This window comes from Oerskovia sp. Root22 (assembly GCF_001429135.1).
GTDB classification, from domain to species: domain Bacteria; phylum Actinomycetota; class Actinomycetes; order Actinomycetales; family Cellulomonadaceae; genus Oerskovia; species Oerskovia enterophila.
The window spans coordinates 1-57671 of sequence record NZ_LMIL01000001.1 but is presented as its reverse complement, the minus strand read 5'-3'; the positions used below and the strand labels follow the sequence as shown (position 1 = coordinate 57671).

The 57671-nt window shown below is 73.2% G+C and carries 43 protein-coding genes, 1 tRNA gene and 3 pseudogenes (1 of these 47 running past the window's edge); 31 read left to right on the top strand and 16 right to left on the bottom strand.

Annotation, left to right across the window (positions count from 1 at the left end):
- Positions 1 to 1136, top strand: partial view of a family 20 glycosylhydrolase gene (locus ASE15_RS00220; RefSeq protein WP_056760426.1) — the 3' portion only. Its footprint begins 328 nt before the window's first position; 1136 of the gene's 1464 nt are visible here — the last part of the coding sequence; its start codon lies beyond the left edge, outside the window; its stop codon occupies positions 1134 to 1136.
- A 166-nt stretch (positions 1137 to 1302) separates the two neighbouring features.
- On the opposite strand, the gene ASE15_RS00215 is transcribed toward ASE15_RS00220, so the two are convergent.
- A complete protein-coding gene (locus tag ASE15_RS00215) occupies positions 1303 to 2991 on the bottom strand; it encodes a glycosyltransferase family 39 protein (protein ID WP_082618047.1) in 1689 nt (562 codons plus the stop codon).
- Between the two features lie 25 nt (positions 2992 to 3016).
- Between ASE15_RS00215 and rsmI the strand changes: the two genes are divergently transcribed.
- Entirely contained in the window at positions 3017 to 4009 is a 993-nt protein-coding gene (rsmI, locus tag ASE15_RS00210) for a 16S rRNA (cytidine(1402)-2'-O)-methyltransferase (protein WP_082618046.1), read from the top strand.
- Between the two features lie 52 nt (positions 4010 to 4061).
- Here rsmI and ASE15_RS00205 read toward each other — a convergent pair whose 3' ends face one another.
- Positions 4062 to 4667: an isochorismatase family protein gene (locus ASE15_RS00205; RefSeq protein WP_056645557.1), complete on the bottom strand. Its 606-nt coding sequence runs from the start codon at positions 4665 to 4667 to the stop codon at positions 4062 to 4064.
- Between the two features lie 130 nt (positions 4668 to 4797).
- On the opposite strand from ASE15_RS00205, the gene ASE15_RS00200 reads away from it, so the two are divergent.
- The 3 genes from ASE15_RS00200 (at position 4798) to ASE15_RS00190 (ending at position 8004) form a co-directional block, all read left to right on the top strand.
- Positions 4798 to 5328: a hypothetical protein gene (locus tag ASE15_RS00200; protein WP_056760424.1), complete on the top strand. Its 531-nt coding sequence runs from the start codon at positions 4798 to 4800 to the stop codon at positions 5326 to 5328.
- A gap of 148 nt (positions 5329 to 5476) precedes the next feature.
- Positions 5477 to 6709 (top strand): thioredoxin domain-containing protein, encoded by a 1233-nt coding sequence (locus ASE15_RS20085; RefSeq protein WP_082618045.1) that lies wholly within the window; start codon positions 5477 to 5479, stop codon positions 6707 to 6709.
- A 98-nt stretch (positions 6710 to 6807) separates the two neighbouring features.
- The gene (locus ASE15_RS00190; RefSeq protein ID WP_056646620.1) at positions 6808 to 8004 is read left to right on the top strand and encodes an aminotransferase class I/II-fold pyridoxal phosphate-dependent enzyme; all 1197 of its coding nucleotides are present in this window, start codon (positions 6808 to 6810) and stop codon (positions 8002 to 8004) included.
- Positions 8005 to 8172: 168 nt separating this feature from the next.
- Here ASE15_RS00190 and ASE15_RS00185 read toward each other — a convergent pair whose 3' ends face one another.
- Positions 8173 to 11544 (bottom strand): DUF5107 domain-containing protein, encoded by a 3372-nt coding sequence (locus ASE15_RS00185; protein ID WP_056760421.1) that lies wholly within the window; start codon positions 11542 to 11544, stop codon positions 8173 to 8175.
- Between the two features lie 227 nt (positions 11545 to 11771).
- Between ASE15_RS00185 and ASE15_RS00180 the strand changes: the two genes are divergently transcribed.
- Positions 11772 to 13913 carry an alpha-galactosidase gene (locus tag ASE15_RS00180; RefSeq protein WP_056760419.1) on the top strand — a complete coding sequence of 714 codons (2142 nt, stop codon included), beginning with the start codon at positions 11772 to 11774 and terminating at the stop codon, positions 13911 to 13913.
- The gene (locus ASE15_RS00175; protein WP_056760417.1) at positions 13910 to 14833 is read left to right on the top strand and encodes a hypothetical protein; all 924 of its coding nucleotides are present in this window, start codon (positions 13910 to 13912) and stop codon (positions 14831 to 14833) included. Before ASE15_RS00180 ends, ASE15_RS00175 begins: the two co-directional genes overlap by 4 nt.
- 21 nt (positions 14834 to 14854) lie before the next feature.
- Here the strand turns inward: ASE15_RS00175 and ASE15_RS00170 are convergent, their stop codons facing one another.
- Positions 14855 to 15718 (bottom strand): helix-turn-helix domain-containing protein, encoded by an 864-nt coding sequence (locus ASE15_RS00170; RefSeq protein ID WP_056760415.1) that lies wholly within the window; start codon positions 15716 to 15718, stop codon positions 14855 to 14857.
- A gap of 196 nt (positions 15719 to 15914) precedes the next feature.
- Here ASE15_RS00170 and ASE15_RS00165 point away from each other — a divergent pair, with 196 nt between their 5' ends.
- The 10 genes and pseudogenes from ASE15_RS00165 to ASE15_RS00125 all read left to right on the top strand — a co-directional run bounded on the left by ASE15_RS00165 (position 15915) and on the right by ASE15_RS00125 (position 28808).
- Entirely contained in the window at positions 15915 to 17147 is a 1233-nt protein-coding gene (locus tag ASE15_RS00165; RefSeq protein ID WP_056761323.1) for a sorbosone dehydrogenase family protein, read from the top strand.
- Positions 17148 to 17228: 81 nt separating this feature from the next.
- The gene (gene metG, locus ASE15_RS00160) at positions 17229 to 18875 is read left to right on the top strand and encodes a methionine--tRNA ligase (RefSeq protein ID WP_157257353.1); all 1647 of its coding nucleotides are present in this window, start codon (positions 17229 to 17231) and stop codon (positions 18873 to 18875) included.
- Between the two features lie 2 nt (positions 18876 to 18877).
- Complete coding sequence (locus tag ASE15_RS00155; RefSeq protein ID WP_056760413.1) at positions 18878 to 19807, top strand: TatD family hydrolase; 930 nt, start codon at positions 18878 to 18880, stop codon at positions 19805 to 19807.
- A 185-nt stretch (positions 19808 to 19992) separates the two neighbouring features.
- Positions 19993 to 21153, top strand: a complete 1161-nt coding sequence (locus ASE15_RS00150; RefSeq protein ID WP_082608536.1) for a ubiquitin-like domain-containing protein — start codon at positions 19993 to 19995, stop codon at positions 21151 to 21153.
- A 544-nt stretch (positions 21154 to 21697) separates the two neighbouring features.
- Complete coding sequence (locus ASE15_RS00145) at positions 21698 to 22765, top strand: resuscitation-promoting factor (protein WP_255354231.1); 1068 nt, start codon at positions 21698 to 21700, stop codon at positions 22763 to 22765.
- A 271-nt stretch (positions 22766 to 23036) separates the two neighbouring features.
- Positions 23037 to 23572, top strand: a pseudogene (locus tag ASE15_RS21765) (ubiquitin-like domain-containing protein); the annotation flags it as partial.
- 96 nt (positions 23573 to 23668) lie between these two features.
- The gene (locus ASE15_RS21660; protein ID WP_157277122.1) at positions 23669 to 24805 is read left to right on the top strand and encodes a ubiquitin-like domain-containing protein; all 1137 of its coding nucleotides are present in this window, start codon (positions 23669 to 23671) and stop codon (positions 24803 to 24805) included.
- Between the two features lie 84 nt (positions 24806 to 24889).
- A complete protein-coding gene (gene rsmA / locus ASE15_RS00135) occupies positions 24890 to 25810 on the top strand; it encodes a 16S rRNA (adenine(1518)-N(6)/adenine(1519)-N(6))-dimethyltransferase RsmA (protein WP_056645587.1) in 921 nt (306 codons plus the stop codon).
- Positions 25807 to 26745: a 4-(cytidine 5'-diphospho)-2-C-methyl-D-erythritol kinase gene (locus ASE15_RS00130; protein ID WP_056645590.1), complete on the top strand. Its 939-nt coding sequence runs from the start codon at positions 25807 to 25809 to the stop codon at positions 26743 to 26745. The genes rsmA and ASE15_RS00130 overlap by 4 nt, the downstream gene beginning before the upstream one ends.
- A gap of 170 nt (positions 26746 to 26915) precedes the next feature.
- On the top strand, positions 26916 to 28808 hold the full coding sequence (locus ASE15_RS00125; RefSeq protein ID WP_056760407.1) for an ABC-F family ATP-binding cassette domain-containing protein: 1893 nt from the start codon (positions 26916 to 26918) through the stop codon (positions 28806 to 28808).
- Between the two features lie 22 nt (positions 28809 to 28830).
- Here ASE15_RS00125 and ASE15_RS00120 read toward each other — a convergent pair whose 3' ends face one another.
- The 4 genes from ASE15_RS00120 to ASE15_RS00105 all read right to left on the bottom strand — a co-directional run bounded on the left by ASE15_RS00120 (position 28831) and on the right by ASE15_RS00105 (position 32316).
- The gene (locus ASE15_RS00120; RefSeq protein WP_056645596.1) at positions 28831 to 29331 is read right to left on the bottom strand and encodes a MarR family winged helix-turn-helix transcriptional regulator; all 501 of its coding nucleotides are present in this window, start codon (positions 29329 to 29331) and stop codon (positions 28831 to 28833) included.
- A gap of 71 nt (positions 29332 to 29402) precedes the next feature.
- Positions 29403 to 30632: an ABC transporter permease gene (locus tag ASE15_RS00115; RefSeq protein WP_056760405.1), complete on the bottom strand. Its 1230-nt coding sequence runs from the start codon at positions 30630 to 30632 to the stop codon at positions 29403 to 29405.
- Positions 30629 to 31600, bottom strand: coding sequence for an ABC transporter ATP-binding protein (locus ASE15_RS00110; RefSeq protein WP_056760402.1), 972 nt, complete (start codon positions 31598 to 31600; stop codon positions 30629 to 30631). Before ASE15_RS00110 ends, ASE15_RS00115 begins: the two co-directional genes overlap by 4 nt.
- 104 nt (positions 31601 to 31704) lie before the next feature.
- Entirely contained in the window at positions 31705 to 32316 is a 612-nt protein-coding gene (locus ASE15_RS00105; protein ID WP_056645605.1) for a TetR/AcrR family transcriptional regulator, read from the bottom strand.
- A gap of 257 nt (positions 32317 to 32573) precedes the next feature.
- Here ASE15_RS00105 and ASE15_RS00100 point away from each other — a divergent pair.
- From ASE15_RS00100 to ASE15_RS00055, 10 genes are all read left to right on the top strand, one after another.
- A tRNA-Gln gene (locus tag ASE15_RS00100) sits at positions 32574 to 32645 on the top strand.
- A 104-nt stretch (positions 32646 to 32749) separates the two neighbouring features.
- On the top strand, positions 32750 to 34363 hold the full coding sequence (gene glmU / locus ASE15_RS00095; protein WP_235534033.1) for a bifunctional UDP-N-acetylglucosamine diphosphorylase/glucosamine-1-phosphate N-acetyltransferase GlmU: 1614 nt from the start codon (positions 32750 to 32752) through the stop codon (positions 34361 to 34363).
- Positions 34360 to 35343: a ribose-phosphate diphosphokinase gene (locus ASE15_RS00090; protein ID WP_056645611.1), complete on the top strand. Its 984-nt coding sequence runs from the start codon at positions 34360 to 34362 to the stop codon at positions 35341 to 35343. Before glmU ends, ASE15_RS00090 begins: the two co-directional genes overlap by 4 nt.
- A gap of 135 nt (positions 35344 to 35478) precedes the next feature.
- The gene (locus tag ASE15_RS00085; RefSeq protein ID WP_235534031.1) at positions 35479 to 36132 is read left to right on the top strand and encodes an SIMPL domain-containing protein; all 654 of its coding nucleotides are present in this window, start codon (positions 35479 to 35481) and stop codon (positions 36130 to 36132) included.
- A gap of 56 nt (positions 36133 to 36188) precedes the next feature.
- Positions 36189 to 36884 carry a GPP34 family phosphoprotein gene (locus ASE15_RS00080; RefSeq protein WP_056760398.1) on the top strand — a complete coding sequence of 232 codons (696 nt, stop codon included), beginning with the start codon at positions 36189 to 36191 and terminating at the stop codon, positions 36882 to 36884.
- 285 nt (positions 36885 to 37169) lie between these two features.
- On the top strand, positions 37170 to 37760 hold the full coding sequence (locus tag ASE15_RS00075; RefSeq protein ID WP_056645624.1) for a 50S ribosomal protein L25/general stress protein Ctc: 591 nt from the start codon (positions 37170 to 37172) through the stop codon (positions 37758 to 37760).
- A 135-nt stretch (positions 37761 to 37895) separates the two neighbouring features.
- Positions 37896 to 38495: an aminoacyl-tRNA hydrolase gene (pth, locus tag ASE15_RS00070; RefSeq protein WP_056645627.1), complete on the top strand. Its 600-nt coding sequence runs from the start codon at positions 37896 to 37898 to the stop codon at positions 38493 to 38495.
- Positions 38496 to 38648: 153 nt separating this feature from the next.
- The gene (locus ASE15_RS00065) at positions 38649 to 39863 is read left to right on the top strand and encodes a glycosyltransferase (RefSeq protein ID WP_056760395.1); all 1215 of its coding nucleotides are present in this window, start codon (positions 38649 to 38651) and stop codon (positions 39861 to 39863) included.
- The gene (locus ASE15_RS00060; protein ID WP_056760392.1) at positions 39860 to 41905 is read left to right on the top strand and encodes a Wzz/FepE/Etk N-terminal domain-containing protein; all 2046 of its coding nucleotides are present in this window, start codon (positions 39860 to 39862) and stop codon (positions 41903 to 41905) included. Before ASE15_RS00065 ends, ASE15_RS00060 begins: the two co-directional genes overlap by 4 nt.
- Positions 41902 to 43095 (top strand): glycosyltransferase, encoded by a 1194-nt coding sequence (locus ASE15_RS00055; RefSeq protein WP_056760391.1) that lies wholly within the window; start codon positions 41902 to 41904, stop codon positions 43093 to 43095. Before ASE15_RS00060 ends, ASE15_RS00055 begins: the two co-directional genes overlap by 4 nt.
- Here the strand turns inward: ASE15_RS00055 and ASE15_RS00050 are convergent.
- Genes ASE15_RS00050 through ASE15_RS00035 form a run of 4 tightly spaced genes read right to left on the bottom strand, consistent with a single transcriptional unit; the run spans position 43055 to position 48823 of the window.
- Positions 43055 to 44227, bottom strand: a complete 1173-nt coding sequence (locus tag ASE15_RS00050; protein WP_056760388.1) for a glycosyltransferase — start codon at positions 44225 to 44227, stop codon at positions 43055 to 43057. The two genes, ASE15_RS00055 and ASE15_RS00050, sit on opposite strands and share 41 nt — an antisense overlap.
- Before the next feature lie 26 nt (positions 44228 to 44253).
- Positions 44254 to 45297, bottom strand: a complete 1044-nt coding sequence (locus ASE15_RS00045; protein WP_082618041.1) for a glycosyltransferase family 4 protein — start codon at positions 45295 to 45297, stop codon at positions 44254 to 44256.
- Entirely contained in the window at positions 45294 to 46682 is a 1389-nt protein-coding gene (locus ASE15_RS00040) for an O-antigen ligase (RefSeq protein ID WP_056760382.1), read from the bottom strand. Before ASE15_RS00040 ends, ASE15_RS00045 begins: the two co-directional genes overlap by 4 nt.
- Positions 46679 to 48823, bottom strand: coding sequence for a glycosyltransferase (locus tag ASE15_RS00035; protein ID WP_056760378.1), 2145 nt, complete (start codon positions 48821 to 48823; stop codon positions 46679 to 46681). The genes ASE15_RS00040 and ASE15_RS00035 overlap by 4 nt, the downstream gene beginning before the upstream one ends.
- A gap of 78 nt (positions 48824 to 48901) precedes the next feature.
- On the opposite strand from ASE15_RS00035, the gene ASE15_RS00030 reads away from it, so the two are divergent.
- Entirely contained in the window at positions 48902 to 49828 is a 927-nt protein-coding gene (locus ASE15_RS00030; protein ID WP_056760375.1) for a glycosyltransferase, read from the top strand.
- Here the strand turns inward: ASE15_RS00030 and ASE15_RS00025 are convergent.
- The 4 genes from ASE15_RS00025 to ASE15_RS00010 form a co-directional block, all read right to left on the bottom strand.
- The gene (locus tag ASE15_RS00025; protein WP_056760372.1) at positions 49825 to 50877 is read right to left on the bottom strand and encodes a glycosyltransferase family 2 protein; all 1053 of its coding nucleotides are present in this window, start codon (positions 50875 to 50877) and stop codon (positions 49825 to 49827) included. The two genes, ASE15_RS00030 and ASE15_RS00025, sit on opposite strands and share 4 nt — an antisense overlap.
- The gene (locus ASE15_RS00020) at positions 50874 to 51716 is read right to left on the bottom strand and encodes a polysaccharide deacetylase family protein (RefSeq protein WP_082618038.1); all 843 of its coding nucleotides are present in this window, start codon (positions 51714 to 51716) and stop codon (positions 50874 to 50876) included. The genes ASE15_RS00025 and ASE15_RS00020 overlap by 4 nt, the downstream gene beginning before the upstream one ends.
- Positions 51717 to 51817: 101 nt before the next feature.
- Positions 51818 to 52555, bottom strand: a complete 738-nt coding sequence (locus ASE15_RS00015) for a hypothetical protein (RefSeq protein ID WP_056760366.1) — start codon at positions 52553 to 52555, stop codon at positions 51818 to 51820.
- A 135-nt stretch (positions 52556 to 52690) separates the two neighbouring features.
- Positions 52691 to 54049, bottom strand: coding sequence for a hypothetical protein (locus ASE15_RS00010; RefSeq protein ID WP_056760362.1), 1359 nt, complete (start codon positions 54047 to 54049; stop codon positions 52691 to 52693).
- Positions 54050 to 54257: 208 nt separating this feature from the next.
- On the opposite strand from ASE15_RS00010, the pseudogene ASE15_RS21760 reads away from it, so the two are divergent.
- From ASE15_RS21760 to ASE15_RS21295, 3 genes and pseudogenes are all read left to right on the top strand, one after another.
- Positions 54258 to 56540 (top strand): annotated as a pseudogene (locus ASE15_RS21760) (Ig-like domain-containing protein); the annotation flags it as partial.
- 13 nt (positions 56541 to 56553) lie between these two features.
- Positions 56554 to 56827: pseudogene (locus ASE15_RS21755) on the top strand (LamG domain-containing protein); the annotation flags it as partial.
- A gap of 1 nt (position 56828) precedes the next feature.
- The coding region (locus ASE15_RS21295; protein WP_235534029.1) for a LamG-like jellyroll fold domain-containing protein at positions 56829 to 57671 on the top strand (843 nt) is incomplete at both ends.

Sequence of the window (57671 nt, the reverse complement as noted above, 5' to 3'; positions counted from 1 at the left end):
AGACGCTCCGCCAGCTCGTGACCGAGGGCGAGCACGGCCCCGAGGTGAGCGCCGTCGTCGTGCACGACGCCCCGCGCTACCCGTGGCGCGGCCTCTCGTTCGACGTGGCCCGCAACTTCTTCCCCGTGAAGCAGATCGAGCTCGTGATCGACGTCCTCGCCTCGTACAAGCTCAACGTCCTGCACCTGCACCTGACCGACGACCAGGGCTGGCGCATCGAGACGCCGTCGCGCCCCGAGCTCGCGAAGCTCGCGTCCGGGACCTCGACGAGCGGCACGGCCGGCGGGCACCTGAGCCTCGCCGACTTCCGGCACCTGCAGGACTACGCCGCGGACCGCTTCGTCACGGTCGTCCCGGAGATCGACCTCCCCGGGCACACCAACGCCGCGACCTCGGTCTACGGCGAGCTGCGGGTCGACGGGCAGCGCACCGCACCCTACGAGGGCATCGAGGTCGGGTTCTCGCAGCTCACGTTCGACCTGCCCGCGACCGAGCCGTTCCTGCGCGAGGTCCTCGCGGACGTCGCCGCGATCACCGACGGCGAGTACCTCCACGTGGGCGGCGACGAGGCGCTCACGCTGGGCGCCGAGGAGTACGCGCAGTTCATCGCGCTGCTCGAGGAGATCGTGGCCGACACGGGCAAGAAGGCCATCACGTGGCAGGAGGCGGCACAGGCCGGGACCCGCCCGGACACGGTCCTGCAGTACTGGGACAACCGGGTCGACAGCGCCCCGTTCCTCGCCGCGGCGGCTCGCGGCTCGCGCTTCGTCATGTCCCCGGGGAACCGCGCCTACCTCGACATGAAGTACACCGCCGAGTACCCCCTGGGCCAGGACTGGGCGGGCCTCATCGAGCTGCGCACCGCGTACGACTGGGACCCGGCCGAGGTCATCGAGGGCTTGCCCGCCGACCAGATCGAGGGGGTCGAGGCCGCGGTGTGGACCGAGACCCTCTCGACCCAGGAGGAGCTCTTCCTCATGCTCCTGCCGCGTCTGTCCGCGGTCGCCGAGGTCGCGTGGACCGCGCCCGAGCGCAAGGACTGGGACGACTACCGCGCCCGCGTCGTGGCGGAGTCCGCGACGTGGCGTCGCGAGGGCCTGTCGTTCCACGAGACGCCGCAGGTCGACTGGGTGTAGTCGTCCGCTCGGCGGCGCCGCCCGCCCTGCGGTGCCGAGCATGCGGTCGTCGTCCGAGATCCTGGGATCCACGACGACGACCGCATGCTCGACCGACCGCAACCGCATGCTCGGCTCACGACCTCCGCCGGGTGCGGACGGGGAGACCGCACCCGGCCGGCGACGCCTAGATCCAGCTCGGCAGCCACATGTGCAGGCGCCAGAACCACTCGGGGACGTTCATGGCCGTCCAGATCGGGTAGAAGAAGATGCTCATCACGACGATCGCGGTGAGCAGCGCGGTCACGGCCCAGATCACCCAGCCGCGGGCCGTCCGGTCCCGGTCGGTGGCCTCGAGCAGGACCGTCACGACGTAGACGAGCGCGAGGACCACCCACGGGGTGAACACGATCGCGTAGAACGTGAAGATCGTGCGGTCCGGGTACGCGAACCAGGGGAGCCAGCCCGCGACCAGGCCGCTCAGCACGGCCGTCGCGCGCCAGTCCTTGCGCCACACCAGGAGCACGACCGTGGCCACGATCGCGAGCGCGGCCGACCACCACAGGACCGGGTTGCCCAGCGACGTGATGACCCGTGCGCACTCGTCGTAGCCGCAGCCCGTCACGCCGTCGGACCCGTCGCGGTAGTAGAAGGACGTGGGCCGCCACTGCACGATCCAGCCGATGGGCTTCGACGCGTACGAGTGCTCGGCGCTGAGCCCCGTGTGGAAGTCCCACATCTTCTGGTGGTAGGCCCACAGCGAGCGCAGCGCCTCGGGGAGCCACTGCACGCCCTCGCCCGGATGCTCGGCGGCCCAGTCGCGCATGTACGAGCTCGGTGAGCGGAACCACGAGAACCAGGTCGCGAGATAGGTGAGCGCCGCGGTGGGCAGCATGACGAGCGCGGCCGGGACCGCGTCGGCGAGCAGCGCGTCCTCCCACCACCTCTTGATACCGACGGTGCGGCGCGCCGTGGCGTCCCACAGCACCGACAGCAGGGCGAAGACCGCGAGGAAGTACAGGCCCGACCACTTGACCCCGCACGCGAGACCGAGCGAGACGGCCGCCGCGAAGCGCCACCAGCGCCACCCCAGCTGCGGACCGTAGCGGCCGATCTCCCGGCCCGAGTCGACGACGGCGGCGACCCGGTCCGCGAGCCGGCGTCGCGCCTGCTCGCGGTCGAGCAGGAGGAAGCCGAACGCGACGAGGACCCAGAACATCAGGAAGTTGTCGAGCAGCCCCGTGCGCGAGTGCACGATCGCCATGCCGTCGATCGCGAGCAGCCCGCCCGCCAGGACGCCCATCGCGGTCGAGGCGAACAGGCGGCGCGCGATCCGGGCCAGCAGGAACACCGCGAGGATCCCGACGAGCGCGGTCGAGATGCGCCACGACCACGGGTTCTCGGCCCCGCCGAAGAGCTGCATGCCGCCCGCGATCATCCACTTGCCGAGCGGCGGGTGGACCACGTAGTCGGGGAGGTTCAGGAACGTGTCGACGTTCCCGGCCTCGAACGCGGGGTTGGGGTCCTCGGGCCACTTGGCCTCGAAGCCCACCCGCAGGAGCGTGTAGGCCTGCTTGACGTAGTACGTCTCGTCGAACACGAGGTTGCCGGGGCGACCCAGGTCCCACAGGCGCAGGCCACCGGCCAGCAGCGCGACCAGCGCGGGTCCGAGCCACCCCCACAGGCGGTCCTGGGGCGTCGATCCCAGCGCGAGGCGGCGTGCCCCCAGGAGCTTGAGCAGGAGGCGGTCGCGCACCGACAGCCCGGCCTCCTCCTCGGCCTCGACCCTGGCCACCGGGAACGGGGAGTCGCTCCCCGCGACGGGACCGGGGGCTGCGGGCAGGGGGTCGGCGGAGGGCTGGGGCACGTCGGCCATCGTAGGACGTGGAACGCTAGGGGGTATGAGCCACGCGCACCCCACCCCCGTTCCCGACCCGTTCGAGGCCCCTGCGGAAGGCGAGGACGTGGCGCGCGAGGTGAGCGACGCCGTCGGGCAGGAGAGCGAGGACGCCCCCGACGAGCACGACAACGCGCCCGCAGGTCGCCGGCCGCGCGACGACGGGCACCTCGTCCTCGCCGCGACCCCCATCGGCAACGTCGAGGACGCGAGCCCGCGGCTGCGACGCCTCCTGGCCGAGTCCGCGGTCGTCGCGGCCGAGGACACGCGCCGCCTGCACGCCCTCGCCGCGCGCATGGGCGTGCCGATCGGCGGGCGCGTCGTGAGCTACCACGAGCACAACGAGGTCGAGCGCGCCGACGAGCTGCTCGACGTCGTCGAGGGCGGCGGGACCGTCGTGATCGTGACCGACGCCGGCATGCCGTCCGTCTCGGACCCCGGCTACCGCGTCGTGACCCGGGCCGTCGAGCGCGACCTGCCGATCACCTCGGCCCCCGGCCCCAGCGCGGTCCTCACCGCGCTCGCGCTGTCCGGGCTGCCGACCGACCGCTTCTGCTTCGAGGGCTTCCCGCCCCGCAAGCCCGGCGAGCGTGCGCGCACGTTCGAGGCGCTCGCGCGCGAGGCCCGCACCATGGTCTTCTTCGAGGCCCCCCACCGCATCGACGACACGCTCGCCGCGATGGCCCAGGGGTTCGGTGCCGACCGGCCCGCGGCTGTGTGCCGCGAGCTCACCAAGACCTACGAGGAGGTGCTGCGCGGCACGCTCGGCGAGCTCGCGGCCGAGGCCGCCGAGCGGCAGCTGCGCGGCGAGATCTGCATCGTCGTGGCCGGGGCGCCCGCGCGCGAGGCCGTGTCCGTCGAGGAGCTCGTGAGCGAGGTCCTCGCCCGGGTCGACGCCGGAGAGCGCCTCAAGGAGGCCGTCGCCGAGGTCGCGACCGCCACGGGGGTGCCCAAGCGCGAGCTGTACGCCGCAGCACTGGCGGCGCGCAAGGGCTGATCCCGGCGCGGCCGGGTCGGAGCGGACGGGCCGTGCGCGCTCCGACGCGCCGCTAGACCTCGGTCGACCGTGCCAGCTCGACGCCGGCCGCCGCGAGCTCGACCCGTGCCGCCGCACCGAGGTCCTCGGAGACCGGCACGGTCAGGTCGGTCAGGACACGCGTCGCGAGCCCCAGCGCGTGCGCGTCGAGCGCGGTCGCCCGGACGCAGTGGGACTCAGCGATCCCGACCACGTCGGTCGACGACACCCCCGCGTCCCGGAGCAGCTCCGCGAGGGTGCGGCCCTCGCCGTCGACCCCCTCGAAGCCCGAGTACGCGGCCTGGTACTCGCCCTTCTTGACGCTCGCGTCGGGCGCGAGGTCCGCGAGCGCCGGGTGCAGCTCGGCGTTGGGCGTGCCGGCCAGGCCGTGCGGGGGCCACGTGTCAACGAAGTCGGGGACCGCGGGGGCCGTCGCGAAGTGGTGCCCCGGGTCGACGTGCCAGTCCTGCGTGGTCACCACGAGGTCGTAGTCCGCGCGCCGCTCGGCGGCGAAGACCGCGATGGCCTCCGCGACGGCGTTGCCGCCCTCGACCGCGAGCTCACCGCCCTCGCAGAACGTGGGCTGGACGTCGACGACGATCAGGGCGCGACCGGTGGCGGTCGTGTCGGTGCTGGTCATGACCCCACTCTGCCACCGAGGCGTTCGTTCGTGGAGCGCCCGGGCCCGGTCGTTCGTACGCTGGGGGACCAGACGAAGCAACCGCCGGCGGGCAGCCCGCACGCCGGGAGGCCGAGCGAAGGAGCCGTCCATGAGCGCGTCCGAGGGGATCGACAGCCCGGCAGGCAGCGAGGGGTCTGTGGGCGGCGTGAGCGCGGCGGGCACGACGACCGACCGTGACCCGGGCGAGCGGCCCGTCGGCTACTGGCTCAAGCTCGTCGACCGGCTGATCGACCAGGACGTCGACGAGGTGTTCCTGCGGACGGGCCTGACACGGCGTCACTGGCAGGTCCTCAACATGGTCCGGGACGGCGTCTCGGACGTCACGACGGTCGACAGCGTCCTGTCGCCGTTCACGACCGGGGGCGCGGCCCGGCCCGGCGGGCACGCACCCGCGGTCAGCGCGGAGATCTCGGACCTCCAGGCCCGGGGGTGGGTGACCCAGGGAGGGGCCGGGTGGGAGGTGACCGTCGCAGGGCAGCACGCGTACCACGACCTCCTCGACGCGGTCTCGCTCTCGCGCGAGCGCCTGGCCGAGGGGATCACGCGCGAGCAGTACGACCGGACGATCGCGACGCTCGAGCAGATGGCGCGCAACCTCGGGTGGTCGCCGGGGACCTGAGCCCGTCCGAGGAGCGAGGCGGGGCGGCACCGGCTGCCCAGGAGCCGCGTACCCTGGCGTGCGCGAGCCCTCGCGGTGCCGGTCGTCAGCCCGGCGGCGGGTCGCCCGCGCCACCAGACCCTGCCGCGCGACCCGAGGACCGACGACCATGCTCCGTGACGAGGCCCTCCGCGCCGTGCAGGACCCGGCCGCCCCGCCGACCGTGCTCGCCCAGGTCGCCAGCGAGTTCCCCGACCTGCGCCCCCAGGTCGCCGCGCACCCCGGTGCCTATCCGGGGCTGCTCTCGTGGCTCGCCGCCGGGGGCGACCCCGCGGTCGACGCGGCGCTCGCGGCCCGCCGGGCCGCCCCTGCGGGGTACGGCGCCCCGACCCCGCCGTACGCGCCGCAGCCGCAGCCGTACACGCCGGCACCTCCTGCGGCGGCCCACCCCACCCCTCCGTACGCAGCCCCGCCGTACGCCCAGCAGCCCACCGGCCACCAGCCTTACGCCCCCGGCGGCCACGCGGTGCACCAGCCCCAGCCGGCCCCGCCGTACCCGCACCCCACCGCGCCGTACTCGCCGTACGCGCCCGGGGCGGGCTACGCCGTCGGGCCGCAGGTCGCCGTGGGCACGCGCTCCTCCGCACAGCGGCGCGCACGCGTGACCCTGATCTCGGTGCTCGCGGGACTCGTCCTGGTGCTCCTCGTGGGTGTCGCCGCGTTCCTCGCGGCCGGCGGCGGGTCCCCGTCCGCAGAGCCCGCCGGACCGGGGGTCGCAGACCCGTCCGAGGGCCAGGCGTCAGACGCTGGTGCCCCCGGGAGCGCGACGCCGAACCACGGGCTGCTCGCGGGCGCGGGCGACGAGTCGGCCCCCGTGACGGTCGAGGTCTACGTCGACTACATGTGCCCGATCTGCGGGCAGTTCGAGGCCGTCAACGGCGAGAGCCTCGCGGCGCTGCGCGAGGCGGGGAGCGTGCGCGTCGTCTTCCACCCCATCGCGATCCTCGACCGGTACTCGCAGGGCTCGCAGTACTCGACGCGTGCCGCGTCGTCGGCCGCGCTCGTGGCCGACCGCGCCCCCGACGCGTTCCAGGACTTCCACGCGGGGCTGCTCGCGCACCAGCCCCAGGAGGGGACGGCGGGCCTGAGCGACGCGCAGATCGCGGACGTCGCGCGCGCGGCCGGCGTCCCGGCGGACGTCGTCGCCGAGCTGGCCGACGGCGGGGCGGCCGAGTTCGCGCCCTGGGTCGCCACGGCCACGCAGGCCGCGACGAGCGACCCGGCGCTCGCGGGTCCGCGAGGCTTCGGCACGCCGACGATCGTGATCGACGGCGAGCGGTGGGCCGGGGACTGGAGCGACGCGCAGTCGCTCGTGCAGGCGATCGAGGGCACGGCCGTCTGACGGCGCCGACCGAGCGCTGCTCGAGCCCCCGGACCGGGCGACGGACCATGCCCCTGGACCGGGCGACGGCCCGCGCACGGCAGGCGTACCCTGCCTCCATGCCACGCGAGATGGAGTTCCGCCGGATCCCCGGCCTGCCCCCGTACGTCTTCACGATCATCGACTCGCTCAAGCTCGAGGCGCGTCGCGCCGGGCGCGACGTGATCGACCTGGGCTTCGGCAACCCCGACCTGCCGAGCCCGCAGGTCGCGGTCGACAAGCTCGCGGAGGCGGTCCACAACACGCGCAACCACCGGTACTCGGCGTCTCGCGGTATCCCCAAGCTCCGGCAGGCGGCCGCGGACATGTACCAGCGCCGGTTCGGGGTGACGCTCGACCCGGACACCGAGATCATCTCGACGATCGGGGCCAAGGAGGGCTTCAGCCACCTCATGTGGGTGCTGCTGCAGCCGGGCGACGCGGCGATCGTCCCCACGCCGAGCTACCCCATCCACATCTGGGGTCCCTACTTCGCGGGGGCCGACGCCCGCCAGGTCGCGATCGGTGACGGCACGGACGCCTCGGGGTACATCGACCGCGTCATGGAGGCGTGGGAGTACGGGTGGCCCAAGCCGCGCGTCGTGGTGCTCTCGTTCCCGCACAACCCGACCACGACCATCGCGACCAAGGAGGACCTCCAGCGCCTGGTCGACTGGGCGCGCGAGCGCGACGTGGTCCTGGTGCACGACCTCGCGTACGCCGACATGACGTTCGACGGCTGGCGTCCGCCCTCGATCATGGAGTGCGACGGGGCCAAGGAGGTCGCGGTCGAGCTCTACTCGATGACCAAGTCGTACTCCATGGCTGGGTGGCGCGTCGCGTTCCTCGTGGGGCGGCCGGACGTCGTGGGGGCGCTCGCGAAGCTCAAGTCGTACCTCGACTACGGCACGTTCCAGCCCATCCAGATCGCGGCGACCGTGACGCTCAACGAGGCCCTCGACTTCCCCACGGAGGTCTCGGCGGTCTACGAGTCGCGGCGCAACACGCTGTGCGACGGCCTGGACCGCATCGGCTGGGACATCCACCGGCCGAAGGGCACCATGTTCGCGTGGGCGCGCATCCCCGAGCCGTACCGCGAGATGGGCTCGATCGAGTTCGCGACGCACGTGATCGAGAGCTGCGACGTCGCGGTCTCGCCGGGCGTGGGGTTCGGGCCGGGCGGCGACGGGTTCGTGCGGTTCGCGCTCATCGAGAACGAGCAGCGTACGGGGCAGGCGATCCGGAACCTCAAGAAGGGGCTGACGCGGCTGCAGTAGCGGGCCCCCGAGTGCCCACGGCGTAGTTGTCAGAAGTGAGCCGGGCGCAAGCCCGAGCTACTTCTGACGACTTGGCCCAGCGGGCCCGACGACGGAGCGCACCTGGGCGCGCAGGTGCGCTCCGCCGTCGGGCCGGACGTGTCGATCCGGCGGCGTGCGCCGCCGGGGTCAGGCCAACCGCTCCGGGGAGAGGCCGTCCCGCAGGTCGCGGCCTGCCGCGTCGAGCGGGTCGGCGTCCAGCACGGTCCGGAGCAGCGTGCGCGCCTCGGCGTCGGCGCCCGCCAGCGCCGCGAGCTGTGCGCGCAGGAGCAGGAGGGTCCCGTCCTGGCGCACCTGCGGGTCGTCCGTGAAGAGGAGCATGGTGGGCAACGACGTCGCGAAGTAGTCGACCTGCGCAGGGGTGGCCGCCAGGTGAGCGACGTGCGCGGCGAGGCCCTCGGTCAACGCGTCGGCCCGGTCGTCCCGGCCGAGCCGCCGCCACGCCAGGACCGACGCGTACGTCTTCTCGGAGTACGCCCGCACCTCCATCGTCTGGAAGTCGCCCTCGAACCGCGCGGCCTCCTCCCAGGCTGCGCGCGCGGCCCCGTGCTCGCCCCGGGCGGAACGCACGTCGCCCAGCAGCAGGTGCAGGTCCGACGCGTTCGCGAGCGGGTGTCGTGCCTCGCCGAGCGCAGCCGGCACCTCGAGCGCGGCCTCGACGTGCGTCAGCGCGCCGTCGAGGTCTCCGGTGGCCAGTGCACGACGCGCGAGCGAGGCCCGGACGTGCTCCCACGCGCTCAGCGCCTGCCCCTCGCCGCCCTCCCACGGCTGGAACAGCCGCTCGTCGAACAGGGCGAGCGCCTCGTCGAGCCTCCCGACGCTCACGAGGAGCTCGATCAGCGCGATCGTCAGGTCGTCGCGCTCGCGCACCAGGTCGGGGCGCGCGAGCAGCGCCTCGATGCGGCTCGCGGCCGGGGCACCGGTCCGGCCGGCGAGCTGGTCGCGCTCGTACCGGAGCCGCGCGTCGTCGGGAGCGAGCGCGATCGCCCGCTCGTAGCGGGCCGCGGCGGCCCCCGCGTCCCCGAGCACGTTGTACGCCGCGACCGCCAGGTTCCGGTGGACGACCGGGTCCGTGCCGTCGAGCGCGACGGACGTCTCCCACCACGTGAGGGCCTCGTCGCGCCGCCCCACGGCGTATCCCCAGTGCCCGAGCAGGGCCCAGGCGCGGGCCGCCCACGGGAACGCCTCCACGATGCGGGCCAGCATGTCTGCGTCGTCGAGCCGGGAGGCCAGGCACCAGCGGGCTCGGGCCTGCTGAGCGCGTTCGACGGCGGCCGCGGCGGCCACCACGTCCCCTCGCCGCAGCGCGACGTCCGCGAGATGGAGCAGGGCCAGCGGGGCGACGTTGACGTCCCCCACGTGGACCGGGAGAGACGCGGTGTGGTCGAGGACGCGAGCGGCCGCGGCGAGCTCGCCGACCGAGACGAGCTCGAGCGCGACGTCGAGGGCGGTCGGCGGATGGGTCGGCAGCACACCGTCGTCGAGGAACCGGAGCCACCAGTCCAGGCCGTCGAGGCGCCGGGACTCGTCGAGCAGGACCGCGGCCTCCCCGTGCCGACCCGCGCGGCGCAGGACGAGGACGCGCACGGCCCGGGCCTGCAGGTTCTGCGGATCGACGGCCAGCACCTCGGCCGTCTCGGCGAGGGCCGCGGCGTCGTTCCCGTCACGGGCCTCCAGACGCGCGAGCGCGAGGTGCCCCGGGGACCTCCAGGACGCGTCCCACGCGGCCTTGCCGAACGCGTCGCGTGCGGCCTCGTCGTGCCCCGTGCGGGCCAGGGCCTGGCCCAGGAGGTAGTGAGCCTCGCCGTCCCGGGGGTTGGGGTTGCGCAGGGTCAGGCGTCCGAGGGCTGCCTCGAGGTGGGTCCGGGCGTCGGCGTAGCGCCCGGCGCGACAGGAGCGGGCGGCGAGCGCCACGTGGGCGCGCGCGTCGTCGGGGTCGCGCCGCAGCGCCTCCTCCCAGTAGGGCTCGGGCGAGCGGGTCGCGTGCCGGTACTGGCTCAGGTGCAGACCCGTGGCGTGGAGCTCGTCGGCCGAGCCGATCTCGGCGGGAGCGGGAGGCTCGGTCGCAGGGTCCGGGAGGACGGCGTCGCCCGTGACGCGACGTGGCCGCCACCGGACGAGCGTCGTCCCCCGGTGCTCGACGAGGACCTCCACCTCGGTGGGGTCGAGGGGCAGGTCCGTGCTGATCGTGCGCACGAGGGAACGCCCCGGGCCGAGGTCGGCGTCCATCGTCGCGAGCCGGGCGCCGCCGGGGCCGGTGACCGTCACGGTCACCCCGTCGCGGGGCGCGGTCACCGCGACCCCGAGGCGCACCTCGCCGCTGGACGCGGACCGGACGACGTCGAGGTGCACCGCTGCGTCGAGCGACGCCTGGTGGGCCGGACCGATGTCCTGGATCGGGAACCAGTACTGGCTGAACGTGCGGGTCTCGCCCGGGCGCAGGAACGTGAAGTCGGGCTGGTTGTCGGTGTAGACACCGGCCATGAGCTCGACGTAGGGGCCGTCGCCGTCGGTCAGGTGCGCGTCCCATGCCAGGCCGAACGGGGCGTTGCCCCAGGTCCACTGCTTCTTCCCCGGGGCGACCCGGTGGTCGGCCCAGTGGACGAACCCGGCTCCGACGCCGTGGTCGTACCCACCGAAGAAGTCGTCCGACGTCCGGAGGCACATGTACGACGTGGGGACCGGCACGTTGCGGTACCAGTCGATCCGGTCTCCGTCGGGGGTCCCGGGGGTGACCTGCGCGGGGTAGTCGACGCCGTAGTAGCGGCCGTCCGCGGAGGGGAAGGTGGAGACGGCGCGCTTCGCGTGGTCGGCGACGTGGTGGACGTCGGTCGGGAAGAACGACTGGTAGTCGTCGTTGGCGTGCGCCGCGACGTTGGCCCACCACATGAACGTCTGCTCGTGCTCCGAGCGGTTGTAGAGGCGCGCACGGAGCTCGATCACGGACGAGTCGGGGCGCAGACGGAACCCGTGCATGCCCTTCATGCGGGCGAAGGGGTCGTGGTCGGAGCACCAGACCGTCACCGCACCGTCGGGCTCGTGCTCGATCGACGCCGCGGTCGGGAGGAAGGTCGCCGGACGGTGGTGCTGGGGCCAGTTCAGCTCGACGCCGCCCGAGACCCACGGGCCCGCGAGCCCGACGAGGGCCGGCTTGATGACGTTGTTGCGGTAGAAGAAGTCGTAGTCCCTCGTCTTGTCGATCCCGACGTGCACGCGCCCGCCCAGCTCGGGCAGGATCATCAGCCGCACCCACTCGTTCTCGAGGTGGATCGCGTCCCACGAGCGCGAGACCTTCTCCTGGCTGATCCGTTCGTGGAACGGCAGCGGGTAGACCTGTCCCGAGGACCCCTGGTAGACGCGGGCGTCGAGGTAGGCGGGGTAGCGGTCGGGAGCGCGGGGCAGGTAGGTGTCGATGGCGACGTCCTCGCGCCAGGCGCGCACGGCGTCCGCGCGCTGCTGGGTCGGGGCGTCGGGGAGCTCGATGCGCGATGCGTTGACCATACGATTCACGGTAGGCCGACGACGTGCGCGCCAGAATGACCGTTTCGCTCGCGGGGATGGACGATTCGACTGTCCCTGCACGGCCCTGGCCGCCTGCTGGACCCGGTGGTGGCAAGGCCGGTCGAATCGTCCATGAGCACGGCGGAATCCTCCAGCAGGCACTCCTCGCCCCCCACCTAGCGTGGGGGCAGGATGACCCCGACCAGCGGTGTGAAGGGAAAGTGCAGATGACCGTCGAGACCTCAGTCGTCCACCTCCGAGGAGGCGGGACGAGCCTCGTCGTGACGACGAGCGGCGCACGGCTGCCGCGCATCCTCCACTGGGGGCCCGACCTCGGCGACCTGACCGACGCCGACCTCGCGACCATGGAGACCGCGGCGTCGCCCGCGATCGGCGACTCGGCCGTGACGTACCCCCAGCCGGTGCCGGTCGTGGCGCAGCTCGCCGAGGGGTGGCTCGGGAGGCCGGGCGTCGTGGGCGACCGTGCGGGCGCCCACTGGGCGCCGGTGTTCGTGGTCGACGACGTCGTGGTCGAGCGGGCGGACGACGCCGAGCGCCTGCGGGTCGCCTCGTCCGACGTCGCCTACGCCCTCACGCTGGGCGTCGAGCTCGAGGTCCTCGCGTCGGGGCTGGTCCGCGTCCGGGCCGAGGTGGGGAACGTGGGCGACGAGCCCTACGAGGTCCGCGCGCTCGAGCTGGGCCTGCCGGTCCCGTCGACCGCGACCGAGCTGTGCGACCTGGCCGGACGCTGGGCGCTCGAGCGGGTCCCGCAGCGACGTCCCTTCGACGTCGGTTCCTGGGTGCGCGAGGCCCGGGGCGGCAAGCCGGGGCTCGAGCACGCCTTCATGATGCTCGCGGGCGAGCAGGGCTTCGCCAACCGGGCAGGGCGGGTGTGGGGCGTCCACCTGGGCTGGAGCGGCAACCACGCGCTCGCCGCCGAGCGCACCCCGGCCGGGAGCCGCCGGCTCTCGGGAGGTGAGCTCCCGTGGCCGGGCGAGCTGGTCGTCGAACCGGGAGGGACGAGCACGACACCGTGGCTCTACGGCTCGTGGGGCGAGGGCCTCGACGACCTCTCGCACCGGGTGCACCGCTGGATGCGGTCGCGTCCGACGCATCCCCGCTCCCCGCGGCCCGTGGTGCTCAACACCTGGGAGGCCGTCTACTTCCAGCACGACCTCGCGACGCTCGAACGCCTGGCCGAGGCCGGTGCGGCGGTCGGCGTGGAACGGTTCGTCCTCGACGACGGCTGGTTCACCGGTCGCCGCGACGACACCACGTCGCTCGGCGACTGGACGGTGGACTCGACGGTCTGGCCCGACGGGATCGACGCGCTCGCCGAGCGTGTGCGCGAGCTGGGCATGGACTTCGGGATCTGGTTCGAGCCCGAGATGGTCAACCTCGACTCCGACCTCGCGCGGAACCACCCCGAGTGGCTCTTCGACGCCGGGCACGGCCCGGGCATGGCCTCGCGCTACCAGCACGTCCTCGACCTGACCCACCCCGGGGCCTACCGCCACGTCCGGGACGCGATGTCCGAGGTCGTGGACCGCCTGGGCGTCGCGTACGTGAAGTGGGACCACAACCGGTACCTGCTCGACGCTGGGCACACGCCCACGGGCGTGGCGGGGGTCCGGGGGCAGACCCTGGCCGCCTACGCGCTGATGGCCGAGCTCAAGGAGCGGCACCCGGACCTGGAGATCGAGTCCTGCGCGAGCGGCGGCGGCCGCGTGGACCTCGGGGTGCTCCAGCTCACCGACCGGGTCTGGGCCTCGGACTGCAACGACCCGCACGACCGGCTCGAGATCCAGCGCTGGACCCGGCTGCTCGTGCCGCCGGAGCTCCAGGGGACGCACATCGGCGCGCGCGAGTCGCACACCACGCACCGTGTCCACCCGCTCGACTTCCGGGCGCAGGTCGCGCTGTGGGGGCACCTGGGGCTCGAGGTGAACCTTCTCGAGGCCTCCCCGGACGAGCTCGACGAGGTCCGGGCCTGGGTGGCGTTCCACACGGCGCACCGGGCCCTGCTGCACTCGGGCGACGTGGTCCACGCGGACCTCGGGGACCCCGCGCTGCGCCTGGAGGGCGTCGTCGCGATCGACCGTCGCGAGGCGATCTTCCAGCTCGCGGTGGTCGACCGGCCGATCACCTGGCCCCCCGGACGCGTCACCGTGCCGGGGCTCGACCCGGGGCGCCGCTACCGGGTCCGCCAGGTCAGCCCCGTCGAACGGTCCGGTACGGGGGTGCTGCCTCCGTGGACCGCGGCCGAGGAGGGCGTCGTCCTCCCGGGCGTCGTGCTGGCCCAGGTCGGGCTCGAGGCCCCGTCGCTCGACCCGGACCGCGGGGTCCTGTGGCACCTGGTGGCCGAGTGACCGATCTGCTCGACCACGGCACCCTGCGGCTCTCGCGGGGGGCGGTCGGCGGTGCGGTGTCGGTGTGGGGTGCGAGCCTCGTCGGACTCGACGTCGGCGGCCACCACCTCGTGGAGCCGGTCGCGGGTGCGGCCCGCCCGCCGCTCGCCGCGGGGGCGACGCTCGTCCCCTGGCCCAACAGGGTCGAGGGTGCGACGTGGACCAACGGCGGAGCGGTCGAGCGGCTCGAGGTGAGCGAGCCCGCGACGGGACACGCGCTCCACGGTCTGCTGAGCGGCGTCCGGTGGGACGTCGCTCGGCAGAGCGCGACCGCCGTGTCGCTCACGTCGGGGATCCGGCACGCTCCCGGGTACCCGTTCGACCTCGACGTCGAGGTGGCGTACTCGCTGACCCCGGCCGGGGTCGAGGTGAGGTGCACGACGACGAACGTGGCGCCGTCGGGCCGCGCGCCGGTCGCGATCGGGGCGCACCCGTACCTGCGCTGCGGCGAGACCCCGGTCGAGGACCTGGTCGTCACGATCGACGCGGGCGCGGCTCTCGCCCTCGACGGCGACGGCATCCCGCGAGGGGCCTTCGGGACCGCGGGGACCCCGCACGACCTGCGCGACGGCGTCGTCGTCCGGGACGCCGTGCCGCACGCGTGCCTGACGGGGCTCTCGACGCGGGGCGGGCGTGCCCGGCACGTCCTGGCCGACGCGACGGGCCGGCGCACCGTGCTCTGGGCGGACGAGGTGTTCGGCTACGTCCAGCTCTACGTCACCGACCTGATGCCCGGGCGCCGCGCGGCGATCGCGATCGAGCCGATGACCGCGCCGCCCGACGCCCTGCGCTCGGGGCACGGCCTGCGGTGGATCGCCGCCGGCGAGAGCTGGACCGCGCGCTGGGGGATCGAGGACGAGGCGCGCGCCCCCGCGGGGTGACCGCTCGCGACGGTGCCCGGATCAGCCCTTGACGCGCCGCCGGTACTCGGTCGGGCTCACGTCGTGGATCCGCCGGAACAGGCGCGAGAAGTAGTAGGGGTCGTCGTAGCCGATCTCGTCCGCGACCGCCTTGACCGGGGCGGCGGTCGTGTCGAGCAGGTGCCGGGCCCGCGCCATCCGCAGCGAGGTCTGGTACGCGATGACGCCACCGCCGGTCGCCCGACGGAAGAGCGCACCCAGGCGTGAGGGCGAGACCCCGACCATCGCGGCCAGCTCGGGGACGCGCAGGGGGCCGTCGACCCGGTCCTTCACGTAGTCCATGGCCCGTTCCAGCGGGTCGCCCGGCGCCGGTTCGAGCCGGTCGACCGCGAGCTGGGCGAGCAACCGCCACGCGGCAGCGGTCGTCGCGAGGAGCCGGACGGGCGCGTGGTCGCGCTCCAGGTTGGTGAGGATCTCGTCGAGCAGCGCCACGACCCGCTCGACGTTGCGCAGCACCACGAGCGGGCGCAGGGCGTCGAGCTCTCCCGCCGACAGGAGCTCGCCGACGTCGGAGCCCTGGAGGTGGCACCACCAGATGGACCACGGGCGGTCGGGCGCCGTGCCGTAGACGTGCGGGACGCCGCTCGGGATCACGACCGCGTGCCCTGCGCCGAGCCGGTGCTGCTGCCCGAGCATCTCGACGAACCCCGTCCCGTCCGTGCACACGAGCAGGATCGTCTCGGGAGCGCCGCCGGGGCGCTCCATGAGGTGCGTCTCGGCCCGCGGGTAGTAGCCCGCGTGGGTCACGACCAGGTGCCGGAGCAGCCGTCGCCCCAGGGCGTCCTTCACGACCGACCGGGGAAGGACGCTCAGGCGCTGGTTGTGGAAGCCCTCCTGCATCGTCATGCCCTGAGTATCGGGCCTGCGGGCCGGAGGCTTGTCAGGCCGGTGCGTCCTCCGGCGGCTCTGCCGGGTGCGGCGGGGGCAGGGGCGTGTCCCCGGGGGCTGCTGGTAGCGGTCGACGCGCGCGACGACCAGCGTGACGCCGTGGGCGATCGCTGCGACGATGAGCCTGAGCATCTTCGGGTTCAGGGAGGTTCCGATGCGCACAGCGCGCTCGCTGCCAGGGACGCTCGTCGTCCTCGCGGTGCTGCTCGCGGGGGCATGCTCCGACGGGCCCGTCCCCACCCCGAGCCCCGCCGCCGACGGCCAGGTCGTCGAGCCCGCCCCGGACGTCCCGACCGTCCGCGCGAACGCGACGTCCCTGATCGACGACCTGCCCTCGCCGTGGGGGCTCGCGGCGCTCCCGGACGGCCGTCTCCTGAGCACATCGCGCGACGAGGGGACGGTCAGCCTCCTCGACCCGGGGACCGCCGGCGTCACGGCGATCACGGGCGAGGGGGCCGACGAGCTCGCGTCGGGGACCGACCACGGTGGCGAGGGGGGTCTGCTGGGCGTCGCGGTCGCGCCGACGTTCGCCGAGGACGGGACCGTCGTGGTCTACCGGACGGGCGAGGCCGGCAACGAGGTGCTGCGGGGACGCCTCGACGTGGACGAGGCTCGCCTGGGTGCGCTCACCACCATGCTCGAGGGTATCCCGAAGGCGAGCAACCACAACGGCGGCCAGGTCTCGTTCGGCCCCGACGGCTTCCTCTACGTCGCGACCGGGGACGCGACCACGTCGGGGGCCGCGCAGGACCCGGGCTCGCTCGCGGGAAAGATCCTGCGGGTCGGGCTCGACGGCGAGGCCGCGCCCGGCAACCCCGACGGCTCGCGCGTGTGGAGCCTGGGGCACCGCAACGTCCAGGGCCTGGGATGGGACGCCTCGGGCCGGATGTTCGCGAGCGAGTTCGGCCAGAGCACGCTCGACGAGCTCAACGTGATCGTCCCGGGCGGCAACTACGGCTGGCCGCACCGCGAGGGGACGCTCGGCGAGGCGGCCGCCGCGGACGGCACGGCGTTCGTCGACCCGGTCGCGACGTGGCCCACCTCGGACGCGAGCCCCAGCGGCCTCGCGGTCGCCGCGGACGCCGTGTACGTCGCGGGGCTGCGCGGGGAGCGCCTGTGGCGCGTCCCGTTCGCGGACGGCGCGGTGGGGGAGGGCGAGGCGAGCCCGGTGCCCGACGGCGGAGCCTCGCCCGCCGCGTTCGGCGCGCCCCAGGCGCTGCTCACGGGCGAGTGGGGGCGGCTGCGTGCGGTCGTCGTGGCTCCCGAGAGCGCCGGCGACACCGAGGGCGGGACGTCGCTGCTCGTCCTGACGAACGAGACCGACGGGCGGGGGAGTCCCGTTCCGGGCGACGACCATCTGCTGCGCGTCGACCTGACGACGGGCTGAGGGCGGCCCTGGTCGGTCGCCCTCGGCAGGCTGCTCGGACGGCGGCGCACCGGCGGGGTCCGGCCAACTACCATGAGGACCATGCCTGACGCAGCCCCGGAGACCTTCTACCTCACCACCCCGATCTACTACGTGAACGACGCCCCGCACATCGGGCACGCGTACACGACGGTCGCGGCCGACGTCGTCACCCGCTGGCACCGCCAGCGCCAGGAGCCGGTCTGGTTCCTGACGGGGACGGACGAGCACGGGCAGAAGGTCATGCGCACGGCCGAGGCCAACGGCGTGACCCCCCAGGAGTGGGCGGACCGCCTGGTCGAGAGCTCGTGGAAGCCCGTGCTGCACACGCTCGACGCGCTCAACGACGACTTCATCCGCACCACGCAGCCCCGCCACACCGAGCGTGTACAGGCCTTCATCCAGGACTTGTACACCAAGGGCGAGATCTACGCGGGCTCGTACGAGGGCCCGTACTGCGTGGGCTGCGAGGAGTACAAGCTCCCGGGCGACCTGATCGACGGCACGGGCGAGTACGAGGGCCAGAAGCTCTGCCCCATCCACAGCAAGCCCGTGGAGATGCTCTCCGAGCAGAACTACTTCTTCAAGATGAGCGCGTACCAGGACCGCCTGCTCGCGCTCTACGAGGCGCACCCCGAGTTCGTCCAGCCGGCCAGCGCCCGCAACGAGGTGCTCGCGTTCGTCAAGGGCGGCCTCCAGGACCTCTCGATCTCGCGCAACACGTTCGACTGGGGCATCCCCATCCCGTGGGACACCACGCACGTGCTCTACGTGTGGTTCGACGCGCTGCTCAACTACGCGACCGCCGTCGGGCTGGACAGCGACGACCCCGAGCAGCAGGCCAAGTTCGCGGCCACATGGCCCGCGAGCGTGCACCTGGTCGGCAAGGACATCCTGCGCTTCCACGCGGTGATCTGGCCCGCGATGCTCATGGCCGCGGGCCTGCCCCTGCCCAAGACCGTGTTCGCGCACGGCTGGCTCCTGGTCGGCGGCGAGAAGATGAGCAAGTCGAAGCTCACGGGCATCGCGCCGAGCCAGATCATCGACCACTTCGGTTCCGACGCGTTCCGCTACTACTTCATGCGCGCGATCGCGTTCGGCCAGGACGGGTCGTTCTCGTGGGAGGACCTCTCGGCGCGCTACAACGCCGAGCTCGCGAACGGGTTCGGCAACCTGGCCTCGCGCGTCGCGGCCATGGTCGGCAAGTACTACGGCGGCGTGCTCCCGCAGGCGGGCCCCGCCGGGCCGGCCGAGCAGGCGCTCGAGCAGGTCGCCGCGCAGGCGGTCGAGGCCGCCGAGAAGGCGATCGACGCGCTCGCGATCCACGAGGCCATCAACGCGGTGTGGACGCTCGTGGACGCCACGAACCTGTACCTCACCGAGCAGGAGCCCTGGAAGGTCGCCAAGCTCGACGAGGAACGTGACGGCACGGCGCCCGATGCCACCTGGATCCAGGAGGGGCGCCTCGCCACGGTGCTCGTCACGGCCGCCGAGGCCCTGCGCTCGCTCGCGGTGCTGCTGCACCCGATCACCCCGAAGGCCGCCCAGGCGCTGTGGGAGTCGCTGGGCGCCGAGGCGCCGCTCGGTGCGCTCGCGGTCCAGCCGGTGGACGGCGCCGCGCGTTTCGGCATGCTGCCCGCGGGGACCACGGTCACCAAGGGCGCGTCGCTGTTCCCGCGGCTCGAGGACCCGGTCGTCGAGGGCGCCTGACCATGGCTCGCAAGCGCGAGCGCGGGTGGCCGCCCGCCCCCGAGGCGTTGCCGCTGCCCGTGGTCGACGACCACACGCACCTCGAGTCGATCGCCGGCGTCCTGCCCGACGTCGACGAGGAGGGGCGACCGGTCCCCGTACCGACGGTCGCGCAGCACATCGAGGACGCGGCCCGGGTCGGCGTGGACCGCATGGTCCAGGTCGGCTGCGACCTGCCCTCGGCCCGGCTGACGGGCGCCCTGGTGCGTGAGCACCGGGCGCTCCTCGGGGCGATCGCGATCCACCCCAACGAGGCGACCCTGCACGCGGGCGTGACCGAGGTGGGCCCCGACGGGCTGACCCCGACCCCCGAGGCGCGTCACGCCGTCGGGCTCGACGACGCGATCGCGGAGATCGCCGCGATCGCGCGCGGCAACGACCGCATCCGGGCGATCGGCGAGACGGGCATGGACCTCTTCCGCACCGGCCCGCAGGGCGCGGCCGTCCAGCGGGAGTCGTTCCGCGCGCACGTCGCGCTTGCCAAGGAGCTCGGGCTCCCGCTCCAGATCCACGACCGCGACGCGCACGCGGAGGTCATCGAGGTCCTCCTCGCCGACGGCGCCCCCGAGCGGACGGTCTTCCACTGCTTCTCGGGCGACGCCGAGATGGCGAGGCTGTGCGCCGCGCAGGGCTGGTACCTGTCGTTCGCGGGACCCGTGACGTTCGGTGCCAACGACGAGCTGCGCGCGGCTCTCGCGGCGGTGCCCCTGGGCCAGGTGCTGGTCGAGACCGACGCGCCCTACCTGACGCCGCACCCCTACCGAGGACGGCCCAACGCGCCCTACCTCCTGCCCCACACGGTGCGGAAGGTGGCCGAGGTGACCGGGACCGGGATCGAGCAGGTCTGCGCGCGGCTGAGCGAGACCGCCGAGCAGGTCTACGGCCCCTGGTGACGGCTCGGGCGACGGCCTGACGAGTCCCCGTTCCCACCGCCGTGCGGTGCGTCGTGGCCGACGCGCCGGACGGGCTTCCCCCGAAGGTCACGTTTCCACTACGGTCTGCTTGTCCGTGATGCCGGGAGCGTCACCGGACGCAGGTCGAGACAGGAACGGAAGGTCACGTGGTCGGTGGCGACGGGGTGCGCAGGAGCTCCCTGACGGGTAGGTGGCGCCTGGTCGCGCAGGCGGCGATCCTGGCGACCGTGGTCGGGACGACCGGAGTCTTCGCGCTCGCCCACAAGTCCGTGGTCCTCGACGTCGACGGCGAGGTCCGCACGGTCAGCGCGTACGGCTCGACCGTCGGCGACCTGCTCGACTTCCAGGACGTCGCGATCAAGGACTCCGACCTCGTGGAACCCGCGGCGGACGAGCGGGCGACCGACGGCGGCACCATCGTCGTCCGCACGAGCCGCGAGATCTCGCTCGAGCTCGACGGGAAGCCGCAGACGTTCGTCACGACGGCCCGCACGGTCGGTGAGCTGCTCACGGCCCTCGGTCCACGTGCCGAAGGGGCCATGACCTCGGCGTCGCGCTCGCAGTCGCTCGGTCGCGAGCAGATCCGGGTCTCGACCCTCAAGACCGTCCACGTCGCCGTGGACGGGGCGATCGTGACCGCCACGACCTCCGAGGCGTCGGTCGAGGGGGTCCTGGAGCACGCGGGGATCACCCTGTCGGTGGGCGACGCGGCGTCGGTCCCGCTCGGCGCCGCCGCGGTCGACGGCATGCTCGTGCTCGTCACGCGCGCAGCGAGCGGTGCGGCGACGGTCACGGAGACCCTCCCGTTCGAGACCGAGGAGGTCAAGGACCCCTACCTCCCGCAGGGGCAGCGCAAGGTCCGTACGTCGGGCAAGGTCGGCGAGGCCGTGACGACCTACGCCATCCAGACCGTCGGTGGCACCGAGGTCTCGCGGACCGTGGTCGACCGGACGGTGACGCGCGAGCCGCGGACCGAGGTCGTCGTGGTCGGTTCGCTCGACCCGTCGACCATCAAGGTCGACCCGGGGTCGTCCAAGGCGATCGCCAAGTCCCTCGCGGCGCAGCGCGGCTGGGGCGACGACCAGTTCGCGTGCCTCGACCTGCTCTGGATGAAGGAGAGCAGGTGGAACGCGACCGCGGAGAACAGGTCGAGCGGCGCCTACGGGATCCCGCAGGCGCTCCCGGGCTCCAAGATGGCCAGCGCCGGAGCCGACTGGCGGACCAACCCGGCCACCCAGATCACGTGGGGGCTCGGGTACATCGAGGGTCGCTACGGCACCCCGTGCGGCGCCTGGAGCCACTCGCAGGCCAAGGGCTGGTACTGAGCACGGGCCGTGCGAAGACCCTGTGAGGGTTCTCTCCGCTGGGTCGTTCCGGGCCCCGACATAGGTGGAGAAAACCGGACAGGACGGCGGCGTCGGGCCCGGACGGGGTTGGCACTCGATAACGGATCGGTTACGGTCAACTGTCGCGCACTGCAGCCCGCCCTGCCGCCACCCGCTCATCACCGGGGGCGAGACGGACGGAGGGTGCGCGTCCTGCTGTCGGCCCGAGAAGTGGTCCGTCGGTGGTAGACGACAGCCGGATCGGTCGTTCGGAACCAGCGGTAGGACGTCCTCGGACGCCCGCCCCGACGCTCCTTTGAGCCCAGGGCCGTCGGTGGCGCGCTGCGCCGTCCGAAGTCCGTGCCCGGGAGGCTCGACGACTGGACTCGAGTGACCAACCCCATTGACCGGACCGCTCACGCGGCCAGCGCCGACAGCGCAGCCAACACCCCCCAGACCCCTTCTCCTCTCGACGGCGTCGAGGCACAGGCCTCCGCCCCCACAGCCACCAAGCGCCGCCGCTGGCCCCTGAGTCGACGGCAACATCACCACGGTCTCGACGTTCGCGGGCTCGATCGAGGGCCTCCTCGACGAGCAGGACGTGCGCGTGACCGACCGCGACCTGATCGCTCCCGGGGCCGACGCGCCCCTCAAGAACGGCGCCGACGTCGTCGTGCGCTACGGGCGTCAGGTGACCGTCCAGACCGACGGTGCCCAGAGCGACGTGTGGCTCACCGCGCTCGACGCCGACGAGGCGCTCGAGACCCTCGCGGACCGCGGGAGCGACGTGCGTCTCGTCGCGTCGCGCTCAGGAGCCGACGGCCGTGCCGCGCTCTCGCTGCGTCTCGACGCGGACGGACCCGTCAACGTCGTCGCGGACGGCGAGACCAGGACGGCCCCCGACGGCAGCATCGGCGTGAACGCGATCCTCGACCAGCAGGGCGTGGCCCTGGGCGAGCTCGACCGCGTCTCCGTGGCCCGCACGGCCGAGGAGACGTCGGACGTGCCTGCGGTCTCGCTGGTCGTCCAGCGTGTCGCCGTGACCGAGACGCCGACCGTCACGCCCATCCCTTTCGAGACGGTCACCGAGCAGGACGCGAACCGTTTCGCGGACCTCGCCCCGGTCGTCAAGCAGGAGGGCGTCGAGGGCGCCTCGACCAAGGTCGAGAACGTCACCACGGTCGACGGCGTCGAGGAGTCCCGCGAGGTCGTCTCGGACGGCGTCACGTCCGAGCCGGTCGCCAAGATCGTCGTGCAGGGCACCAAGGAGCGGCCCAAGGCTGCCCCGAAGGCTGCGGCTGCCCCGAAGGCCGCTGCCGCTGCCCCTGCCCCCAAGGCGAGCGCACCTGCCGCAGCGGCACCGAGCACGGTCGGCGGCGACGTCTGGGCCGCGCTGGCCAAGTGCGAGTCGGGCGGCAACCCCGCGACGAACACGGGCAACGGCTACTACGGCCTCTACCAGTTCTCGGCCACCACCTGGCGTGCGATGGGCGGCTCCGGCCTCCCGTCCGACGCGTCGGCCGCGGAGCAGACGCAGCGTGCGCAGGCCCTCCAGGCCCGCTCGGGCTGGGGTCAGTGGCCCGCGTGCGCCCGGAAGCTCGGCCTGCTCTGAGCGGCCCTGGCATCCTGACCGCGGCCACGGGCTGAGGTCGGACGAACGAGGGGTGTGGCCCACGGTGCGAGCCGTGGGCCACACCCTTTTCCTGTGCCCGCTGGCTGCCCGCTGGCTGCCCGCCGGCTGCCCACCCGGTGTCTGCGCGGACGAGAGACGCGCGTCGGGCGCGACGTCCGGGTCTGTCCGGGTGTGCTCGGATCGTCCTGTGACGTGGGTCGCGAGCGGGCGGAACCGACTTGGTGATCGATAACGAGTCGGTTACGGTCGAGTGTCCCGCGTGCAGAAGTCACCTCGGTGTGATCGGAGCGCGGGCGCCGTGTCGGCAGGGTGCACACCCAGGACCCGACACCCTGGACCGCCGGATCGGCTGGTCGAACCCCTGGAGCGCCCCGTCGCCTCGCGCCGTGCGCTGACCAGGGTGGCGCCGCAGCGCGCGCCTCGACCCCCCGTGCCCGGACAGCACGACGACTGGACCCGAGTGAAGAACCCCTTCCGCAGCATCACCGGCGCGCGCAGCGCGCGCCCCGCCGCCTCCGAGGTGACGTCCCCCGACAGCCTCTCCTCCCACGGCGTCGAGGCGCAGGCCTCCGCCCCCACAGCCACCAAGCGCCGCCGCTGGCCCCTCGTCGCGGGCGCGACGGCCGTCGCGCTCGTCGCGACCGGAGCAGTCGCCTACGGCAGCGCCAAGAAGACCGTCGAGCTCGACGTCGACGGCAACATCACCACGGTCTCGACGTTCGCGGGCTCGATCGAGGGCCTCCTCGACGAGCAGGACGTGCGCGTGACCGACCGCGACCTGATCGCNACAGCGCAGCCAACACCCCCCAGACCCCTTCTCCTCTCGACGGCGTCGAGGCACAGGCCTCCGCCCCCACAGCCACCAAGCGCCGCCGCTGGCCCCTGATCGCCGGTGCGACGGCCATCGCGCTCGTCGCGACCGGAGCAGTCGCCTACGGCAGCGCCAAGAAGACCGTCSAGCTCGACGTCGACGGCAACATCACCACGGTCTCGACGTTCGCGGGCTCGATCGAGGGCCTCCTCGACGAGCAGGACGTGCGCGTGACCGACCGCGACCTGATCGCACCGGCCGCCGACGCGCCCCTCAAGAACGGTGCCGACGTCGTCGTGCGCTACGGGCGTCAGGTGACCGTGCAGACCGACGGTGCCCAGAGCGACGTGTGGCTCACCGCGCTCGACGCCGACGAGGCGCTCGAGACGCTCGCCGCGCGCGGCGGCGACGTGCGTCTGGTCGCGTCGCGCTCGGCGGCCGACGGTCGCGCCGAGCTCGGCGTCCGCCTCGACGCGGACGGGCCCGTCGCCGTCGTGGCCGACGGCGTGACCAGGACGGCCCCTGACGGGTCCATCGGTGTGGACGCGATCCTCGAGCAGCAGGGCATCGTCCTGGGCGAGCACGACCGCGTCTCGGTCGCCCGCGACGCCACGGCAGATCCTGCGGTGTCCCTCGTCGTCCACCGCGTGGTCGTCACGGACCTGCCGACCGCGACCCCGATCCCGTTCGAGACCACGGTCCAGGAGGACGGCAACGTCTACAAGGACGAGGCGCCGACGGTCGCCCAGGAGGGCGTCGAGGGCGTGCACACGCTCGTCGAGCGCGTCACCACGGTCGACGGCGTCGAGGAGTCCCGCGAGGTCGTCTCGGACGGCGTCACGTCCGAGCCGGTCGCCAAGATCGTGGTGCAGGGCACCAAGGAACGCCCGAGCGGCCCGGCAGCAGCCGGGTCGGCGCGCGAGATCGGGCGACAGCTCGTCGCAGCCCGTGGCTGGGGAAGCGACCAGTTCGCGTGCCTGGACAAGCTCTGGACCAAGGAGAGCAACTGGAACTCCTCGGCCACGAACCCGTCGTCGGGCGCGTTCGGGATCCCGCAGTCCCTGCCCGCCTCCAAGATGGCGAGCGCCGGGGCCGACTGGCGGACCAACCCCGCGACCCAGATCACCTGGGGCCTCAACTACATCGCAGGCAGCTACGGCACACCGTGCGCGGCGTGGGGCCACTCGCAGGCGAGCAACTGGTACTGAGCCTGCCCTGGCGATCGTCAAGGCGCTGAGCCGCGAGCACCGCTCGCGGCGGCCGGCACCGGTCCAACCGGTAGGCTTCCCCGCATGAACGACACCCCCAACGCCCTGCTCGGTCCGGCACAGATCCGCGACCTGGCGGGGCGTCTGGGCGTGCGGCCCACCAAGACCCTCGGGCAGAACTTCGTGCACGACGGCGGGACCGTCCGCAAGATCGTCCGGACCGCCGGCATCGGCGCGGGGGACCGGGTGGTCGAGGTCGGTCCGGGCCTCGGTTCGCTCACGCTGGGCCTGCTCGAGGTGGGGGCGAGCGTCGTCGCGGTCGAGATCGACCCACCCCTGGCGCAGCAGCTCGCCGCGACCGTGGCCGTGCACCAGCCCGACGCCGCCGAGCGCCTGACGGTCGTGGCCGCGGACGCGCTCGAGGTCACGGAGCTGCCGGGTGAGGCGCCCACGGCGCTCGTCGCGAACCTGCCCTACAACGTGGCCGTCCCCGTCCTGCTGACCTTCCTCGAGCGCTTCGACTCGCTCGAGCGCGTCCTGGTCATGGTCCAGGCCGAGGTCGCGGACCGGCTCGCCGCCCCGCCCGGGAGCCGCACGTACGGCGTGCCGTCGGTCAAGGCCGCCTGGTACGCCTCGGCCCACCGTGCCGGGACCGTGGGGCGCAGCGTGTTCTGGCCCGTGCCGAACGTCGACTCCGCGCTCGTGGCGCTCGACCGCCGTGAGCCTCCGACCACGACGGCGACGCGCGAGGAGGTCTTCGCGGTCGTCGACGCGGCCTTCGCGCAGCGTCGCAAGATGCTCCGCTCGGCCCTCGCGGGGATCGCGGGCTCGTCGGCCGCGGCGGTCGAGGCTCTCGAGCGCGCGGGCGTCGACCCCACGGCGCGCGGCGAGCGGCTCACGGTCGAGGAGTTCGCGCGCATCGCGGAGCAGCTCCCGCTCGTGCAGGCCGAGGCCGCCGCTTCCGCAGGCGAGCACCCGGAACGACCTGGCACAGTGGACGCGTGAGCCCCCACCTGTCCGCCGCGCCTCCGGTGTCCGTCCGGGTCCGGGCGCCCGGGAAGGTCAACCTGTCGCTGCGCGTCGGGGCACGTCAGGAGGACGGCTACCACCCGCTCGTGACGATCTTCCAGGCGGTCTCGCTCGTCGAGGAGGTCACGGCGACGCTCGAGACCCCCGGTGCGGGACTGTCCCTGACGGTCTCGGGGGCGCAGGCCGAGCGGGTCCCGGTCGACGAGACCAACCTGGCGTGGCGGGCCGCCGAGTCCCTGGCCCGGTACACGGGCGTGGACGCGGACGTCCGGCTCCACATCCACAAGGGGGTCCCCGTCGCGGGCGGCATGGCCGGCGGTTCGGCCGACGCCGCAGCGGCGCTCGTGGCGTGCGACCTGCTCTGGGAGACGGGGCTGTCGCGGGCCGAGCTGTCGGACCTCGCGGCCGGGCTCGGCTCGGACGTGCCGTTCGGGCTCGTGGGGCACACGGCCGTCGGGACCGGGCGGGGGCACCTGCTGACCCCCGCGATGGCTCGGGGCGAGTTCCACTGGGCGTTCGCGGTCCGGGACGAGGGCCTGTCGACCGCCAAGGTGTTCCAGACGTTCGACGAGGTCGTGGGTGGGACCCCCGACGTCGAGCTGTCGGACGACACCGAGCTCATGCAGGCACTGCGCGCGGGGGACCCCGTGGGGCTGGGCCGCGCGCTGCACAACGACCTCGAGGCCGCGGCGCTCGCCATGGCCCCCGAGCTCGGCCGGACGCTCGAGGTCGCGCACGAGGTGGGAGCGCTCGGCGTGATCGTCTCGGGCTCGGGCCCCACGGTCGCGGCGCTGGCCCGCAGCAGGCAGCACGCGCTCGCGATCGCGGCCTCCTGGACGGCCGCGGGCGTCGCCGACTCGGTGCACTGCGCCACGGGTCCGACGTCGGGCGCGCGCGTCCTGGCTTCCTGACGGCTCGCGCTCGGCGCAGCCGGTCGCTCGGTGCGACCGGAGGCAGTCCTCGGCCGGCGGCCCGTCCCGGGGCGCGGTGGCCGGTACGCGTCGGTGCCTCCCCGGCGTCCCGGCCCCCGATGCCCGGCGCGTATCCTCGCTAAGGCACTTCCACCCTCTCGAAGGAACTCATGGCACACCTCCTCGGCGCCGACGACATCCGTCTCGTCGTCGGCACCCGCACCCTGCTCGACGGCGTGAGCCTGGGCCTCGACGACGGCGACCGCGTGGGCGTCGTCGGCCCCAACGGGGCCGGGAAGTCGACGCTGCTGCGTCTCCTCGCGGGGACCGCCGTGCCCGACGCCGGACGCGTCACCCGGGTGGGCGGGCTGCGGATCGGCATGCTCGACCAGCGCGACGAGTCGCCCGCGGGGACGAGCATCCGCGACCTGGTCCACGGCGAGTCGGCCGAGCACACCTGGGCGGGGGACGCGGGCATCCGTGCGGTCCACGCGGGCCTCCTCGGCGACCTGGACCTCGACGCCCCGGCGAACACGCTCTCGGGCGGGCAGCGTCGCCGCGTGGCCCTCGCGGCCCTGCTGGTCGCCGACCACGACGTGCTGTTCCTCGACGAGCCCACCAACCACCTCGACGTCGAGGGCGTCGCGTGGCTCGCCGAGCACCTGCAGGCGCGGTACGCGCGCCCCGGTGCCCGGGGGGCGCTCGTGGTCGTGACGCACGACCGCTGGTTCCTCGACGCGGTGTGCACGCGCATGTGGGAGGTCACGGGCGACGGGTCGGGCGCGGTCGAGGGGTACGAGGGCGGGTACGCGGCCTACGTCCTGGCTCGCGCCGAGCGGGCCCGCACCGCCGCGGTGACGGCCGAGAAGCGCAACAACCTGCTCCGCAAGGAGCTGGCCTGGCTGCGCCGCGGCGCCCCCGCGCGCACGTCCAAGCCCAAGTTCCGGCTCGACGCGGCCGCCGCGCTCATCGCCGACGAGCCGAACCCGCGTGACACGCTCGAGCTCACGCGCATGGCCACGCGCCGCCTGGGCAAGGACGTGCTGGACCTCGAGGACGTCACGGTCCGCATGCCGGCTCGCGACGGGGATCCCGATGCTGCGGAGAAGGTCCTGTTCGACGACGTGACCTGGCGCCTGGGCCCCGGCGACCGCTACGGCGTGGTCGGGGTCAACGGTGCGGGCAAGACGACGCTCCTGCGCCTGCTCGCCGGACGCCTCGCGCCGAACGAGGGCACGGTCAAGCGCGGCAAGACGATCCACGTCGCCGAGCTCACGCAGGACATCGACGAGCTCGACGCGATCGGCGGCCTGCGGGTCGTGGAGGTCATCGAGCAGGAGAAGCGCACGGTCGCGGTCGACGGCAAGGAGCTCACTGCCGCGCAGCTCGTCGAGCGGCTCGGGTTCACGCGCGAGCGCTCGCAGACCCTGGTCCGCGACCTGTCCGGAGGTGAGCGTCGGCGCCTGCAGCTCCTGCGCCTGCTCGTCGGCGAGCCCAACGTGCTGCTGCTCGACGAGCCCACCAACGACCTCGACACCGACACCCTGGCTGCCATCGAGGACCTCCTCGACGGCTGGCCCGGGACGCTCGTCGTGGTCTCGCACGACCGCTACCTGCTCGAGCGGGTCTGCGACCGCGAGGTCGCGCTGCTGGGCGACGGGACCATCCGCGACCTGCCGGGTGGTGTCGAGGAGTACCTCGCGCTGCGCAAGGCCACGATCGCCGCGGCAGCGGGATCGTCTCGGGCGGGAGGCACGCGCGCGGGCGCGACGGCCGGCGAGGCCGGTGCGTCGTCGTCGGGCACGGGGAGCAGCGGCGACGCGACGGACGCCCAGCCCGCCCCCTCGGGTGCGGACGTGCGCGCCGCGAAGAAGGAGATCGGTCGCATCGAGCGACGCCTGTCCAAGATCGCCGAGCTGGAGGCACGCCTGCACGACAAGATGGCGGCCCAGGCGACCGACCACGCGGCGATTCTCGACCTCGACAAGCAGCTCCGGGAGCTCGCGGACGAGAAGGAGACGCTCGAGACCGAGTGGATGGAAGCGGCCGAGCTGCTCGACTGACCTCGCGCTCAGCGGGAGGCGGTCACGCCTCGAACTGGCCCACGACCGTGCGCAGCAGGTTCGCCAGGCCGAGCCGGTCTGCCGGCTCGAGCGCCGCGAGGACCTCGCGCTCGACCGCCAGCAGGTCGGACATGGCGGCGTCGACACGCTCGAGGCCCTCGGGCGTGAGCTCGACGAGCACGCCGCGCCGGTCGTCGGGGGAGCGGTGACGCTGCACCAGGCCGCGGGCCTCGAGGCGGTCGATCCGGTTGGTCATGGTGCCGCTCGTGACGAGCGTCTGCGTGATGAGCGCGCCGGGGGACAGGCGGTACGGCTCGCCCGCCCGGCGCAGCGCGGACAGCACGTCGAACTCCCAGGTCTCCAGGTGCCCGCGCGCGAACGCGCTGCGGCGCGCGAGGTCCAGGTGCCGGGCCAGCCGGCTGACGCGGGAGAACACGGTGAGCGGCTCGACGTCCAGGTCCGGACGCTCGCGCTGCCAGGCGTCGACGATGCGGTCGACCTCGTCCGGGTGCGGGTGCTGCATGACGTGAGGCTACTCGACATTCCTCGACATCAAGAGTCTTGACGGGAGCTCCCGCCCCGGACGGGGACCCGTCAGCTCGCGCGCAGGGCGTCCTTGAGCTTGATCCGGCCCCCGGTACGGAGCACCGCGTTCGAGTAGATCTTGCCCGCGAGCCACACCAGGACCGGCACGAGGGCCAGCGACAGGCCGACCGCGAGCAGGATCTCCCACGTCTCGACAGTGCCCAGCGCGATGCGGATGGGCATGAGCAGCGGCGAGCAGAACGGGATGTACGAGAGCCACACGACCAGCGGGTTCTCGGGGTCCCACGGGCCGATCGAGATCCCGATGATGTACGGGATCATCATGAGCATCAGGACCGGGGTGATGACCGAGCCCACGTCCTCCTGGCGCGAGACCAGCGCCGCGAGCGCCGCCAGCGCGAGCGAGTACATGACGAACCCGATCACGAACCACACGAGCACCCAGGCCGCGGTCGCGCCCAGGTTCACGCTGCTCGCGTCGACGAGCCCGAGCGCGAACGCCGTCCCGACGCCGCCCCCGACGACCACGACGAGCTGGAGGAGCCCGATCGCTCCGATGCCCAGGACCTTGCCCGCCATGAGCTGCCACGGGCGGATCGTCGCGAGCAGCAGCTCGACCACGCGGCTGGTCTTCTCCTCCACGACGCCCTGCGCCACGAGCTGGCCGCACGTCATGAGCGCGATGAAGATGAGGATGCCGCCGACCATGCCCGTGACGATCTGGGCGGGGTCGCGCTCCTCGGCGGGTTCGAGCGACTCGACCGTGGGGGCCGCGGACGCGATCTCCTGCGCGACCGCGGACGGGTCGCCGCCCAGGTCGGTGATGGCGCCGGACAGCGCGGCCTGCTGGGCCAGCCCCGTGAAGACGGGGGTCAGGGTCGTGCCCAGCTCCTCCTTGACCACGACCGTGAAGGAACCGGGCGTGCCGGTCACGAGCGCGTCGAGGCTGCCGTCGGCGACCTGCTCCCGGCCGTCGGTCTCCGAGACCTCGCTGACCTGGATCTCGGTGCCGACCGCGCCTCCCGCGGCCTCGAGCTGGGGGCCCAGGGCCCCGGCGCCCGACGTGACGCCGACCTTCTGGGCCGCGGGCTCCTGGCCGCCCACGACGCTCAGCAGGAACCCGCCGAGCACGACGCCCACGAGCAGGGCGACCGTGGTCCAGACGAACGCCTTGGACCGGATACGTGTCGAGATCTCCCGGCCGGCCACGAGCGAGACCGCGCCCCACGTGCTCACGGGCGAGTGGCGGGTCGTCGTCGGCTGTCGCACGGCGCTCATGCCGAGGCCTCCTGTCGGGTCGAGGGGGTCGTGCGGGAGCCGGTCGTGCTGTCCGGCGCGGGGGCCTCGTCGCTGCTCACGACGTGGCGGAACAGCTCGGTCAGCGACGGGCGCTGCGGCGTGAACTCGCGCACGGGCCCCGTGGCCAGGGCCGCGCGCAGCACCGCCTGCTCGGCCCCGTCCTGCGGCGAGTCGACCTCGAGGAAGGTCCTGGCGCCGTCGTACCGCAGGACACGGACGCCCGGGAGCTCGGACGCCCAGCCGGGCGGGGCGGCCGGGGCGTCGACGACCCACTGCGGGCGCTGCGTCGCGCGGAGCTCCTCGATCCCGCCGACCTCGACCATCTCGCCCGCCTTGACGATCCCCACGCGGTCGCACAGCCGCTCGACCAGGTCGAGCTGGTGCGACGAGAAGACGACGGGGACGCCCGCGGCGGCGCGGTCGCGCAGGACGCCGCTCATGACGTCGACCGCGACGGGGTCCAGACCGGAGAAGGGCTCGTCGAGCACCAGGATGTCGGGGTCGTGGACGAGGGCGGCCGCGAGCTGGACGCGCTGCTGGTTGCCGAGCGAGAGCTTCTGGACCTCGTCACCGCGCCGGGCGTCGATCCCGAGCACCTGCGTCCAGTGCTCCATCGCGGTGCGGGCCGCGACGGTGCCCAGCCCGTGCAGCCGGGCCAGGTAGACGAGCTGGTCGCCGACCTTCATCTTGGGGTAGAGCCCGCGTTCCTCGGGCATGTAGCCGATCCGACGACGCATGGCCAGGTCGAGCGGTCGGCCGTCCCACCGGACCTCGCCCGAGTCGGGCGCGAGCACCCCGAGCGCGATGCGCATGGTCGTCGTCTTGCCCGCCCCGTTCGACCCGACGAAACCGAAGATCTCCCCGGCCCCCACCGTGAAGGACATGTCGCGCAGCGCACGCACGGTCCCGTACGTCTTGTTCAACCTGTCGATCTCGAGAGTCGCCATGGACCTACGAAACCACGGACGGCGCGAGCCGTCACGGGCGGAATGTCATGAGTTCGTGGCTGTGCCCCGGCCGGGGCGCGAGGTCCGGGGCGTGCGCCAGGCTCTCAGGCCTCGGGGCGCGGCTTGCTCGTGAGCGCGGGGTTCTTCTCCATGCCGGACAGGCCGTTCCACGCGAGGTTCACGAGGTGCGCTGCGACGTCGGTCTTCTTGGGGCTGCGGACGTCGAGCCAGTACTGGCCCGTCAGGGCTACCATGCCCACGAGCATCTGCGCGTAGATGGGGGAGACCCGGGGGTCCAGGCCACGTCGCTTGAACTGGTCCGCGAGCAGGTGCTCGACCTGCGTCGCGACGTCGCCGATGAGGCTCGAGAACGTCCCCGTCGCCTGGGCGACGGGCGAGTCGCGCACGAGGATGCGGAACCCGTCCTCGGACGTCTCGATGTACGTCAGCAGGGCCAGGGCCGTGCGCTCGAGCAGGACCTTGGGGTGCCCACCCGACGAGAGCGCGCCCGTGAGCGCCGAGGTCAGGCCCTGGATCTCGCGGTCGACGATGACCGCGTAGATGCCCTCCTTGCCCCCGAAGTGCTCGTAGACCACGGGCTTGGACACCTCGGCGCGCGCAGCGATCTCCTCGACGCTCGTGCCCTCGAAGCCCTTCTCGGCGAACAGGACGCGGCTCACCTGCAGCAGCTGTTCGCGGCGCTGGCTCGCCGTCATGCGGGATCTGGGAGGTCGTCTGGAGTCTGCAGCCACGGGTCCATCATGCCGTGCCGGTGCTCGCGGGGTCGGGGCGCGCGCTGTGCTGGGACGGGGCGCAGCACGCGCGAGTGATGTGCTCCTCACACGTTCTCCCCACGTCCAGGACCCGTTCGGGCGTGGAGCACGGCGCGGGACCTGGCAGACTGTTCTCCGGACGAGCGATGGCGCGCGCGGTCGGGGGTCGCCCCGCGGGTGTGCGCGTGTGTCTGGTCCGTTCCGCCTTGGTGTAATCGGCAGCACAAGGGTTTTTGGTGCCTTTAGTCCAGGTTCGAGTCCTGGGGGCGGAGCTCGTGCAACCAACCCGATGGGAGCCCCAGTGACCGACGCTGTGCCCGACGCACCGCCAGTGCCAGCCGCAGTCATCGTCCTCGCCGCTGGTGCGGGGACGCGGATGAAGTCCGCAACCCCCAAGGTGCTCCACCCGCTCGCCGGGCGCAGCATGCTCGGCCACGCGATGGTCGCAGCGCGCGACCTGTCGCCGCAGCGGATCGCCGTCGTGGTCCGCCACGAGCGTGACCTCGTGGCCGCCGCCGCGCTCGAGGTCGTCCCGACGGCCCTCGTGGTCGACCAGGACGAGGTACCCGGGACCGGGCGAGCCGTCCAGTGCGCGGTCGAGGCGCTCGACGTGCGTGCGCAGGCCGAGGCAGCCGTCCACGGTGTCCCGATCGGGCACGAGGGCCGCGGCCCGGTCGAGGGGCTCGAGGGGTCGGTCGTGGTCCTCGCGGGCGACATCCCGCTCCTGGACGCCGCGACGCTCTCCGAGCTGCTGGCCGTGCACCACTCGGGCGGCAACGCGGTCACGGTCCTGACGACCGAGGTCGACGACGCCACGGGCTACGGCCGGATCGTGCGCGACGAGCAGGGCGGTGTCCTGAGCATCGTCGAGCACAAGGACGCGACCCCCGAGCAGCGCGCCATCCGCGAGATCAACTCGTCGGTGTACGTGTTCGACGCCGGGATCCTGCGCGGTGCGCTGCGCCAGGTCACGCAGGACAACTCGCAGGGCGAGGTCTACCTGACCGACGTCCTGCAGATCGCCCGCGAGGGTGGCGGACGTGTCGGCGCGCTGCGCGTGGCCGACCCGCTGCTCGTCGAGGGCGCCAACGACCGCGCCCAGCTCGCGACGCTGCGCGCCGAGCTCAACCGCCGCATCCTCACGCGCTGGATGCTCGGGGGCGTGACCGTGATCGACCCGGCCACGACCTGGGTCGACGTCGACGTGGACCTGGGCCACGACGTGACGCTGCTGCCGGGTACCCAGCTCCACGGCGCGACCACGATCGGCGCGGGCTCGACGATCGGCCCCGACACGACGCTCACCGACATGGAGATCGGCGCGGGGGCCACCGTGGTCCGCACGCACGGCAGCCTCTCGGTCATCGGCGACGGCGCGAGCGTCGGACCCTTCGCCTACCTGCGCCCCGGCACGGTCCTGGGCGAGAAGGGCAAGATCGGCACGTTCGTCGAGACCAAGAACTCGACGATCGGGACCGGTTCCAAGGTGCCGCACCTGTCCTACGTGGGCGACGCGACGATCGGCGAGCACACCAACATCGGCGCCGCGAGCATCACGGTCAACTACGACGGCGTCTCCAAGCACCGCACGGTCATCGGCTCGCACGCCCGGACCGGCGCGGACAACATGTTCGTCGCCCCGGTCACGGTGGGCGACGGGGCCTACACGGCCGCCGGCTCCGTGATCCGCCGCGACGTGCCGGCCGGCGCGCTCGGCGTGAGCGGCGCACCGCAGCGCAACGTCGACGGCTGGGTCGCCCGCCGTCGTCCCGGCACGGCCGCGGCAGAGGCCGCGGCCCGTGCGCACGAGACCGACGACGAGACGCCCCCGCCGCTGGGTGCCCAGGCCCAGGCGCAGCTCGCCGAGGCCTCCGCGACGCCTCCGGCCCCCCGCCCGACCCCCGTGCCTGCCAGCCCGGGCGTCCCCACCGTCCCCGACGGATCCAGCACCACGACCAGCAGCACGAACGAAGGGTCTTCCCCACGATGAGCAGCACGATCGCCGGCACCGGGGACAAGTCCCTCGTCCTCGCCTCCGGGCGCGCGCACCCCGAGCTCGCCAAGGACGTCGCGCGGGAGCTGGGCATCGACCTGCTCCCCACGACCGCGTACGACTTCGCCAACGGCGAGATCTACGTGCGCTTCGGGGAGAGCGTCCGCGGCGCGGACATCTTCCTCCTGCAGAGCCACACCGCGCCGATCAACCAGTGGATCATGGAGCAGCTGCTCATGGTCGACGCGGCCAAGCGCGCCTCGGCCAAGACCATCACGGTCGTCCAGCCCTTCTACGGCTACGGGCGCCAGGACAAGAAGCACCGTGGGCGCGAGCCCATCTCGGCCCGCCTCATGGCGGACCTCTTCCGGACCGCCGGTGCCGACCGCCTCATGAGCGTCGACCTGCACGCCGCGCAGACCCAGGGCTTCTTCGACGGCCCGGTGGACCACCTGTGGGCCATGCCGATCCTCACGGACTACGTCCGCACGCGCGTCGACACGACGAACGTCACGGTCGTCTCGCCCGACGCGGGCCGTATCCGCGTGGCCGAGCAGTGGGCCGCGAAGCTCGGTGGGGGCCCGCTCGCGTTCGTCCACAAGACGCGCGACATCACGCGTCCCAACCAGTCCGTGGCCAACCGCGTCGTGGGTGACGTCGAGGGCCGCGACTGCGTCCTGGTCGACGACCTGATCGACACGGGCGGCACCATCGCGGAAGCCGTCAAGGTGTGCCTCGCGGCCGGTGCCAAGTCGGTCATCGTCGCGGCGACCCACGGCGTGCTGTCCGACCCGGCGGCCCAGCGCCTGTCCGAGTGCGGTGCGAGCGAGGTCGTCGTGACCGACACGCTGCCGATCGCCGCGGACAAGCACTTCCCGCAGCTCACGGTGCTCTCGATCGCACCGCTCCTCGCCCGCGCGATCCGCGAGGTCTTCGACGACGGCTCGGTCACGTCGCTGTTCGACGGCAACAGCTGAGCCCGGCTCCGTCCGGCGGCCCGGCCCCTCGACTCGTTCGAGGGACCGGGCCGTCGTCGTTCCCGGGCTGAGGCGAGCGGCGGGTGCGACGAGGCGGACGGGCGGCTCCGTCGTCGGGCTGGCAGGATGCCTGCTGTGACCCAGACGCAGACCCAGGACCTGTCCGCCGGCGTGACCACCACGGGGCAGGGTGCGGCCACCGCGGTGCCCGACGTCGTCGTGGTCGAGCTCGGCGCCGAGGCGAGCGGCGACGACGTCCAGGTCGCGCTCGACTCCGCCAACGAGGGGGTCCGCGCCGCGCGCGAGGCGCTCCTCGCAGGCGGGGTCGCGGACGAGGACCTGCGCACCGCGCAGACGTCCACGTGGACGCAGCAGTCCCAGCAGCCCGACGGCGCCACGAGCCTCAGCGTCACGGCCCGCCTCACGCTGCGGGTCACGGTGCGCGACGTCGCGGCGTCGGGAGAGCTCGTGCGGGCCGCGCTGGGCGCAGCCGGGCCCGTCGCCCGGCTCGACTCGATGCGCTTCGCGGTGAGCGCCCCCGGACCCCTCGCGGTCGCAGCCCGCGAGGAGGCGTTCGCCGACGCCCGGACCAAGGCCGAGCAGTACGCAGCCCTCGCGGGTCGGCGGCTGGGCGCGGTCGTGGAGGTCAGCGAGCAGGGCGGCGGGTCCGCACCGGCGCCCCGCATGATGTCGGCCAAGGCCGCGGTCGTCCACGACGCGCTGGCCGTGGACCCCGGGCGCGAGCAGGTCGACGCGAGCGTGACCGTGCGCTGGGCGTGGGCGGACTGAGCGGCTCGTGACATTTCTCAGGGGGTAGAGGGCCACGGGGCCGCTACGTTGTCTGCATGCTCATCATCGAGGACTACCTCCTGCTCGTGCTGGACGACGTCACGGGCAAGCCCGTCGGTGACAGCTCGTACCTCCAGCAGATCGCCGGCGGGGCGCTCCTCGTCGAGCTCGCGCTCCTGGGCCGGGTCGACCTCGCGGGTGACGCCTCGGGCTGGCGCTCGGGGCGCGTCGTGGTCCGTGACCAGGCGCCCACCGGGCGCCTGATGCTCGACGACGCGCTCACCGTGGTGAAGTCGAGGGAGGGGTCCAAGCCCAAGAGCCTCGTCGAGGCGCTCTCGCGGACCAAGCCGGCGGACGCCGCGCTCGACGACCTGGTCGCGCGCGGCCTGCTGCGCCGCGAGGACGGGCGGATCCTCGGCATCTTCCCGACGACGCGCTGGCCCGCGGCGGACTCGCGTCACGAGGGCGAGCTGCGGGGCACGCTCGCACGCGTCCTGCTCGACGGCGGAGTGCCCGACGAGCGGACCGGGGCGCTCGTCGCGATCCTCGCCGCGACCCGCCAGGCGGGGCGCGTCATGGCGGCCGGTGCACCGCTCACCGCCTCCGAGCGTCGGGCCGTGGACCAGCGGGCCACGGTGCTCGCGGAGGGGAGCTGGGCGGCCGGGGCGACCCGGAAGTACGTCGAGGAGATCACCGCGGCCACGACCGCGGCGATCACGACGACCGTGGTCATCGCGGGGGCGACGGCCTGACCGGCGATCCGGCTCGTGTCGCGACACGAGCGGGTTTCCCTTGACGTCGTGCGCCCAGGTACAGTAGTTCGGTTGCCTCGGCGAGGGACGTCTGACGGCCGGTGAGTCACCGGAAGGTCAGCAGGATCTGAAGGATCCCCGTAATCGACTGGGCGGTCGTCCTCGTGCGCCCGTCATGTGTCCCGCGCCGACGCAGCCGCCCGTCCTCCGGTGACCAACCAGCCGGCCGGACAGCCGACTGCTTCCCACTGGTAGTCGGCCCGCAAACGTTCTTCAGGAGCTCACGTGTCCGATATCAAGCTTGTCGCAGAGGCCCGCACCGAGTTCGGCAAGGGTGCCGCCCGCCGTACCCGCCGCAACAACCAGATCCCCGCCGTCCTGTACGGGCACGGCACGGACCCGGTCCACGTCGCGCTCCCCGCGCACCAGACCACGCTCGCCCTCAAGCACTCGAACGCGCTCTTCACGATCGCCTTCGACGGCACCGAGGTCCTGGCCCTGGCCAAGGACGTCCAGCGTGACCCGGTCAAGGACGTCGTCGAGCACATCGACCTCCTCATCGTGAAGAAGGGCGAGAAGGTCGACGTCGACGTTCCCGTCCACGTCATCGGTGAGGCCGCTCCTGGCACCATCCACATCGTCGAGCAGCTCACGCTCTCGATCCAGGCCCTGGCGACCAACCTGCCCGAGGTCATCTCGGTCGACATCACCGGCCTCACCGCCGGCACCGTCGTCTTCGCGGGCGACATCGCACTGCCCGAGGGCAGCGTCCTCGTGACGGAGCCGACCGCCGACGTCGTGCTCATCACCGAGCCGCGCGTCGAGGCCACGGCCGCCGAGGTCGCCGCCGAGGCAGAGGCCGCTCCGCTCGTCTGATCCACCTGACGGTCCGATCCACCGCTCTGGACCCGGTCCTCGAGCGGCAGGACCCTGACGACCCGAGGCGTCCGGTGCAGCACTGCACCGGACGCCTCGGACGTTCCCCCGACCTCGACCAAGGACACAGGTGACATGACCGACCAACCGTGGCTCGTCGTCGGGCTGGGGAACCCCGGCCCCACCTACGCGGGCAACCGCCACAACGTCGGGCACATGGTGCTCGACGTCCTGGCCGGCCGCTCCGGCTCGACCTTCAGCGCGCACAAGGCCCGCGCGGCCGTCGCCGAGGCCCGCCTCGGCGTGCTGCCCGGCGGAGCGCCGGGACCGCGCGTCATCCTGGCCAAGCCCTCGACGTACATGAACACCTCGGGCGGCCCCGTCGCGGGCCTCGCCCAGTACTTCGGGATCGACCCCGACCACGTGGTCGTCGTGCACGACGAGGTCGACATCCCGTTCGGTGACGTCAAGCTCAAGTCGGGCGGTGGCGAGGGCGGCCACAACGGCCTGCGGGACATCACCAAGGCGCTCGGGACCCGTGACTACCTGCGCGTGCGGGCGGGCGTCGGGCGCCCCCCGGGTCGCATGGACACGGCCGACTTCGTCCTCAAGAACTTCTCGGGCGCCGAGGCCAAGGAGCTGCCGTTCCTGCTCGACGACGCCGCCGACGCGGTCGAGATGGTCCTGACCGAGGGGCTCCTCGCGGCCCAGGGGAAGTTCCACACCAAGGCGTGAGCGGCTCTCCGTCGGCTCTCGCGTGTGGAGTCGCGGCGTTTCACCCGGGTGAGGTGTCCTTGTCGCCCCGTTTCGCCCGGACCTGACACCTAGGCTGGATCGATATCCATTCCTGGGCGGGTCTCCGACGTCCTGCCCCACGACGGAGGCACGATGACCGAGGGTGTGGCACTGGCGCACGACTACGCGACGCAGCGCGGCGGCGCCGAACGGGTGGCGCTCTGGCTCGCCGAGGCGTTCCCGGGCTCACCGATGTACACGACGCTGTACGACCCCGACGGGACCTTCCCGGAGTTCGCGGACCTCGACCTGCGCACCTCGGCTCTCGACCGTGTCGGCCCGTTGCGCCGTCACCACCGGCTCGCGCTGCCGTTCCTCGCGCCCGCCGTCTCGGCGCAGCGCGTCGAGGCCGACGTCCTGCTCGCGAGCTCGACGGGCTGGGCCCACGGCTACCGGGGGGCCGGGCGCACCGTGGTCTACTGCCACGCCCCGGCCCGGTGGCTCTACCAGCGGGACCGCTACCTGGGCGGCCGTGACGGTGCGAGCACGGTCGACCGCCTGCGCGGCGGGGTCGCCTCGACCGCGCTGTCCGCGCTCACCCCCGCCCTGCGGGCCTGGGACCGGCGGGCCGCCGGTCGCGCCGACGCCTACCTCGCCAACTCGACCGTCACGCAGCGCGCGATCCGCGACGCGTACGGCATCGAGGCGGAGATCCTGCCCCCGCCGCCCGCGATGATGCCGGCGGGCCTCGAGCGCGAGGTGCCGGGGCTCGAGCCGGGCTTCCTGCTGTGCGTGGCGCGGCTCCTGCCGTACAAGAACGTCGACGTCCTGATCGAGGCCGCCCGGCTGGCGGGCAAGCAGCTCGTGATCGTCGGCGACGGGCCCGACCGGGCGCGCCTCGAAGGGCTCGCCGCGCGGGGGCGAGCGACCACCGGGCGCTGGGGCACGCCGTCGGGCACGGGGGGCTCGGGCGGCGCGACGACGCTCCTGGGCCGCGTCGACGACCCCGAGCTACGGTGGCTCTACCGGCACTGCTCGATGCTCGTCGCGGCCTCGTACGAGGACTACGGGCTCTCGCCGCTCGAGGCGGGGGCGTTCGGGCGGCCCTCGGTCGTGCTGCGGGACGGCGGCTACCTCGACACCGTGGTCGACGGGGTGACCGGGACGTTCTTCGACGCGCCCGAGCCCGCGCTCGTCGCGCAGGCTGTCCAGGAAGCCCTCGGCGTCCCGTGGGATGATGACGCTCTGACGTCGCACGTCGAGACCTTCGCGCTCCCGCGCTTCGTCGCTCGGCTCCGCGAGGTGGTAGACGCGCAACGAGGGTTCGTGCACACGGAGCCCAGCACGCCAGGGGAGAGGAACCCATGACCGTCCGGGAGTTCATCCGTACCGTGTGGGCCGGCAAGTGGTACGTGCTGGCCGCCGTGCTCGTGGTCGTCGCCGGCGCGCTCTACTACCTGAGCCAGCAGGAGACGGTCTACAAGGCGACCGCGACAGTGCAGCTCATCGGCGTCCAGTCGGCACAGGGCGGCGAGCAGGTCGTGGAGGTCACGGTCGCGACAGACCTCGACGACGTGACGTCCGACCCGGTGGTCGAGGCCGCGGCCACGTCTCTCGGGTACACGGGCACCCCGGCGTCCCTCGCCGCGATGGTCTCCGCGGACTACCCGGGCGAGAGCCAGAAGCTCATCGCCATCAACGCCAAGACCCTCGACCCGCAGGAGTCCGAGGACGTGGCGAACGCGTTCGCCGAGGCGTACGTGGCTCAGCTCGTGATCATCCGCGACAACCAGGTGGCGACGCTCGACGCTCGACGACAGGCGCTGGCCGAACAGCTCGCCGGCGTGACCGCGCGGCTCGTCGTCAACCCCGAGGATCCCCTCGCGCTGGCCGAGAAGGAGACGATCGTCACCGACTACACGACCCTGACGGTGCAGGCGAACACGTTGCGCGCGATCGGTGTCCCGGCGGAGGTGCAGACCCCAGCGACCGGTGCGGAAGCACAAGGTCCCGGGAAGAGCACCGTCCTGGCGCTGGCCGTGCTCGCAGGGCTCGTCGCGGGTATCGGGCTGGCGTTCGCGCGCCGTGGGCTCGACGTGCGGGTGCGCGGGGCGGCGGACGCTGCGCGCCTGGCGCAGAGCCCCGTGCTGGCCGAGCTGTACGGCGTCCGGACGTCCGACCGCGAGTACGGCCACTCCCACACGCTCCCGGTCTCACGGAAGGTCGCGACGCCCTTCACCGAGTCGATCCGTGAGCTGAGGACCGCCGTGCAGGTCTCGCTCGCCGAGGCCGACAAGGTCGTGGTCGTCGTCACCGCGGCGGACCCGCACGCTCCCCGCACCTTCATCGCGGCGAACCTCGCGGCCTCGTTCGCGCTGAGCGGTCGGCGGACGATCGCGGTATCGGGTGACCTGCGCAGGCCAGAGCTGGACCGTGTGCTGCCCCCTCCGGACGGCTGGTCGGGCGATCCGCACACCCTGCGGCCGACCACGATTCCCAACCTGGGCGTGTTCCCCGTCCCCGAGGAGGAGATGGACCCGGCGGACTTCCTCGCGACGACCCGCGCGGGAAAGATCATCGCGGACCTGAGCGACAACGCAGAGGTGGTCGTGATCGACGCGCCTCCGGTGCTCGCCGCGGCCGACGCGACGATCCTCGGTCGGTACGCCTCGGGAGTGGTCCTCATCGCCTCGGCAGGCAAGACGGATCGCGCGGTGCTCGCCGAGGCGTCCGAGCGGCTGCGGATCAACAACGTCCCGCTCGTCGGGATCGCGCTCGCGGGCGTCAAGAGCGACCGACGCATGCTCTACGCGTCGACGTACGGCGACCCCGACGGCGACGGTACGCGACGCGGCGTCCTGCCCACGGGAGGGCAGACGACCACGTCGGCAGAGGCTCCTGCGCTCACGGCAGAACGTCCTGACACCGGGGCTCCGGGGGAGCCCCCTGGCCCGCAGATCGACGAGCCGCGGCGAGCGGCCAGGGAACGTGCCGCCGCCGTCGTCACGGGCACGTCGTCCCTCGGGTCGGCCGCGCCTCGGGGTGCGGTGGGCCACGAGAAGGACGCGCCCTCAGGGCAGGACCAGGAAGCCGCACCGGCCGCACCGGCCGCACCGGCCGCACCGGCCTCGCCGGGCGAGCCGGCGGAGCCGACGCCTCCGGCCCTGCCGGCGGCCTCACCGATCCGGCCGACCCAGACCCCTGCTGCTCCGGCCGGGCCGGGGCAGCTTCCCCGCCGTGACGGGGCCGAGGGCAGGTCCGCACCGCTGCTCGCGCCTGAGTGGGGCAAGATCTCGCCGTCGACCGGTTCGCAGGCCGCGTCAGCTCCGAAGGCCGGCGCGGGAGGGCCGGGCACCGACGCGTCGCCGGCGAGCGAGCGTCCGGCTCGGAAGCTGCCGTTCCGCTGGTGACGCCGCCCGGCGCCGATCGACCGACGCGCGTCCTGGTCCTCGATCACACGGGCGAGCTCGGCGGGGCCGAGCTCGCGCTCGTCCGGCTCTGCCACGCCGTCGGGCCGGAGGTCGACGTCCGCGTCCTGCTCTTCTCCGACGGGCCGTTGGTCGATCGGCTGCGCGCGGCCGGTGTGACGACAGAGGTGCTCGCGCTCGACCCGCGGACGGCGACGGCGAGCAGGGAGGCGGTAGGGCGGGCGAGCCTCTCACAGCTCGTCTCGCTGCTTCGGCTCGTCCCGTTCAGCTGGGCCCTCGCTCGCCGCGTCCGAGGCCTTCGGCCCGACGTGGTCCACACGACGTCCCTCAAGGCCGACCTGCTGGGCGTCCTGCCCGCCAGGTGGGCGAGGTCTGCGCTGGTCTGGCACGTGCACGACAGGATCGCCGACGACTACCTGCCGTCGCGGGTCGCGCGCGTCTTCCGGTGGGCGGCAGCGAGGTTCCCCGACGCCGTGATCGTGAACTCCGAGGCCACGGCGTCGACGCTGCCTGTCGAGACGACCGTGGCCTACCCGGGGTTCGGGGCCGAGCAGGACCTCGCCGGTCCCCGTCCACCGCTCCCTGCCGGGCGCAGAGGGCCGGTCGTGGGAATGATCGGACGTATCAGCCGGACCAAGGGGCAGCTGGAGCTGGTGCGTGCCGCGCGGACCGTGCTGGACCGGCACCCGGACGCCGTCTTCCGTGTCGTCGGCGAACCCAGCTTCGGTGCCGAGGGCTATGCCGACCAGGTCCGCGCCGAGGCGGAGCGGCTCGGTGTCGCGGACCACGTCACGTGGGTCGGCTTCGTCGCGGACCCGTCGACCGAGCTCGACGGCTTCGACGTGTGCGTGCACGCCTCGCCCGTCCCGGAGCCGTTCGGGCAGGTCGTGGTCGAGGCGATGATCCGCGAGGTCCCCGTGGTGGCGACCCGGGCGGGCGGTGTCGTGGAGATCCTCGCCGGTCCGCCGGGCGAGCCGGCGCTCGGACTCCTCGTCGAGCCGGGCGACGAGGAGTCGCTGGCGCATGGGATCCTCGCGGTCCTGGACGCCCCGGGGGAGGCGCGCGACCGGGCGGTACGTGCAGCGGTCGTCGCGCGGCGCAGGTACTCGGCGGCACGGACCGCAGAGGTCGTCAGCGGGGTCTGGTGGGGAGCCGCCGGGCGCGCTCGATGACGGTGCGCATCGCCTGACCCTGTGCGTCCCAGGTCGGGATGTCGTCGTCCGGGTGGACGTCCGTCGTGGCGGTCGCCGTGAGAGCTGCGAGGACCGCTCCGGGATAGCCCTCGGGGTCGGCGACCGTGACGCGTGGGTCCAGCGCGTCGCGGAACCCGGCGACGGGGGTCGCCAGCACGGGGCGTCCGACGGCGCGGTACTCGTAGAGCTTGAGCGGGTCGAGGCTGTCCGTGAAGTCGTCGACGATGTGCGGGACGAGCAGCACGGTCGCGTGCTGGAGGTAGGCCGGTACGTCCGTCCACGGCCGGGCCCCGAGGAGCCGGACCCCGGCCGCCGCCAGGGCCTCGTACTCCTGGCTCGTGAGGTCGAGGACCGGGCCGACGACGACCACGCTCCCCGCGCCGCGGGTCGCGAGCGCCGTCCGGCGGACGAGGTCGAGGTCGAAGCGATCGCGGTGGACTGTCCCGAGGTAGAGCGCGACGGGTCCCTGGGGCAGGTCCTGGGGGCGTCGCTGGGGTCGCCGGTAGCGCTCGACGTCGACTCCGTTGGTGATGAGCGTGACGTCTCGCGCGGTGCCCTTGGTCGCGGCCAGGTGGGGGGAGCAGACCGTCACCTCGTCGCACGCGGCGAGCAGCAGCGCCTCGTCCGCGAGCAGCCGACGGCGGATCTCGGGTGCCCTGTCGGCCGCCAACCAGTCGTCGGTCACGTCGTACAGCGAAGGCCAGTCGGCCTCCTGGACGAGCGTCGCGGCCGCGGGATCGTTGACCCACAGGACGGGGTGCTCGAGGCCGGTCTTCCGCGCCGCACGGCGGACGAGCCCGGCGAGCCGCGAGTCGACCCGCGGGTCGATCCGGCGAGGAAGGATCTTGGTCGGTTGGTAGAGCCAGAGCTGGTCCGAGCCGACGCCCTCGAGGGGGTCCGCGCGTCGTAGTCCCTTCCCGGGACGCGGGCGGAATCCTCGCCGCACCTCGTGCAGCGGGTCTGCCGCCGGTTCGACGAAGAGGACCCGCAGACGCGGGTCGCCGCGCAGCAGCTCGGTCACGAGGTACTGGTTGCGGCGCCACACGATGTCCCAGCTCTCGAGCGAGATCACGACGAGCTCGTGGACCGTGTGGTCTGCCGCGCTGGTCATGTCGGGTCGCTCCTGGGGGTCGGACGTCATGGTCGGGGCGCCTGGAGCACCGTGCGGTAGACGGCAGCGGTGCCCTCGACCTGCGCCAGAGGGGTGAAGCGGGACCGTTGCACCGCGCGGGCGGCCGTGCCGTACGCGTCGCGCCGCGCTGTCGATGCCGCGAGCACCGACAGGTGCTCGCCTGCGCGCACGACGTCGGTGGGTGGGTAGAGCGCGAGGGGGTCGAGCCCTGCGAGGGTCTCCAGGTGGCCGCCGGCTCCGGCGGCCACGACGGGCAGGCCGTTCGACATCGCCTCGAGGACGCTGAGCCCGAGTCCCTCGACGGGGCACGGTGCGAGCAGGACGGCGGCGCTGCGCATGAGCTCGTCGACGTCCGACCGGGGGCCGAGGAGCTGGACGTGCCCACCGAGCCCCTCGTGCGCGACGAGCTCCTCGAGCGCGGGACGCTGTGACCCGTCGCCCGCCACGAGGAGCTGCCATCCCTGCTCGTGCAGTCCGGACGCCGAGAAGGCGAGGACTCCGAGGTCGGTGCGCTTCTCGGGCTCGAGGCGCTGGACGAGCAGGACGGACCTCTCCCTGTCCGCCGCGCTCGGCCCGTCTGGCTGGTCGTCGATGCCGGGGTGGACGACGACGCTGCCGCCGTCGACGTGGTCGGCGACGTACTGGCTGATGGAGATCTGCGCACGGACGGGAGCGCGGGCGACCAGGGCGGTGAGCCCCGCGGCAGGTCCGCTGCCGCGGGTCCGGGCGAAGTGGCGGGTCGAGACGACCGGCGGAAGGCCCCGGAAGGTGACGGACCCCAGGGCCGCGGCGATCTCGGCCGAGGTCATGTGGACGTGCACGACGTCCGCGCCGCGCGAGGCTGCTCGGAGCGTCCGGACGACCTGCCCCAGGGACCCGGCGGGCAGGACCCGCACCGACGCGTCGTCGATGGTCTCGACCATCCGTGCACCGTGACCGCCGACGACCACGACCTGGTCACCGTGTGCGGACTGGGCCCGGGCAAGTCGTGCGACGTGCCGCTCGACACCTGCGAAGGCGTCGGACTGCACGACATGGAGAACTCTCACGAGGACGGTTCCTTCGGGTCGGGGGTGCTGAGCGCCATGTTCCTCGCCGTGCCGGCGGCGTCGATCATCTCCTCGACGGAACGCAGGTCGTCGACCGGGAGCGCGGCTCCGGTCTCGACGCGCGCTGCTCGTCGGGACTCCGCGTAGGCGTCAGCCCCTACGCAGACACCGACGATGAGGAACGGCACCGACACCTGGACCGAGACCCAGAAGAGGTCGAACTGCCCTTGGATGAAGCGCATCAGGAGGACCGAGAACGCGAGCGTCCCGAAGCGGGGGTTCATGCGCCACAGCACGACGAGCGACCCGAAGAACAGGACGAGGAACGCGACGACCCCGACGATCCCGGCCGACGTGAGGACCTCGAGCTCGGCGTTCGGGGGCTGGAAGGTGTACTCCGTCCGGTTCGCGACCCACCAGCGCAGCCCGACGCCCACCCAGGGGCTGCGCTCCCACACGTCGATCGCCTGCTCGTACCAGGTCAGCCGCTGGTAGGCGGAGTTGAACTGGTCCTTGGACGCGAGCTGTTCCTGGACCGCGGTCCACACGAAGTAGACCGCGGGGATCGCGGCGAGAAGGATGAGCTTGGAGCGCTTGCGGTCGGGGTCGGAGCGCAGCGTGATGAGGACGACGCCGATCGCCAGGCCGATCAGGGCCTGGCGTGACTGCGACGCCAGGACCCCGAGCCCGCACAGCCAGAACGCCGGGAAGGCGAACATCTTGGGCCAGCCGACCCACCACGGGCGGGCATAGGCCAGGAGCGCAGCGCTCCCGAGCACGCAGCCGATGAAGTTCTTGTGCATCGCGAACGGGATCTCGAGGTACACGGGACCGGTGTTGCCGGCCGCGAGCTGCTGGAGAGCCGTGACGCACGTCAGGGCCGCGATCGCGAGGCAGGGGATCATGAACAGCGTCAGCCCGAGCCGGGCGCGCCCCGCTCGGCCGACCGCCCATCCGACCAGGAGCGCGCCGCCGACCGAGAGCCAGGCGTGGAACCACTCGACGGTGTTCGCGGTGTACGGGTTGGCGATGACCGTGAAGAGCGTCGCCACCTGGTAGAGCGCGGAGAGCCACAGGAGCGAGCGCATCGGGCGTGAGAGCGGTCGCTGGGCGAAGAAGAGGGCGAACCAGAAGGCGCCGAAGAGAGCGAAGTCGCTGAGGGAGAGGTTGACCGCGTCACCGCCGACGCGTTCGACGACCACCATGGCGGGCATGGCGAGGATCGGGAGGGCGGCAGGCTCGTAGATCGTCATCCCGACCACGAGCACGAACGCGGCGACCGCGACGGCGATCGCGCTGTAGCCCGGCACGAGGAAGCCCACCCCGACCAGCACGGCGGCGACGGCGACCGACCCGGCGGCCCAGGCTGCGGAGCGACGGATCACGACGACAGCTCCGGCGAGGGGCGGGCTCGCACCACCGCGGCCTCCGCACGCAGCGGACCGCGGAGGTACAGCGAGACCCGACGACGTGCAGCGGCGCGTCCCTCGCCTCGCAGGGCGACGCCCCGGGCGACCGATCCTGCGAGCACTCCCGTGCGCGCGAGCTGCCATCCCACCGCGCCGAAGTGCTTGCGCAGGTACCGTTCCTGGGAAGCGTGGAAGTGCGTCTCTCGGCGCGTGGGGTCGCTGCTCGTGGCTCCGCCGAGGTGCAGAGCCTGCACCTCGGGGACGGCCAGGTGCCGCCGCCCCAGAAGGGTCGCGCGGTAGGCCCAGTCGGTCTCCTCGGCGTAGAGGAAGAAGCTCTCGTCGAAGAACCCGACCTCCTCGAGCGCGTCGGCCCGCAGCAGCAGCACGGACCCGATGACGAAGGACCGGTCGGCGGGAGTGCGGCGCAGCGAACCGAGGCCCACCGCCTCGACCCAGGTCCCGGCCGGCGACGGGTAGGGCCACACGACGCGCGCGCTCGCCCCGTCCCCGTCGACCTGGGCCGGCCCGACGCTCGCAAGCTCCGGAGCCTCGTGGAGCCGGGCCTGGAGCGTCAGGACGTCCTCGGGGGTCACCACGGCGTCGGGGTTGAGCAGCAGGACGTCGGCCCCGGGGACCTGGCGGTGCCGGATCCCGTGGTTGACCCCGGCGGCGAACCCGCCGTTGCGCCCGGGGTCGAGGTAGCGCGCGCCGGCGAGCTCGGCGACCTCCCGGATCGCCGGCAGCGACGAGTTGTCGACGACCGTGAGGGAGAGCTTCCCCACGAGCGGGGCCAGCGCGTCGCGGACCAGGTCGGGGGAGCCGTAGGCGACGAGGACCACCTCGGGAGCGGGCCGCTCGGTGCCCGACGGCGCAGGATCACCCTGGGCGTCAGCGGCGCGTCGCGAGGTGGCGACGGGAGGGGACGAGCGCGTCGTGGCCTCCTCGTAGATCGCCCGGTAGCGGCGGGCGACCTCGGGCCACGCGCACGTGGCCGCGCGGGCCGCGCCTCGACGTCGGAGGGAGTCGGCCAGGCCCGGTTCGTCGGCGACGCGCACGAGGGCGTCGTGCAGAGCCACGGGGTCGCCGGGAGGGACCAGGAGACCGGCGCCGCCGACCACGTCGGGCAGGGCACCCGAGTCGCTCGCGACGACCGGGACGCCGCAGGCCATGGCCTCGACGGCGACCCGGCCGAACTGCTCGATCCACCCGGGGGTGTCGAGCGAGGGCACGGCCAGGACGTCGAGGGCGCGGTAGAACGAGACCAGGTCGTCGCCGGCGAGCGGGCCGACGAACCGCACCCGGTCACCGAGCGGCCGTGCCCGCTCGCGCAGTGCCGGGGCCGAGGGGCCGTCACCGGCGAGCGTCAGGTGCAGCCGCTCGTCGCCCTCGACCGCCGTGAGGAGCACGTCGACGCCCTTGTGCGGGGCCAGGCGGCCCGCGTAGCCCACCCGCACGAGACCCGCCGGGGAATCCCCCGGGGCATGGGGGCCTGCCGAGTCGCGGCCCGGGTGACGGGGAGCGGGGACGGACGCGACGCCGTCGGACGGGGCGGCGGGAGAGGGGGCAGGCGAGAACACCGAGAGGTCCACGCCCAGCGGGACGACCTCCACGGCCCCCCGCGCGCCCTTGGCGCGCACGATGCGTGCGGCGGCCTCGTTGCAGACCGAGACGGCCGCGGCGCCGCGCAGCGCGGCGCGCTCGAAGGCCCGGAAGGGCCAGGGGTAGCGCTTCGAGATGTTCTGCGCCGAGTACAGGACGTAGGGCGGCGCGGGGCGCCGGGACCGGCCGGGCAGGTGTGCGCGGAGCCATCGCAGGGCGAGGATCTCGGCCGTCGCCAGGGCGAACGGCTCCTCGTGGACGTCCAGCACGTCCCAGGACTCGCCCAACGCACGCCAGAGGGGGACGGGGGCGTACACGAAGAGTGCGGGGTGGGTGCCCACGGTGCGGACGCCCCGGACGGGCTCGCCCGGGCGGGGACGCAGCGGGACCGTGGTCCCGCCCTCGTCCCACGAACGCGCGGACACGAGGTGCACGTCGAGACCCAGCGCGCGCAGAGCCCGCTCGCGCTCGCGCCACGCGTCGACGACTGCGCTGTGCGAGACGCGGAGGATCCTCATGTGGGAGATTGTCCCCCAGCAGGAGGCCGCTCCCCCTGTCGTCCCACCGAATTCACCCAGATCGACCTGAGGAGCCCCGTGCTCGACCGAGCCGCCGACGAACCCTTGGTGAGCGTCGTGCTCGCCACCAACCGTGGTGGCCCTTTCCTGGCCGAGGCACTGGCCTCGATCGCTGCGCAGACGTACCCCCACATCGAGCTCCTCGTGGTCGACGACGGATCGCCCGACCCCGGCGAGATCCAGGGGCTCGTCGCGTCGGCCGGTCTCGGGACGGTCCTGCGCCTCGAGCCGTCAGGGGTGTCCGCCGCGCGCAACGCGGGGGTGCGGCGTTCGCGCGGCGACCTGCTCGCGTTCCTCGACGACGACGACCGCTGGCACCCCGACCGGCTGCGGCTGACCGTCGAGGCGCTCGTGGGCCGCCCCGACGCCGTGGTCGGCTACTGCGCGATGCGCACGATCGACCCCGCAGGGGAGCAGGTCGTGGCAGCGGACCAGCGCGCGGCACGCGACGCGCGCGACGTCGTCCGGGGACGGACCGGCATCATGCTGCCGAACCTCATGATGCGCCGGAGCGCGTTCGACGCCGTGGGCGGGTTCGACCCGGCGTACCGCCAGGGTGAGGACCTCGACCTGGTCCTCGCGGCCGCGACGCTCGGTCCGTTCGTCTTCGTCGACGCGGTCCTGGTCGACTACCGGTACCACCCCGGCAACACGACGAGGGCCTACCGCGACCTGGCGGCCGGGATACGCGTGATCCTGCGCGCCCGCCGCTCGCTCGCGCGATCTGCCGGCAGGACGGAGCTCGACGCCGCCTACCGTGACCGGTTGCGTGCCAACGACCGGTTCGCGGCGTGGAGCGCGGCGCGCGCAGCGCGGGCCGACCTGTCGGACCGCCGGTTCGGGGCGGCGGTCGGGCACGTCGCGTGGGCGGCGAGGTTCGCGCCGACGGCGCCGGTCGACTGGGTGCGCGAACGCGTGCGGCGGCTGGTGGACCGGGAGCGCTAGGAGCGCCCCTCGTTCCAGTGCGCGGGCGGGACGATCGGCGGGGCCGGCGGGACGTGCCCGAACCGCCACCCAGCACTCCAGCTCAGCCTCCAGACCAGGTCGGACAGGTCGCCCGGGCGCCGCACCGTGGACGCCTTGCGGAACGCCTTGCCGACGAACCCGACGCCTCGCACGACGATCGTGCGTCCTCGACCTACCAGGCCAGCGAGACGGTCGGCGGCGGCGCCGCCCCGTGCACGGGTGGACGGGGCGTCCCCCGCAGCGGGGGCAGCGTCCGCGTCCGTCGACGACGGGTCGCTGGGCTCGCTCGACGCGTCCCCGAGGAGCAGCGAGTACCGCAGACTCAGCCAGCGCTCTCCGGCGCCGTACGCGAAGGACTGGCGGGCGATGTTCCGCAGGCCGTCCCGTCGCCGGACGTGCAGGACGATGTCCGGGACGAACACCAGGTCGTGCCCCGCGAGCTGGACCCTGATGCAGAAGTCGTCGTCCTCTGCCGTCCGCGCCCCCTCGAAGAACCCGCCCACCTCGTCGAAGACGGCCTTGCGCACGCCCATGTTCCCGGATCCGGCGGTCACGAACTGCTCCAACCCGGGCTTGACGGTCAACCGGTCGGTCTGCGCGGTCCAGGTCACCGACGACTTCAGGTCGCTGTTGAGCCGTGCGCCCTCGAAGGGGCCCGCGACGAACTCGTGCTCGCCGAGCGCTCGGTGGACCGCCTCGACCCAGCCGTCCGCGACCATGTCGTCGGCGTCGCAGAACGCGAGCGCTGACGCTCTCGCCTGGGCGACGGCGATGTTGCGCGCGGCGCTCGGGCCGCGGCGGGCGGACGCGTCGACCAGCCTCAGCTCGGGCATGCGCTCGGTCCACTCCTGGACGAGCCGCCGGGTGCCGTCGTTCGACCCGTTGTCGCTCACGATCACCTCCCAGGGCCAGGCAGGGCGTTGCGCGAGCAGCGCGCCCAGCTGGACCCCGAGGGTCGACTCGGCGTCGTACGCGGGGATGACGACCGAGAGCTCGGGGCGATCCCTCTCGCCGGGGTGTGCGCTCACGACGTTCGCATCCTCTCGCGGGCCATGCTCATCACGGGCTGGTAGCTGGACACGAGCTCGTGAGCCGTCATGGTCCGATAACCGTCCGCCGACAGGCGGTCCAGCACGAGCCCGAGAACCTCCGCACGGTCGAAGTCCGGGAAGACCTCGTCCTCGGCGAGCGTCTCCGGGTCGCCGCGGTCGTCGTGGAGGAGGAGCATGCTCCCCGGGAAGACCGTGGACAGCGCGCGGTCGGCGATGCGGGTCTCCTCGTCGTCGACCCAGTCGAACGCGTCCCCGGACCAGATCAGGACGTCGAGCCCCAGACCGGCGATGCCGTGGGCCTGGCGGACCGTGTGCGCCCCGTACGGGGGACGGAACGAGACGAGCGGTGCGGAGACGAGGGACTCGACCTCGTCCTTCGCGTCACGCACGTACCGCACGGCCTCGGCGTCGCCCATCGTCAGCAGCGACCTGTGGTCCTGTCCGTGGAGGGCCAGCTCGTGCCCCTCCGCGACGATGCGTCGGGCGATCTCCGGGTGCGCCCGGACCTGTCGGGCGAGAGCGAAGAACGTCGCGGTCGCGCCGCGGGAGGCGAGCAGGTCGAGGAGACGAGGCGTGTGCTCGGGGTGCGGGCCGTCGTCGTACGTGATCGAGACGACGCGGTCAGCCGTGTTGACGCAGAACGTCCCCAGGGCGCGGGTCGCGAGCCGGGGAAGGGGCAGGCGGGTGTAGGCGACCTCGGCGAAGCGACCGCCCACGGGTGGCGGGGTGCTCTCGATGTCGCGGCGGCGGACCACGATCCCGCGTGGCGGACGGCGGGTGGTGGCGCGGCCTGCGCCTTGCCGGGACTCGGCCATGGTCTGACCCTCTCTGGTCGTCCAGGACACGGACGGCGCCTGCGGACGTGCTGGTGGCGGTGCTGCGAATGCTACGGGACGGGCGCGACGACGGTGAGGTGTCAGGTCCGGACCCCGTCGAGCGCCTCGAGCTTCGCGCGCGCATCGGGGGAGGTCGCGCTCGCGGCGACGAGCTGGGGCCGGAGCGCGGCGACCGCGTCCGCGAGGGTCACGCCGAGCATGTGGTGGAAGGACCAGTCGTCCTCCGGGTCGAAGGCCGGGTCGAGGCTCCGGTCCCGAGGGAGGGGATCGTTGCCCGTGATGTCCCCGGAGTCCAGGAAGGGGATGCCGGGGGTCCGCGGCCCGAACGTCTCGAAGTCCGTCACGACGGGCTTGCCGTCGAGCAACCAGATGTTGTGCGGCTGCAGGTCGCCGTGGAGGTTTCCGGTGAGGTAGATCTCGAGCAGCACGTCCACGGTCCAGGCCCCGAGCGCGACGCGCTCGTCGCGCGAGAGCTGCTGTCCGGCGACGTCGAGCCGCGCGTCGTCGGGCAGGCGTGGCACCGTGAATCCCCGCTTGTGCCACCTGACCACGGGCATGCGCCACGGCCGGTGACCGAACAGGTCTCCGGTGGCCTTCTCCGCGAGGAACGCGTCCCTGCCGACCCGCGTGCGGGCGAAGTACTTGGAGACCGTGGGCCGCCCCCGGTGCGAGGTGTAGACGGTCACCGAGCGGTCCGTGGCCTTCACGAACGTCGCGCCCACGGGGCTGCCGAAGATGTACACCATCCGCGCACGGTCGACGACGCGGTGCACGAACGAGCGCGGCGGCCCTTCGTCCTGGACGGCGGGCATGCTCATGACGACTCCTCGACTCGGGTTGCGGTCGCGGACCCCCACGATCGATGACGGCAACGGTAGCCGGGAGCGCTCGGCGGGGTCCACGTCGAGGGGCCGGGTGAGCGGGCGAAATCCGCGCGGCTCACCTGGAGGCGGTCAGGACAGTCGGCCCTTGAGGGCATGGAACGCCGAACGCAGACGGTGGTATGCGCCGCGGACGACGCGGGACCTGCCGAGGGCCCGCGCGGCCCGGCTGCGCTTCGCGGACTGCCAGATCTCCGCGGTCGCGACCTTGAGCGGAGGGTCGGCGAGCACCGTGAGGCGAAAGCGCTCGAGGAACGCCCCGTTCCGGTGCACCGCGGGGTCGACGGGCAGAGGGACCGCGAAGTCGTGACCCGCCAGGTAGCCGTCGAGCAGCGAGGCGGCGACCGCGTCGTCCGTGAGGTTGCGAGCGGTCTCCTCGGGCAGGCCGACCTGGAGCGCGAGGTCCGCCAACCGGGTCACGTAGACGGGCTTGACGGCCGGCTTCTGCACCTTCGCGTGGTAGAGCAGGGAGAAGAGGTGGTCGTCGTGACGGGGAACGGCCACCAGGGCGTCGTGCCACTCCCGGCGGGCGAGGATCTCGCGCTGCCACTCGGTGTCGAGATATCCGTCGCCCACGTAGCGGGTGTCGAAGAAGACCTCCTCGCCTCCGACCGACGTGCGGAACTGCGCGCCCTCGGGCCCCGGGTACACCTCGGTCGCGTTCAGCACGGCGGCGAAGTCGGTCTGGTCCCGGCACAGGACGTCGATCTCGCGGTCGTCCTCGAGCGTCCCGGGCAGGTCCTCGAAGTTGCGCAGGACCACGTACTCGGAGGTGTGCCGCAGGACCCGGAAGAGCGTGTCGAGGTTCTCCCACCCGTCGCTGCCCACGAGGTCCTCGGCCAGGACCGAGATCTCCTCGACGGGAGCCTCCTCCGCCAGGACCTCGGTCAGCCGGTCGACACCCAGGATCAGGGTCGCGTCCCGGAAGAACTCGCGGACGTTGTTGCTCGAGTGGATCCGGTAGCCACCCGTGAGGTCGCGCGCGGCCCGCTTGACCCGGGCGATGTTGACGTTGGTGAGCTCGACGTAGCCCGAGACGTTCTGCCGGTAGGAATAGGCCGGCGCGTGGTCCTCGAGGACCAGCAGGAGGAACGGGCCGTCCCCGACCTCCTCGTGCTTGGGCGACGTCCCCCAGAGGGTCTGCCCGTAGAGGCGCTCGAAGTTGTTGACCATCTTCTCGGCGCTCCACCGCACCTCGACCTGCGCGAGCACCGTGAAGTCGGCGGCGACGAGCTCGAGGATCTCCCGCTCGTGCTCACGGCCGCCCGACCACACGACCAGGAGCTGGAGGTCACGGTCCAGCTGGTGACGGAACGCGCCGACCTCGGGCGTCCATCGGTAGGTCAGCCGGGCCGGGTCGTAGGCGGTCACCGGGGTCCGGTCCGCGCGCTCGGGCTGCGCAGGGTCGAGGTCGGTGCCGGGACGGTTCATGGCGCGACAGTAACGCACACCTGCCGGTGATCGTCGGGGATCGGCGCGCGGGAAGGTGCCTCTCGCCGGGTGAACTTCTGGGACCGACTATCGCCGGCTTCGGCCCCGATGGTTCGATGGGAGGTGGTGGCCGCTCCGGGGGCGCGCCGCGGGCAGTCGCCGCGGCGTGCGGACGCACCGCACGAGACTCCGGACAGGATCGAAGTAGATGGCACGCTCTGACGGATCTCACCGTCGACCCGCGACGGCTCGCCGCTCCGTGGTACGGATCACCGCGCCCCTCCTGGTCGGTGCCCTCGTCCTCGCGACGGCCGGGTCGGTCGTCTCCGGTGACCTCCGCGCAGCCTCGGCGGCGGGCCCGGAGAACGTTCCCGTGACCACGGTCCAGGGCGACACCAGGGCCGAGGGCCGGGAGATCGGTGGCCTCGTCGGGCAGGACGTCGCCCCGAACTTCTCGGCGGACGGCGCAGGGCCCGAGACCCCGACGACGGTCGCGAAGTCGCTGTGGTGGCGGTGGACCGCGCCCGAGTCGGGCCGGATCAGCTTCTCGACGAGCGGCAGCGAGCTCGACACCACCGTCGCCGTGCGTCGCGCTGCGGCACCGAAGACCGTCGTCGCGTCCAACGACGACGACGGCGACGTCGCGACGTCGCAGGTGGCCTTCGACGCGGTCGCGGGCGAGGAGTACCTCGTCGAGGTCGGGACCAAGGCCGGTGAGCCCGGGCTCGTGACGCTGGCGTGGCAGACGCCGGCGCCCGCGGCCGACGCCGCGCCGAGCGGGCCGAGCGCCCTGACCGCGGAGACGGCACTGACGACGACGGCCGTCCCGCTGAGCGGCAACACGGGCGAGAAGCCGCAGTCCAAGCTGTGGTTCGCGCACGACACCTGGTGGGCCGCGCTCGCCTCGACGAGCACCTCTCCCGCCGGGACGTGGGTCTGGCGCTACGACCTGACGGCCGGGACCTGGACCAACGTGGTGCGGATCTCGGACCGCACCGACGTGCGTGCGGACGTCAAGGTGGTGGGGGACGTCGCGCACGTGCTCCTCCACGGCCCGACGACGTCGCTCGTCTCGTTGGAGTACGTCGCCTCGTCGAACGCCTACCAGCCGTGGTCGCAGCGCACCACCGCGACCACGGTCTCGCTCCCCGGGAGCGAGACGGGGACCATCGACGTCGACTCGACGGGGCGGCTCTGGCTCGTCGCAGACACCAGCACGAGCATCCAGGCGCGCTACAGCGATGCGCCGTACACGACCTTCTCTGCCCCTGTCACCGTCGCCTCGGGTGTCCTCGACGACGACATCGGCATGGTCACGGCTCTTCCCGGCGGCAAGATCGGGGTGTTCTGGTCCAACCAGAGCACCAAGCGTTTCGGCTTCCGGACCCACGTCGACGGGACGAACCCCCAGACGTGGACGGCCGACGAGAAGCCCGCGCAGTCCTCTGCCCTGAACCTCGGTGACGGCATGGCCGACGACCACATGAACGTGGCGGTGGCCGCCGACGGCACCCTGTACGCCGCGGTCAAGACGTCCTACGACTCGCCGGGGTCGACCGTGATCGCGCTGCTCGTACGTCGCGCCGACGGCACGTGGGACCCGCTGTACGAGGTCGATCGTCGGGGTACGCGCCCGATCGTCGAGATCGACGAGGCCACGGGCCTCCTGCGAGTCGTCTACACGCACAGCGAGGTCCTCGACGACATCCTCGAGAAGGTGACGCCCCTCGACGCGATCTCCTTCTCCCAGAACGCCACCACGGTGCTCGACGGGACCTACAACAACGTCACGGGCGCCAAGCAGAACGTGCCCGGCGCGACGCTCGTCATGGCCGCCTCGAGCTCGACGGCGGGCACCGCGCGGCTGCCGTGGATCGACCCGAGCGGCCCGGTCGCCACGGCGGGCCTGACCGCGACGTCGGTCGACGTCGCGGTGACGGGCACCCTCAAGGGCGCGTCGCCCGTGGGCGGTGCGCTGGCGTTCGAGGTGGTCGGGGCTCCGGCGTCGGGCACGGTCGTGGTCACGAACCCCGCCACGGGGGCGTTCACGTACACGCCGGCCGCAGGTTTCGTCGGCGCTGACGCGTTCACGTTCCGGGTCAAGGCGGGGGCGACGTGGTCGAACGTCGCGACCCAGTCCGTGCGGGTCACGGCCGTCGCAGGCACGCGGGGCACGTGGGAGCTCGACGAGGGCACGGGAGTCGTGACCTCCGACTCGTCGGGGTGGGGATACCAGGGCGCTCTCTCCGGGGGGACGAGCTGGGTCACCGGGAAGTCGGGCAAGGCGGTCCGTCTCGACGGCTCGACCGGGCGCGTGTCCGTGCCGGACGCCGACGGGTTGGACGTGTCGTCGGCGTTGACGGTCTCGGCGTGGGTGCGTCCGGAGCGGCAGGCGACGCAGTACGTGGTGAAGAAGGCGGTGTCGGGGTCGTCCGACGGGTACGAGCTGGGGATCTCGAGTGCGGGGAAGCCGTTCTTGCGGGTCAACCAGNGCGACGCAGTACGTGGTGAAGAAGGCGGTGTCGGGGTCGTCCGACGGGTACGAGCTGGGGATCTCGAGTGCGGGGAAGCCGTTCTTGCGGGTCAACCAGAAGACGTCGGGGGACACGTTCCGGGTGAACGCGACGTCGGTGCTGCCGACGAACGGGAGCACGTGGGTGCACCTGGCGGGGACCTTCGACGGTCAGCGGCTGCGGATCTACGTGGACGGTGTCGAGCAGGGCTCGATCGCGGGTCCGGCCTCGGTCGGGGTCAACACGGTGCCGTTGACGATCGGTGNCACCTGGCGGGGACCTTCGACGGTCAGCGGCTGCGGATCTACGTGGACGGTGTCGAGCAGGGCTCGATCGCGGGTCCGGCCTCGGTCGGGGTCAACACGTTGCCGTTGACGATCGGTGCGCAGCCCGACGGCCTGTACCCCTTCCAGGGGGCCGTCGACTCCGTGCGCCTCTCCGACCGTGCGCTGACCGCAGCCCAGATCACCGAGATCGTCCAGGGCGGTGGGCCCGTGCCCACGACCCCGGTCGCGACCGACGGGGCCTCCATGACCACGGCCGGCGCCGTGGTCTCGGGGACGCTCGCAGGGACCTCGCCGAGCGGGGGTGCGCTGACGTTCGAGGTGGTCGCCGCTCCGGCGTCGGGCACGGTCGTGGTCACGAACCCCGCCACGGGGGCGTTCACGTACACGCCCGCCACCGGCTACGTCGGGACCACGACCTTCACGTTCCGGGTCAAGGCGGGGGCGACGTGGTCGAACGTCGCGACCCAGACCGTGCGCGTGACCTCCGCTCCGGGGGTCCGCGGTACCTGGGAGCTCGACGAGGGCAGCGGGACGACGTCCGCCGACTCGTCCGGATGGGCACAGACCGGCACGCTGTCGGGCGGCGCGACCTGGGTCGACGGCACCGACGGCAAGGCGGTCCGTCTCGACGGCAACGCCGGCAAGGTGTCGGTCCCGGACTCCGAGGCGCTGGACGTGTCGTCGGCGTTGACGGTCTCGGCGTGGGTGCGTCCGGAGCGGCACGCGACGCAGTACGTGGTGAAGAAGGCGGTGTCGGGGTCGTCCGACGGGTACGAGCTGGGGATCTCGAGTGCGGGGAAGCCGTTCTTGCGGGTCAACCAG

What these genes read in the sequence shown, in the direction of transcription:
- ASE15_RS00215 (WP_082618047.1), bottom strand. Translation starts at nt 2,991, where the DNA reads ATGGCCGACGTGCCCCAGCCCTCCGCCGACCCCCTGCCCGCAGCCCCC.
- rsmI (WP_082618046.1), top strand. Translation starts at nt 3,017, where the DNA reads ATGAGCCACGCGCACCCCACCCCCGTTCCCGACCCGTTCGAGGCCCCT.
- ASE15_RS00205 (WP_056645557.1), bottom strand. Translation starts at nt 4,667, where the DNA reads ATGACCAGCACCGACACGACCGCCACCGGTCGCGCCCTGATCGTCGTC.
- ASE15_RS00200 (WP_056760424.1), top strand. Translation starts at nt 4,798, where the DNA reads ATGAGCGCGTCCGAGGGGATCGACAGCCCGGCAGGCAGCGAGGGGTCT.
- ASE15_RS20085 (WP_082618045.1), top strand. Translation starts at nt 5,477, where the DNA reads ATGCTCCGTGACGAGGCCCTCCGCGCCGTGCAGGACCCGGCCGCCCCG.
- ASE15_RS00190 (WP_056646620.1), top strand. Translation starts at nt 6,808, where the DNA reads ATGCCACGCGAGATGGAGTTCCGCCGGATCCCCGGCCTGCCCCCGTAC.
- ASE15_RS00185 (WP_056760421.1), bottom strand. Translation starts at nt 11,544, where the DNA reads ATGGTCAACGCATCGCGCATCGAGCTCCCCGACGCCCCGACCCAGCAG.
- ASE15_RS00180 (WP_056760419.1), top strand. Translation starts at nt 11,772, where the DNA reads ATGACCGTCGAGACCTCAGTCGTCCACCTCCGAGGAGGCGGGACGAGC.
- ASE15_RS00170 (WP_056760415.1), bottom strand. Translation starts at nt 15,718, where the DNA reads ATGACGATGCAGGAGGGCTTCCACAACCAGCGCCTGAGCGTCCTTCCC.
- ASE15_RS00165 (WP_056761323.1), top strand. Translation starts at nt 15,915, where the DNA reads ATGCGCACAGCGCGCTCGCTGCCAGGGACGCTCGTCGTCCTCGCGGTG.
- metG (WP_157257353.1), top strand. Translation starts at nt 17,229, where the DNA reads ATGCCTGACGCAGCCCCGGAGACCTTCTACCTCACCACCCCGATCTAC.
- ASE15_RS00155 (WP_056760413.1), top strand. Translation starts at nt 18,878, where the DNA reads ATGGCTCGCAAGCGCGAGCGCGGGTGGCCGCCCGCCCCCGAGGCGTTG.
- rsmA (WP_056645587.1), top strand. Translation starts at nt 24,890, where the DNA reads ATGAACGACACCCCCAACGCCCTGCTCGGTCCGGCACAGATCCGCGAC.
- ASE15_RS00125 (WP_056760407.1), top strand. Translation starts at nt 26,916, where the DNA reads ATGGCACACCTCCTCGGCGCCGACGACATCCGTCTCGTCGTCGGCACC.
- ASE15_RS00120 (WP_056645596.1), bottom strand. Translation starts at nt 29,331, where the DNA reads ATGCAGCACCCGCACCCGGACGAGGTCGACCGCATCGTCGACGCCTGG.
- ASE15_RS00115 (WP_056760405.1), bottom strand. Translation starts at nt 30,632, where the DNA reads ATGAGCGCCGTGCGACAGCCGACGACGACCCGCCACTCGCCCGTGAGC.
- ASE15_RS00110 (WP_056760402.1), bottom strand. Translation starts at nt 31,600, where the DNA reads ATGGCGACTCTCGAGATCGACAGGTTGAACAAGACGTACGGGACCGTG.
- ASE15_RS00105 (WP_056645605.1), bottom strand. Translation starts at nt 32,316, where the DNA reads ATGACGGCGAGCCAGCGCCGCGAACAGCTGCTGCAGGTGAGCCGCGTC.
- glmU (WP_235534033.1), top strand. Translation starts at nt 32,750, where the DNA reads ATGAAGTCCGCAACCCCCAAGGTGCTCCACCCGCTCGCCGGGCGCAGC.
- ASE15_RS00090 (WP_056645611.1), top strand. Translation starts at nt 34,360, where the DNA reads ATGAGCAGCACGATCGCCGGCACCGGGGACAAGTCCCTCGTCCTCGCC.
- ASE15_RS00080 (WP_056760398.1), top strand. Translation starts at nt 36,189, where the DNA reads ATGCTCATCATCGAGGACTACCTCCTGCTCGTGCTGGACGACGTCACG.
- pth (WP_056645627.1), top strand. Translation starts at nt 37,896, where the DNA reads ATGACCGACCAACCGTGGCTCGTCGTCGGGCTGGGGAACCCCGGCCCC.
- ASE15_RS00065 (WP_056760395.1), top strand. Translation starts at nt 38,649, where the DNA reads ATGACCGAGGGTGTGGCACTGGCGCACGACTACGCGACGCAGCGCGGC.
- ASE15_RS00060 (WP_056760392.1), top strand. Translation starts at nt 39,860, where the DNA reads ATGACCGTCCGGGAGTTCATCCGTACCGTGTGGGCCGGCAAGTGGTAC.
- ASE15_RS00050 (WP_056760388.1), bottom strand. Translation starts at nt 44,227, where the DNA reads ATGACCAGCGCGGCAGACCACACGGTCCACGAGCTCGTCGTGATCTCG.
- ASE15_RS00035 (WP_056760378.1), bottom strand. Translation starts at nt 48,823, where the DNA reads ATGAGGATCCTCCGCGTCTCGCACAGCGCAGTCGTCGACGCGTGGCGC.
- ASE15_RS00020 (WP_082618038.1), bottom strand. Translation starts at nt 51,716, where the DNA reads ATGGCCGAGTCCCGGCAAGGCGCAGGCCGCGCCACCACCCGCCGTCCG.
- ASE15_RS00015 (WP_056760366.1), bottom strand. Translation starts at nt 52,555, where the DNA reads ATGAGCATGCCCGCCGTCCAGGACGAAGGGCCGCCGCGCTCGTTCGTG.
- ASE15_RS00010 (WP_056760362.1), bottom strand. Translation starts at nt 54,049, where the DNA reads ATGAACCGTCCCGGCACCGACCTCGACCCTGCGCAGCCCGAGCGCGCG.